The sequence below is a fragment of the Flintibacter porci genome (assembly GCF_041925195.1).
In the GTDB taxonomy this organism is placed as follows: domain Bacteria; phylum Bacillota; class Clostridia; order Oscillospirales; family Oscillospiraceae; genus Lawsonibacter; species Lawsonibacter porci.
In genome coordinates this window covers 1-41,481 of the sequence record NZ_JBHEVB010000020.1, presented here as the reverse complement: position 1 = coordinate 41,481, position 41,481 = coordinate 1, and the positions used below count along the sequence as shown (strand labels likewise).

Annotated in this window: 35 protein-coding genes, 1 pseudogene and 1 riboswitch; of the genes and pseudogenes, 13 read left to right on the top strand and 23 right to left on the bottom strand. The window is 57.7% G+C overall.

What is annotated here, in order from left to right:
• Positions 1 to 535 precede the first annotated feature (535 nt).
• On the top strand, positions 536 to 952 hold the full coding sequence (locus tag ACEVJL_RS15275; RefSeq protein ID WP_008981904.1) for a hypothetical protein: 417 nt from the start codon (positions 536 to 538) through the stop codon (positions 950 to 952).
• A 46-nt stretch (positions 953 to 998) separates the two neighbouring features.
• On the opposite strand, the gene ACEVJL_RS15270 is transcribed toward ACEVJL_RS15275, so the two are convergent.
• From ACEVJL_RS15270 to murJ, 9 genes and pseudogenes are all read right to left on the bottom strand, one after another.
• A complete protein-coding gene (locus tag ACEVJL_RS15270) occupies positions 999 to 1,844 on the bottom strand; it encodes a metal ABC transporter permease (RefSeq protein WP_020989953.1) in 846 nt (281 codons plus the stop codon).
• Positions 1,844 to 2,647 carry a metal ABC transporter ATP-binding protein gene (locus ACEVJL_RS15265; protein WP_235398616.1) on the bottom strand — a complete coding sequence of 268 codons (804 nt, stop codon included), beginning with the start codon at positions 2,645 to 2,647 and terminating at the stop codon, positions 1,844 to 1,846. The genes ACEVJL_RS15270 and ACEVJL_RS15265 overlap by 1 nt, the downstream gene beginning before the upstream one ends.
• Positions 2,644 to 3,483, bottom strand: a pseudogene (locus tag ACEVJL_RS15260) (metal ABC transporter substrate-binding protein); the annotation flags it as partial. The gene ACEVJL_RS15265 and the pseudogene ACEVJL_RS15260, both read right to left, overlap by 4 nt.
• A gap of 223 nt (positions 3,484 to 3,706) precedes the next feature.
• Positions 3,707 to 5,920: a polysaccharide pyruvyl transferase CsaB gene (gene csaB / locus ACEVJL_RS15255; RefSeq protein WP_374738320.1), complete on the bottom strand. Its 2,214-nt coding sequence runs from the start codon at positions 5,918 to 5,920 to the stop codon at positions 3,707 to 3,709.
• A gap of 22 nt (positions 5,921 to 5,942) precedes the next feature.
• The gene (locus ACEVJL_RS15250; protein ID WP_008981899.1) at positions 5,943 to 6,455 is read right to left on the bottom strand and encodes a DUF4330 domain-containing protein; all 513 of its coding nucleotides are present in this window, start codon (positions 6,453 to 6,455) and stop codon (positions 5,943 to 5,945) included.
• Entirely contained in the window at positions 6,452 to 6,955 is a 504-nt protein-coding gene (locus ACEVJL_RS15245; protein WP_110440285.1) for a DUF4330 domain-containing protein, read from the bottom strand. The genes ACEVJL_RS15250 and ACEVJL_RS15245 overlap by 4 nt, the downstream gene beginning before the upstream one ends.
• Positions 6,936 to 8,075 (bottom strand): glycosyltransferase family 4 protein, encoded by a 1,140-nt coding sequence (locus ACEVJL_RS15240; protein WP_008981897.1) that lies wholly within the window; start codon positions 8,073 to 8,075, stop codon positions 6,936 to 6,938. The genes ACEVJL_RS15245 and ACEVJL_RS15240 overlap by 20 nt, the downstream gene beginning before the upstream one ends.
• Positions 8,072 to 9,520, bottom strand: a complete 1,449-nt coding sequence (locus tag ACEVJL_RS15235) for an O-antigen ligase family protein (protein ID WP_235398612.1) — start codon at positions 9,518 to 9,520, stop codon at positions 8,072 to 8,074. Before ACEVJL_RS15235 ends, ACEVJL_RS15240 begins: the two co-directional genes overlap by 4 nt.
• 7 nt (positions 9,521 to 9,527) lie before the next feature.
• Positions 9,528 to 11,093: a murein biosynthesis integral membrane protein MurJ gene (gene murJ / locus ACEVJL_RS15230; protein ID WP_374738319.1), complete on the bottom strand. Its 1,566-nt coding sequence runs from the start codon at positions 11,091 to 11,093 to the stop codon at positions 9,528 to 9,530.
• A gap of 267 nt (positions 11,094 to 11,360) precedes the next feature.
• Here murJ and ACEVJL_RS15225 point away from each other — a divergent pair, with 267 nt between their 5' ends.
• Positions 11,361 to 14,162, top strand: coding sequence for an S-layer homology domain-containing protein (locus ACEVJL_RS15225; protein ID WP_374738318.1), 2,802 nt, complete (start codon positions 11,361 to 11,363; stop codon positions 14,160 to 14,162).
• A gap of 51 nt (positions 14,163 to 14,213) precedes the next feature.
• Here ACEVJL_RS15225 and ACEVJL_RS15220 read toward each other — a convergent pair whose 3' ends face one another.
• Positions 14,214 to 14,771, bottom strand: a complete 558-nt coding sequence (locus ACEVJL_RS15220) for a phosphatase PAP2 family protein (RefSeq protein WP_374738317.1) — start codon at positions 14,769 to 14,771, stop codon at positions 14,214 to 14,216.
• Between the two features lie 166 nt (positions 14,772 to 14,937).
• Here ACEVJL_RS15220 and ACEVJL_RS15215 point away from each other — a divergent pair, with 166 nt between their 5' ends.
• From ACEVJL_RS15215 to ACEVJL_RS15165, 11 genes are all read left to right on the top strand, one after another.
• Entirely contained in the window at positions 14,938 to 16,029 is a 1,092-nt protein-coding gene (locus ACEVJL_RS15215) for a glycosyltransferase family protein (protein WP_374738316.1), read from the top strand.
• 340 nt (positions 16,030 to 16,369) lie between these two features.
• Positions 16,370 to 16,864, top strand: a complete 495-nt coding sequence (purE, locus tag ACEVJL_RS15210; protein ID WP_008981891.1) for a 5-(carboxyamino)imidazole ribonucleotide mutase — start codon at positions 16,370 to 16,372, stop codon at positions 16,862 to 16,864.
• Positions 16,865 to 16,943: 79 nt separating this feature from the next.
• On the top strand, positions 16,944 to 17,654 hold the full coding sequence (gene purC / locus ACEVJL_RS15205; RefSeq protein ID WP_110440281.1) for a phosphoribosylaminoimidazolesuccinocarboxamide synthase: 711 nt from the start codon (positions 16,944 to 16,946) through the stop codon (positions 17,652 to 17,654).
• A gap of 33 nt (positions 17,655 to 17,687) precedes the next feature.
• Complete coding sequence (locus ACEVJL_RS15200; RefSeq protein ID WP_008981889.1) at positions 17,688 to 19,112, top strand: amidophosphoribosyltransferase; 1,425 nt, start codon at positions 17,688 to 17,690, stop codon at positions 19,110 to 19,112.
• A 15-nt stretch (positions 19,113 to 19,127) separates the two neighbouring features.
• On the top strand, positions 19,128 to 20,171 hold the full coding sequence (gene purM / locus ACEVJL_RS15195) for a phosphoribosylformylglycinamidine cyclo-ligase (protein WP_235398606.1): 1,044 nt from the start codon (positions 19,128 to 19,130) through the stop codon (positions 20,169 to 20,171).
• Positions 20,172 to 20,183: 12 nt separating this feature from the next.
• Positions 20,184 to 20,813: a phosphoribosylglycinamide formyltransferase gene (gene purN, locus ACEVJL_RS15190; protein ID WP_374738315.1), complete on the top strand. Its 630-nt coding sequence runs from the start codon at positions 20,184 to 20,186 to the stop codon at positions 20,811 to 20,813.
• A 36-nt stretch (positions 20,814 to 20,849) separates the two neighbouring features.
• A riboswitch (ZMP/ZTP riboswitch) is annotated at positions 20,850 to 20,927 on the top strand.
• Positions 20,928 to 20,981: 54 nt separating this feature from the next.
• Positions 20,982 to 21,689 carry an IMP cyclohydrolase gene (locus ACEVJL_RS15185; RefSeq protein WP_110440278.1) on the top strand — a complete coding sequence of 236 codons (708 nt, stop codon included), beginning with the start codon at positions 20,982 to 20,984 and terminating at the stop codon, positions 21,687 to 21,689.
• A gap of 13 nt (positions 21,690 to 21,702) precedes the next feature.
• Complete coding sequence (locus ACEVJL_RS15180) at positions 21,703 to 22,800, top strand: immunity protein Imm33 domain-containing protein (protein ID WP_325207616.1); 1,098 nt, start codon at positions 21,703 to 21,705, stop codon at positions 22,798 to 22,800.
• Positions 22,801 to 22,806: 6 nt separating this feature from the next.
• The gene (locus ACEVJL_RS15175) at positions 22,807 to 23,979 is read left to right on the top strand and encodes a phosphoribosylaminoimidazolecarboxamide formyltransferase (protein ID WP_302668088.1); all 1,173 of its coding nucleotides are present in this window, start codon (positions 22,807 to 22,809) and stop codon (positions 23,977 to 23,979) included.
• 231 nt (positions 23,980 to 24,210) lie between these two features.
• The gene (gene purD / locus ACEVJL_RS15170) at positions 24,211 to 25,467 is read left to right on the top strand and encodes a phosphoribosylamine--glycine ligase (protein ID WP_374738314.1); all 1,257 of its coding nucleotides are present in this window, start codon (positions 24,211 to 24,213) and stop codon (positions 25,465 to 25,467) included.
• Complete coding sequence (locus tag ACEVJL_RS15165) at positions 25,464 to 26,135, top strand: HAD family hydrolase (RefSeq protein WP_374738313.1); 672 nt, start codon at positions 25,464 to 25,466, stop codon at positions 26,133 to 26,135. Before purD ends, ACEVJL_RS15165 begins: the two co-directional genes overlap by 4 nt.
• 45 nt (positions 26,136 to 26,180) lie before the next feature.
• Here the strand turns inward: ACEVJL_RS15165 and ACEVJL_RS15160 are convergent, their stop codons facing one another.
• The 13 genes from ACEVJL_RS15160 to ACEVJL_RS15100 all read right to left on the bottom strand — a co-directional run bounded on the left by ACEVJL_RS15160 (position 26,181) and on the right by ACEVJL_RS15100 (position 41,355).
• Positions 26,181 to 26,639: a low molecular weight protein-tyrosine-phosphatase gene (locus ACEVJL_RS15160; RefSeq protein ID WP_374738312.1), complete on the bottom strand. Its 459-nt coding sequence runs from the start codon at positions 26,637 to 26,639 to the stop codon at positions 26,181 to 26,183.
• Between the two features lie 573 nt (positions 26,640 to 27,212).
• A complete protein-coding gene (locus tag ACEVJL_RS15155) occupies positions 27,213 to 28,238 on the bottom strand; it encodes a sugar kinase (RefSeq protein ID WP_235398639.1) in 1,026 nt (341 codons plus the stop codon).
• 47 nt (positions 28,239 to 28,285) lie between these two features.
• Positions 28,286 to 29,248, bottom strand: a complete 963-nt coding sequence (locus ACEVJL_RS15150; protein ID WP_235398638.1) for a VOC family protein — start codon at positions 29,246 to 29,248, stop codon at positions 28,286 to 28,288.
• A gap of 70 nt (positions 29,249 to 29,318) precedes the next feature.
• Positions 29,319 to 30,740 carry an MATE family efflux transporter gene (locus ACEVJL_RS15145; RefSeq protein ID WP_374738311.1) on the bottom strand — a complete coding sequence of 474 codons (1,422 nt, stop codon included), beginning with the start codon at positions 30,738 to 30,740 and terminating at the stop codon, positions 29,319 to 29,321.
• 157 nt (positions 30,741 to 30,897) lie between these two features.
• Entirely contained in the window at positions 30,898 to 32,322 is a 1,425-nt protein-coding gene (locus ACEVJL_RS15140) for an amidohydrolase family protein (RefSeq protein WP_374738310.1), read from the bottom strand.
• A 30-nt stretch (positions 32,323 to 32,352) separates the two neighbouring features.
• Complete coding sequence (locus ACEVJL_RS15135; RefSeq protein WP_302668093.1) at positions 32,353 to 33,885, bottom strand: Na+/H+ antiporter NhaC family protein; 1,533 nt, start codon at positions 33,883 to 33,885, stop codon at positions 32,353 to 32,355.
• Positions 33,886 to 34,062: 177 nt separating this feature from the next.
• Positions 34,063 to 35,469, bottom strand: coding sequence for a dihydropyrimidinase (gene hydA, locus ACEVJL_RS15130; RefSeq protein WP_374738309.1), 1,407 nt, complete (start codon positions 35,467 to 35,469; stop codon positions 34,063 to 34,065).
• 11 nt (positions 35,470 to 35,480) lie between these two features.
• Positions 35,481 to 36,227, bottom strand: a complete 747-nt coding sequence (locus tag ACEVJL_RS15125) for an aspartate/glutamate racemase family protein (protein ID WP_235398633.1) — start codon at positions 36,225 to 36,227, stop codon at positions 35,481 to 35,483.
• Positions 36,224 to 37,405, bottom strand: a complete 1,182-nt coding sequence (locus ACEVJL_RS15120) for a Zn-dependent hydrolase (protein ID WP_302668094.1) — start codon at positions 37,403 to 37,405, stop codon at positions 36,224 to 36,226. Before ACEVJL_RS15120 ends, ACEVJL_RS15125 begins: the two co-directional genes overlap by 4 nt.
• Positions 37,402 to 38,583: a pyridoxal phosphate-dependent aminotransferase gene (locus tag ACEVJL_RS15115; protein ID WP_374738308.1), complete on the bottom strand. Its 1,182-nt coding sequence runs from the start codon at positions 38,581 to 38,583 to the stop codon at positions 37,402 to 37,404. Before ACEVJL_RS15115 ends, ACEVJL_RS15120 begins: the two co-directional genes overlap by 4 nt.
• Positions 38,580 to 39,254, bottom strand: coding sequence for a hypothetical protein (locus tag ACEVJL_RS15110; protein WP_145985007.1), 675 nt, complete (start codon positions 39,252 to 39,254; stop codon positions 38,580 to 38,582). The genes ACEVJL_RS15115 and ACEVJL_RS15110 overlap by 4 nt, the downstream gene beginning before the upstream one ends.
• Before the next feature lie 200 nt (positions 39,255 to 39,454).
• Positions 39,455 to 40,255: a helix-turn-helix domain-containing protein gene (locus ACEVJL_RS15105; RefSeq protein ID WP_302668097.1), complete on the bottom strand. Its 801-nt coding sequence runs from the start codon at positions 40,253 to 40,255 to the stop codon at positions 39,455 to 39,457.
• An 839-nt stretch (positions 40,256 to 41,094) separates the two neighbouring features.
• Complete coding sequence (locus tag ACEVJL_RS15100) at positions 41,095 to 41,355, bottom strand: helix-turn-helix domain-containing protein (protein WP_235398628.1); 261 nt, start codon at positions 41,353 to 41,355, stop codon at positions 41,095 to 41,097.
• Positions 41,356 to 41,481: the final 126 nt, after the last annotated feature.

Here is a 41,481-nt window from a genome sequence, read left to right as displayed (position 1 = left end):
TTCAAAGAAATTTAACGATTGTCCTTCAAGCTAAGCTTGTTTGAACAACCAAATCCAATTTGGTGCTTCGTGTTTGTCACGTTGTTTAATTTACAAGGTACACACCGCTTAGCAGCGGCGGGAGTTCATTTTACCACACCGTTTTGACCTTGTCAAGAGCTTTTTTAAAGTTTTTTCAAACTTTTTTCAGCTCTTAAGGTCAGCCCGGCGGGCTTCTCCCTTATTGGCCGCCCTCGCAGGCGACTTGATTAGTTTACCGTATCTCAGTTCGCTTGTCAAGAACTTTTTTCGCACCGTCAGGTGGTTTTTGTTCTCTCATTCAAGCTCGCTTTTGACTTGGAAACTGCTGTCTCGCGGACAGCTTTGATAGAATACCACTGCTCCCTCCATTTGTCAACCCTTTCTTCGACTTTTTTCAAAAAAATTTTCCACCGTTATAGAACCCCTATTTTGCGTTCTCCATTTGACAAGCTGTCGCCATAGACTATAATATAGGTATCCTACTTGCTTCGGTTCTGGGAAAGGAGGCCGCGCAATGAACCTGGAATTGAACAACAAGCAGTTTCGCAGGCTGCTGGACCTGGTGTATATCGGGAACTGGATATTGAACTCCACTCGGGGTGAACAGCGTTTCGCTGACTACGACGAAGTGGAGAGCCTGGTATTTGGAAAAGCTCTGATGGAAGGTATGCCCGCTCTAGCTGAGATCTACCACGGTGAGATCGTTCCTTCTCAGGCCTTTGTGGAGGGCGGAATCCATGAAGCCATTATGGAATATGAGAACAATGTCTTCTTTGATATTTTAGCGGAGGATCTGGCCCGTCGGGATATGGATGATGCTCCCATTGATGAGAGCAACTACGATGAGCTTGCCAGCCGCATTGACGCCTATATCAGCGAATTTGAAGAACATGGCACAGATAACATCTTAGTGGATATTGATATTCCTTAAATCCAGGCAGCAAAAAGCCTGTGCGCGATTAAGCGCACAGGCTTTTTTATGTCTTCTTGCGAAACAGGAAGGTGATCATAAACCATACCGCCAAATAGAGAGTGATGGCTGCACCGGCGGAGGTATCGATGTAATAAGATGTCATCAGTCCCGCGATTCCGGCAACCACCGCTCCCAGCAAGGAGAAGAGGTGATATTGGGTCATATTCTTGGCGATGTTCCGGGCCGCTGCGGCCGGCAGGACAATCAGGGCGTTAATGACCATAAGGCCTACCCAAGTCATAGAGACAGTCACCACTACTGCAATAGCTGCCGAGAAGATCGTCTCCTGCCAGAACACCTTCACTCCCCGGCTGTCTGCCAGGGCAGGATGGACCGCTGAGAGCATCAGCTGGTTAAAGGATACCGCCCAGAGGACAATGATCAGCACCAGGATGACGGCCAGCAGACCGATCTTGGCCGGCTCTACCGAGAGAATATCACCGATGAGCAGGGCGTTGAATTTGGTAAAGGAGCGCCCGCCCAGAGTAGAGATAAAGATACCCAGAGCGACAGCGGTAGAGGAGAATACTCCGATCACGGTATCACTGGCCAAGGCAGAACGGCGGCGCACCCAGTTAAAGAGCAGGGCAAACACCACCGCAAAGGCCACAGCCGCCCAGGTAGGCTCGTTAAAGCCGCAGATGGCGCCGATCGCCATTCCGGTGAAGGCAGAGTGGCCCAGGGCATCAGAAAAGAAGGACATGCGGCTGTGTACCACCATAGTGGAGAGGATACCGAAGAGCGGAGAAATGACCAGCACCGCCAGCAGGGCGTTTTTCATAAAGTACATCCCGCCGCTTTGGGCCCAGTCAAAGGGCAGCAGCTCTACGAGGGAATACCAAAGCTCCATCAGTTCTCCCCTCCCTTCCCCACCCGCAGGTGGAACGTCTCATAAAACTCCGGCGAGGAAAGGATTTCCTCCGGAGGCCCAGATTTGAGCACCTTTTTATTGAGCAGGATCACCTTATCGGCAAACTGCCCCAGGGTGGCAAAGTCATGGGTGGACAAAAGGATGGACAGGTCGTATTTGGTGCGCAGCTCATCCAGCATCTCCAGCAGCTGGTGCTCCCCTTCAATGTCCACACCGGACAGGGGCTCATCCAGAATAAGAATATGGGGCACCGGTTCCAGAGCCAGAGCCAACAGCACACGCTGAAGCTGTCCGCCCGACAGGGCCCCCATGGCCCGGTCCAGCAGATCTTCCCCGTGAACCCGCGCCAAACTGCTGCGGCACCGCTCCCGGTATTTTTCCGGGATAGGCAGCCAAACCGGCCAGCGTGCCGTGGCGGCGGTGAAAAAGTCCAGTACACTTACCGGGTCACCCCGGTCAAAGCTGGGGGACTGAGGCACATAGCCGATCAAAGGCCGGCTTCCCCCAGTCACGGTACCGTCTGCCAAGCGAATGGCAGGCCCACCCGCCGGGGAGAAGGTAATATTCCCCCCGTAAGGCAATTGTCCCAGGATACTGCGGAACAGAGTAGACTTGCCCGCACCGTTGGGGCCGATCAGAGCTGCAATCTCGCCGCAGTGGAGGTGGAAGGATACATCCTCCAGGATCTCCTCTCCCTCCAGACGGACGTTGAGCCCCTCCAGCTTCAAACAGCAGGCGTCAGAGCAGCCACCCGCCATTTTTCCATGCTTGATCTTTCTCATCCAATGACCTCTTCCCCGGCAAAGCCGTTGACGATCGTCTTTACATTTGAGGACAGTCCGTCCAGATAGTTGCTCAGCTTCCCATCGTTGGGGCCATCCATCAGCATAGTGAGCTGGCCCACCTGACACCCCGTCTCCCGGGCAATGGCCTGGGCAGTGGCGTCAGAGCCATTGATTTCGGTAAAGATGATAGGAATATTATTTCCTTTCACCAGAGAGACCGTCTCATTGATGACCTGAGCGCTGGCCTCGCTGCCTTCCTCCTCTTCAATGGCGGCCAGAAGAGGCAGGTCAAGGGCCTTGGCAAAATACTGGAAGCCGTCGTGGAATGTAATGAGGCCAGAAATCGTGACGCCGCCCTCCTGCTCCGCCTCCTGGATCATCTCCTGGAGGTTGCTGTCCCAACTGTTCAGCAGCGCCAGAGCCTCTGTTAGATTATCAGAGTAGGTCTGCGCATGGTCCGGGTCTGCCTGGGACAGGCCTTTCTGGATGTTTTCCGCCATAATCATGGCATTTTCCGGGTCCATCCAGATATGGGGGTCATAGTGCTCCCCATCTTCCTCGTCCCCGTCGTGGTGGTCATGGCCCACCATCTCCAGCATCTGAATTCCCTGGGAGCAGTTGATCACGGCTCCCTGAGCCTGGCTGAGGGCGTCATCCATAAAGTCCTCCAGCCCCGCTCCGTTCATGGCGATGACATCGGCACTTTCAATGAGCTTCATGTCGCTCACCGTCAGCGTGTAGTCGTGCAGACAGCTCACCTCGCCGGTGTTCAGCCGCTCCACCACAACGCCATCTACATTCTCCGCCACGGCGCTGGCCAGCAGATAGACCGGATAGGTGGTGGCCCTCTTTGCTGCTGCCGCAGGCGGTCAGCAGAAGGGCGGTGGCTAAACCAAGGGCCAAAATGGCTCGTTTCTTCATATATTGCATTCCTTTCTATGGTCTGCTTCTTTCCCAACGTGCATAGTATAGCTTCTTCTTGGAAATTTGTAAATAAAATTTCCCCACAGCAAACAGGCCGGTCCCATTCCGGGACCGGCCTGTTGAACGTTTAATTTACTTCTTTGTTTTCTTCTCCAGCAGCTCCAGCAGCAGCTCCTCATTATGAAGCGCCGCCTTGGCCAGAGCCTGAGACTTCTCCTGAAGCCGGTCCAGATTTTCCTGGTAGTGGGCCATCATCTCATCGGCGCAGGCCACCGCCTGCTGAAGATCAAAGTGCTCCACATGGCCCGCCGAGGGCATGTCCAGCTCCTGAAGATAGCTCTCCACCTTGGGGTCATAGACCAGTCCAATGCAGGGCACCGCCATACGGGCGGCGAAGATCAGGGTGTGCAGCCGCATGGCAACACACAGCTTGGCCCGCCCCAGCACCGCCATCAGTTCCCGGGGCGTACAGGCGGTATCCAGCAGATAGGAGGGCTCCTCCATCAGCTCCCGCACCTGATTGGTAGTGGCCCGGTCGTGGCCGGGCTGCATCAGCAGGAACAAAATCTCCATCCCATAGGTCCGCCGCAGATGGTCGCACAGACCGGCCAGCTGTTTGGGGAAATCCCCGGTTCCAGGCCAGTTGCGCACCGAGATGGCAGCAAAGGGAGTATTCTCGGGCAGCTGTGCAGAGCGCAGCAGCTCCTCTCCCCTCTCCCGAGGGGCAGGAGGAAGGTTAAATACCGGGTCGGCGGTGACGTAGAGGTCGGGGCGCTTTACCCCCATCTCCCGCAGCTCGTTGGCAGAGCTGCGGTCCCGCAGGGTGACCAGAGCCGCCCGCTCCACCGCCCGCTTTACCCGGCGGCGGTTTTCCGGCTTACGCACGGGACCGATGCCGTTGGCGTAGAGCATCACCGGCTTGCCAAAGAGCTCCGCCCCCCGGATGATGGACAGGTAGTACATCAGAGATCGAGTGGAGGTGCGGTCCTGCAGCAGGCTTCCACCGCCGGAGAGCAGGGCGTCGCAGCTGCGCAGCGCACCCAGCACTTTCCAAAAGCGGAACCGGGGCACGGCCTCCAGGCCGCACAGGTTCCAGGTGAGTTGGGGATCGTTGGAGAGTACCGTCACGGAAATATCCTTGCTGGCCGCCAGGATTCCCTCGTGGATGGACTGAAGGATGGCATCGTCACCGGCATTGGAAAAGCCGTAGTATCCGCTCATGACCACCCGGTACTTGCGCCGCCGCACCTGCTCGTACACGTCCAGGCAATCCTGGGCCATACGCTGTACCGAATAGTAGGTCTGCACCGTCTGGCGGCCATAGGCCCCCAGACGCTGCTTCTCCTCCTCCGGGAGGTCCAGCGCCTGGGTCACAGCCCGGTACAGCGTCTCCTCGTCGGCCACCGGGTCTGTGCGGCAGCAGAAGTTGGTATCAATGGCCTTCTGCAGCAGCTCCGGACAGAAGAGTCCGGTATGCCCCTGGGCACCGGACAGGACCACCGGCTTTTCCTCCGCCATAGCCTCCAGAGCCGAGCGGGACACACCCACAAACACCTGGCAGGCGGCGGCAATGGCGTTGACGTCGGTACGGGGACCGGTGAGCACCACACAGGTACGGCCCAGGTCCCGGTTCACTTGCTCCGCGCGCTCCTTGAGCTGCTCAAAGCTGTCGCCGCCGCCGGTAATCAGGATGTGGATACCGGGGTAGGCTCCATCCAGCCGGGGAGCTAACTCAATCAGCTGTCGGGCCGTGTGGCAGGCCGCCTGATCCAGTCGGCTGACGTGGCCGATCACCACGCCGTCCCCCAGGTCAAACTCCTTCCGCACCGCTTCCCCGGATACGTCCGGAGAGAATTTATTGGTATCGATCCCGTTGATGGTGAGGGTAATGTGCTCAGCCGGCACACCATACTCCCGCACCAGATAGTCCCGGATATCTTCACTCACTGCCAGGGTACGTTCGCCCCAGTTGGACAGCAGCTTGAGCACGCCGCTGACCTCAAAGACGCCGTGGCAGGATGTGACAAAGGGAAACTTCAAACTGCCCTGCAGGGTACCGCACAAAAAGGCGGGGATACGGGCATGAGCATGGACGATATCCGGCCTCTCCTTGCGCAGGATGTCCTTAAGCAGAGCGCGGGAGCGCATCATGTTCTTCACACTGCGCCGGTTCATGGGCACATTGTAGTGCCGGATCCCCGCGGCAGTCACCTCCGGGACATACACTCCCCCGTTGGAGGCGATCACCACCTCATGTCCTCTGGCCTTCAGTTCCTTGGACAGCTCCACGATATGGGTCTCGGCTCCGCCGATATCCAGCCCCATGGTCGCCATGAAAATCTTCATGGGCAGTTACTCCTTCCCGGCCTCAGCCCTCCGGCTGGGCCGCTTCAATGCTGACAATGCGGCCCAGGAAGAGGCCGTATTTGTTGTTGAACTCCCGGCTGGAATTGACTCCCAGGTTATACACCCGGTTGAGCAGGTAGTTCCCGTTCTCGTCGATCAGGCCCTGGCCCTCAATGGTGAGCAGCAGGTTGTAGCGTCCCTGAGCGGGCACGATCTCATAGGTGCCGTCGTCCAGCTTGGCCTCATAGGTGCCGTCGCTGACCTGAATATCGGTGATGGTACCCAGAGAGCCGCCGGTGCTGCGCTCTTTATCATAGATCTGATCGCCCACCTGGATGGCGTCCAGCATGTACTCCGGCTGGTTTTCCACCGACATCTGATACACAATGGTGGTGGTCGCCACATTGCTGCCGGTCTGAGGCTTGTGGGTCTTAACATAGATGGCTGCGGCCATAACAATGACCGCCAGGATGACGATCACGTCGATCACACTGATTTTGCCAAACAGGCGTCCGTTCCGGTCAATGATCTTCATCCCTCATTCCCCCTCTCAATGGCAGTCACAGGTCCGCTGCCCATGTAGCCCGGTCCCCGGACATAGGCAGTCTGGCCCACCCGGAAATCATAGCCGCCGCCCAGCAGCAGCGTCTCTCCGTTGTCGGTGCAGGCGCTCTCCACCGTCACGTATACATCTTCATAGCCCGCCAGCTCCGCATCCACATAGCAGCGCTCCTCCTGATCGAGGATCTGAGTCACAGCAGGCTTGGTCTCCACCGACACCACGGTGCCGATGCTGTAATTCTTCACGGCATCCTCCAGCTTGTCCCCAGCCTGGATGAGTTGGCTGTCACCCTTGGCCATCTTCTGGAAAACCACGGTATAGCGGACCGTCTGGGAGGTAGCGGCGGTGCCGCTGCTGTCACCGCTGCGCAGGCTCAGCCAGGCAAAGGCAGCGCCGGCCAGCAGCACAACAATAAGCACAATGGCGTCAAACAAGTTCAGCCGAATGCGAAACTTATGCGCGTTTTGTTCCATGGGATACTCCTTTCAAGGTCTCCAAATAGACCTGTTCCACTTTTTTGGCAAAGATCTCGCCGGTAAACTGAGACTGATAGACCTTTTTTGCACCCCTGCTCAGCTTCTCCCGCAGCTGGGGCTGGTCGATCATCCGGGCCATGGCATCGGCCAGAGCCTGGCTGTCCTTGGTGGGGAAGAGCAGGCCGTTCTCCCCGTCCTGGATAACCCAGGGGTTGCCGCCGTAGTCGCTGGCAATGGAGGGCAGTCCCAGGCTCATTCCCTCCAGCAGGGCCATGGAGGTAGCCTCGGTACCATAGGAGGCGTTGAGCTGTACATCCAGAATGTTGAGCAGCTCCTTTACATCGGAGCGGAAGCCCAGCATCTGCACCACGTCGTCCACGCCCATCTCCACTACCGCCCGGCGCACCTCTTCCTCAAAGGCGCCGGTACCGGCCACCAGGACACGGAAGTTCTGATATCCCCGGTCCTTGAGCTGCTTGGCAGCATAGACCAGATACAGATGCCCTTTGTAGTCCTCGATCCGTGCCAGGATACCAAAGACTACGGTCCCCTCCGGGATGTTCAGCTCTTCCCGCAGGGCGGCACGCTGGGCCGGAGAGGTCTCCTCCACCGCGGCCACTCCGTTCATGACCAGGGTGATCTTTTTCTTGGAGATACCTCCGTCAGTGAGGTTCTCCGCTGTGGCAGGGCTGACGGCAATGATGCGGTCAGCGTAGTGCTCGTTGACCAGCTTGTTCACCCAGCGGCCCGGGGGACGGCGCAGCTTGGCCGGTACCGGGAAGGCAGAGTGGCGGCTGTAAATGACGGGCACATGGCAGCGCTTGGCCGCAATCCGTCCGGACAGGGCGCCGTGGGTGTGGACCAGGTCGGGCTTCACCGACCGGATCACCTTCTGGAGCACTTTCACGTCGTCCTTATGGTAGGAGCGGTCGGCCATGCCGTCCACTTCCACCACCTTGGCGCCCGCCTGCTCCAAGGGCTCCTTCAGCAGGCTTCCCCGGGGGATGGCCGCCAAGGTCTCAAACTTGCTCTTGTCTGCAAAGCGCAGATAGTTGAGAATCACCCGTCCCGCTCCGCCGATGTTGGTATCACTGATGATGTTCAACACGCGAATCATGCTGTTTTTCCTCCTTCCGGCAGGGACATGCGCCGGGAAATCAGCGCTCCCACCCCAAGATAGGCCCAGAACAGGAACATGACCCGGTAATTATAGAAGGAGTAATCGGTCATGGCCTGGACCAGGAAGCCGGCGATGCCGGCCCCCACTGCTACGATGTGCAGACGGGTAAACCAGTCTTTCTCCCGGCAGAACGAGGCGCACATATCCCGGAAAAAGCGGTAGAGCAGCAGCGCAAAAATCACCAGTGCAACAATACCCGCGTCACACACGATCTGCAGATACAGGTTGTGGGCGTGGGGAGCCACAATCCCGCTGTAACTGTATTTCGGATAGACCAGATTGAAGGCCGCATCCCCTGGGCCGATGCCGCACAGCCAGTAGTCCTTCAGCATGGCCAGGGTGCCGATCCAAATGTACACGCGGTACGAGGTGGAACTGTCTCCCAAATCACCGATGCTGGAGAAACGGTTGATAATGGTATCCGGCAGTACAAAGTACAGGGCCACCAGAGCAATGGGGGCCAGCAGCAGCAGCCGGGGCTGCAAAAACAGGACAAAGAGGAAGCCGGCAAACAGCAGGCCCAGCCAGGCGCCCCGGGACAGGGTAAGCAGCATACACACGCACATGATGCCGCAGCAGATGAAGTACCACACCCGCTGTGCCCAGTCCTTGGCAGACAGCAGGCCCGCACCGCCCAGTGGGATGGCCAGGATCAGGTACTGGCCCAGCATGTTGGGGTTCTCCAGGGTGGAGGGCACCCGGAAGCTGTCGCCAAACATGTCGGTGTCCACCCAGGCCGTGGACTGATAACCCCAGCCGAAGAGATATTGGAGGATACCGTACAGGGCTACCACCGTTCCGGCCAGCACCATCATGGCGATGAGCACATCCAGCTGCCGCCGGGTGGTGACAGCGTTTTCCAGCATAATGGTAAACAGCACAAAGGCCACGGTGAGCATGCCGCCCAGCAGGCTTCCTTTCAGATTCACCGAGAAGAAGGTTCCTACCAGATAGATGCCGGCATACAGCCAGATATAGCGGTTCATGGGGACATAGAACAGGTCCCGCTGCCGGTCCCGCATCAGGTTGAGCAGCACGGAGAAGCTGCCCACCATCGCCAGCCCCAACACCGCCATGGTAGGCAAAATGGGGGCCAAAACCACTGCCGCGCCGCACCACAGCCAGCTTTTCAGAAAAATACTTCCTGCAAACAGCTTCTCCAGGCACAGCATCCGCCAAAGCCAGTTCAAAAACTGGTGGATCTTATCCCACAGACGGTAAAAGACACTGCTTTTTGACTCCGCCTGTTCCAGGGCCAGGGGCGGGTGGATGAACCACTGGATCACGCCGCTTCGCTGCCACTGACCGCTGAACCACAGGCAAATCGCCGCCAGCACACGATAAAGCACGCTGGCTTGTATTATGGTTCGCATTTGTTCCATATGTTCTTTAACCTCGTTTCCGCACTCGTTTCACCATATCCCGGACCATATTCGCTTCATCCAGTCCGGTCAGGGTAGCCAACAGGAAATATACCGCCACGCCGACCAGGGCGCAGATTCCCAGCAGCACCAGCTCCCCTACCTTTCCCTGGGGCAGCAGGTTCTCCAGGCCGTACCGCACCGCCAGCACCACCGCAGCCATGCCCACTGTGGACACCAGCATCTTGCCTGCGTCCTTGCCAAAGCCGGCATTGAACACGCCGCCGCCCTGTTTTTGCAGGGGGATCAGCAGCAGCAGAGCGTACAGAGTGGACGAGATCGAGGAGGAGATGGCCAGACCGGCCACGCCCAAAGGCTCGGTGAGCAGCATACAGCCCACAACATTGGCCAGAATGGAGATCCCGCCGGCAATCAGGGGGGTGCGTCCGTTCTGCTGGGCAAAATAGGCTCGGCTGAGAATATTCTGCAGGCCGTAGCCCACCATGCCCAGGGACACCCACACCAGAGCCTGGGAGGTGATATTCACCGAGAATTCGTCAAAGGCTCCGCCTCCGTAGAGGAAGGAGACCATGGGCCGGGCCAGAGTCATCATTCCCGCCGCCATGGGCATGACGAAAAACAGACTGCTGTGCACCGTCTGACGGATGGTATCCCGGAACGCATCCTCCTGGTGCTCCGCCGTCAGCCGGGAGAGCTTGGGGAAGATCACGTTGGTGATGGAGAGGATAAACACGCCCGCCACCACCAGATACAGGTTGGTGGAGTATTCCATGGCCGACACGCCCGCTCCATCGTAGAGGTGGGAGCCGAACTTGGTGTTGATGGTCAGGTTAATGGGCTGCACCCAGGTGGAGATCATCACCGGTCCCATCAGAGAGAAGGCTTTTCGCATCCCCTCCGAACGGAACGAGAAGTCCGGGTGGTAATGAAAGTCCAGCCGCCGCAGCGTGGGCACCTGGATGAGAGCCTGGAGAAGCCAGCCCACCAGATAGGCCGCCGCCAGTCCGTATACGCCGAACCGGTCATCCAGGAAAAAGAAGTAGCCAATGATGACCAAATTGGACACGGTACTGATGAGAGCCGGGATATTGAAGCGGTCCATGGACTGCAAAATACCCACAAAGGAGAAGGCCACTCCGGTAAACAGCACCGTGGGGAACATGGCCCGGGTGAGGGATGCGGCCAGGGCCGAAGTCTCGGCATCGTACCCGTCGGCAAACAGCGTGACCAGCGGCTGGGCAAATACCATACCCAGCACCGTGAGCACAGCGGTGAGCAGCGCCATCACCGACAGGAAGTTCCCGCCAAAACGAAAGGCCTCTTTCTTCCCTTTCTTGGTCAGGTACTCACTGAACACGGGAATAAAGCAGGCCGCAATCGCGGAGGCAAACACCACGTCAAAAAAGACCCGGGGAATACGGCTGGCGATATAAAACGCTTTGGCCTCCATCCCGGTGGTTCCGTAGTGCACCGCCATCAGATGATCCCGGTATAATCCCAGCACCTTGCCCAGCAAGGTGATCGCCATAACCATACTGATGGTTTTTGTAGCATTTTCGTTGTTTTTTGCCAAGCTTTCCTCTCCTTTCCCGGACCGCAGTCCGTACCATGGAAATAATCGCTTTATTCTACACCAAGGTTTTTTCTTTTTCAACTGTTCTTGCGCCGGATTCACGGCTTGTTCATAACTTCCTCTTGGTTGTTTCTCCCATTCCCCGGTTTTTTTGCCTGGTTTCTCCCATTGAATCCCAGAAGCTTTCCTGCTATAATGTATTATGTTCGCCTTTTCACAGGCGCCTTTCGGCCCTATCCACATTATTATTACAGCAAAGGAGTTCCCATGAAACACGCAGTCCAATCTCTGTCAAAACGAGCTGCGGCAGTGCTTCTGGCCGCAGCGCTCGCTCTTCCAACCGCCTATGCCTCGGCTGGGACCCGTTGGCTGACCTCCTCTCAGACCCTCACCGATGGTCTGACTTATGTCAACACCATAACCCAGCATTCCTCCGCCGGGCGGGTGGAGAGTTACTCCTTCCAGCTCAGCCCCGACAGCGATGTCTACCCCATCATGGTCCAGTCCTCGGGCACAGCCTACGGCGCGGCCACCATCAACAAGGCCATCAGCTACGCGGAAAGTATGGGCTATAACGTCATCGGCGGCATCAACAGTGACTTTTTCGGAAACGGCGGCGTTCCCCTTGGCATCTCCATTGAGGACGGCATCTACAAATCCAGCCCCGAGGGCAACAACGCCGTGGCCACCGTCAACGGACAGGTCTCCCTGTCTGTCTCTCCCCAGGTATACATCACTCTCACCAACCAGCGGGACAGCAGCACTGTGGAGCTGACCCATTTTAATAAGTGGCGTAACTCCTCCGGCGGCCTTTACCTTTATAATGAAGATTTTTCCACCATCTCCACCCAGACCAATGCGGCCGGCGGCCGTATGGCCCGCTTTGAAGTAGTTGACAACGGCAAAAGCACCGACCTTACCGTCAACAGCACCCTGACCCTGGAAGTGGTCGACGTCTTTGAGACCTCCGACGCCGTCCCCATCGGAGAAGACAACTACATTCTTACCGCGGCCTATGAGTCGGGCTTTTATGAGGTCTTTGCCAGCTACCATGTGGGCGACCGGGTCACCCTGACCACCTCCTGCTCCGACTCGGTCCTCTCCAATGCCCAGTGGGCCAGCGGCGCGGGCGACATCATCGTACGCAACGGCGCCATTACCGACAGCTCCCAGTGGGTCTACGGCAAGGATGGCCGCAACCCCCGCACCGCCCTGGGCGTCAAGGCAGACAGCACTCTGGTGCTGTATGAGGTAGACGGCCGTCAATCCGGCTACTCCGGCGGTCTGAGTGAAAAGGATCTGGCCGACGAGCTGCTTCAGCAGGGCTGCCAGTGGGCGGTCAACCTGGACGGCGGCGGCTCCTCCATCCTCAGCGCCCGTCTGCCCGGCTCGGACAGCGTGGACGTTCAAAACTCCCCCTCCGGCGGATACCCCCGCAGCTGCGCCACCTTTATTCTTCTGGTCACCGACGACCCCGGAACCGGACCTGCCACCCGGCTGGCTTTGAAGGAAGACGGCCTGGTGGTACTGGCGGGCTCCAGTGTCACCTTGGGCGACGTGGTCTCCATCAATGACGGAGTCAAAACCGTCAATTCCCGGGTCTCCGACGCACAATTCACCTCGAAGAACGGTCTGGGCTCCTTTAACGGCTCGGTCTATACCGTCGGCGCCAAGGGCGGCACCGACACCATTGAGATCTACTCCCCCTCTCTGGGCCTCTACGGCACCGCCCAGATCCACGTGGTCACCGCCCTGTCCCAGCTCAACGTCACCAAGGCGGGCAGTTCCAGCTCCCTGACCTCCCTGTCCATGAAGGCCGGCGACTCGGTACAGCTCTCCGCCACCGGAACCTACTGGTCCCGTAACGCCCTGCGCAGCGGCTCTGCCGCCAGCGTGACCTGGTCGGTAAGCGGCGGCGTGGGCACCATCACCAAGGACGGCCTGTTTACCGCCAACGGCACCAGCAACAGCGGCACTATCACCGTCAAAGCGGGCGGCGTCACCAAGAACATCTCGGTCTCTCTGAGCAATGTCCACACCGATGTTACCCCTGACCACTGGTCCTACACCGCGGTGGAGTACTGCTATGAGCACGGCATCGTCAGCGGCATTTCCCCCACTGAGTTTGGCCGGGATTACTCCATCTCCCGGGGCGACTTTGTCCTGATGCTTTACAGCGCCCTAGGCCGTCCCGCCGTAACCGGACAGCCCACCAATTTCACGGATGTAGCCTCCACAGATTACTATGCCACCGCCATTGCCTGGGCCAGCGCCAACGGTCTGGTCTCCGGCATCTCCGCCACGGAGTTTGGTCCCAAGACCTTGGTCACCCGGGAGCAGGCCTTCACCATTCTGCACCAGGCCATGCCTCTTCTGGGCATCACCTCCCCCACCCCTGACCTGAGCGTACTGGATCAGTTCTCCGACAAGGATCTGATTGCTGACTACGCTAAGCCCCACATGGCCGCCTTGGTCTCTCAGGGTGTGGCCAGCGGCGCTGGCGATACCATCAATCCCCGGGGCAATCTGACCCGTGCGGAAATGGCCGCTCTGCTGTACCGCCTGCTCACCTACGATGAGACGGAGCAGCCCGAGCAGCCCACTGTGGACCCGGACGCCACCCTCACCCTGGATCCCACCCAGTCCCAGCTGGCCTCGGCCCAATCTCTCCAGATCCAGGCCGTGCTCACCGGAGCTCAGGGAACGGTCTCCTGGCGCTCCAGTGATCCTACCATCGCCGCCGTCTCTTCCGATGGCACCGTGACCAATGTGTACACCGGCAGCGGCACCGCCCAGGTCACCATCACCGCCACACTGGGCTCCCTCTCCGCCAGCGCTGTGTTCACCTGTGAAAGCGCGGAGCAGGTGGGTCAAGTGACCGCCGAACCCAGCCTGAATATGCGCTCCGGTCCCGGCACCACTTACTCCATCATCTCCAGCCTCACCTATGGACGCAGAGTGGTCATTCTGGACGACAGCACGGACGGCTGGTATCAGGTTCTCTTCTCCAACGGCTCCGGCCAGGCAGTCACCGGCTATGTCTCCGCTGACTATCTTACTGTGACCTGACTGAACGCATAAAAATGGACCCGCTGCAGCATGCAGCGGGTCCATTTTATATTATTGAAAGTTATGCTCCTGTCGTCTCTGCCAAAGCCGGCCGATATACAGGGCCAGCATAGCGCACACGGTACCCACCAGAGCGCCGCCCAGCACATCGCTGGGGTAGTGCACCCCCACATACAGCCGGGAGAGCCCCATCAGCACCGCCTGGATCACCGCCGTGCGGCGCATCCAGGGTTTGGGAAGGGTCCTGGCCCACACCAGCCCCGCGGAAAAGGCGGCGCAGGTATGCCCGGAGGGGAAGGAGTTAGGGTCGCCGGAGGTAAGCAGCGGGATCAGACCCTCCACCACCGTATAGGGTCTTGGCCGGGTAAAGATCAGCTTCAGCCCCAGGTTGGTAAACAGCAGACTGAAGATGAGCGCACAGCCTGCCAGCAGTCCCGCCTTTCGGGTGGGACGCCAGAACAGCATGGCCACAGAAAGCACGATCCACAATATCCCCGCGTTGCCCAGCGTGGTAAAGGCCTTGACCACCGGGTCCAGCCACGCCTGCCGCACCGCCTCCTGGATCCACAGCAGCACCGCCTCGTCTATTCCCTGTATCGCCAGCGGCATATTTTTTCCTCCTATCCGTCCTTGACCGGCCCTCTCAGGCCCGATATAATGGTCTTGTCCCTGCCCGTTCCCCTTGTGCGGAACCGGCAGGCAGTTATGGTATTATACCCGCTTTTTCTCCGCTGCGCAAGGGCGGTGGAGCCCTGTTTACAGGAGGTCTGTCCCGTTGAAGCAAATCATCTGCCTCTCCAATGAACCCTGGAGTGCCTCCCCCGGCCGGACTCAACAGCTGCTCTCCCGGCTCAAGGACACCCAGATCCTATATTTTTCCCCTGCCGCCCGCTGGAATGACCCCAGCTTCCACGCCAAAGGCCGGCAGGTCAAACAGAATATCACCGTCTATACCCTCCCTCCCCTTCTGCTCCCCATGGACGAGCGCTTTGGCCACTTCTTCCGTCTGGGGCAGCAGAAGCTCAGCCGATTCATTGCCGCCAAAGCCGCCCGCGCCCGGTTCTCCGCCCCTCTCTTGTGGACCACCTGCCCGGAGCACGTCCACCTACTGGACCGGCTGGACTACGACGGACTGGTTTACGACTGCGACCGGGAGTGGGACGATCTGCCTCTGGCCTGGGAGGGCGCGCTGGCCGGCGCGGCCGACGTGGTGTTTGCCGCCTCTTCCGATCTGATGGACCGCCTGTCCCCCTGCAGCAGCAACATCGCTCTGCTTCCCAACGGCGGGACCTACCCGCTCTTTGCCAAGGCCACCGCACCCGACCGGGTACGTCCCAGCTCCCCCTTCCAGGGCCCTGTACTGGGCTATGCAGGCACCATCCACTACGATTTGGACCTGTCCCCCCTGCTCTACGCCGCCCAGGCTCGGCCCGACTGGACGTTTCTGCTCTTGGGCCGGCGAGAGCACAACCCCTTTCTGCGCCGGCTTTCCCTTCTGCCCAACGTGGTACTGCGCCCCTCCTGTCCCCTGATGGAGGTACCGGAACATCTGGCACAGTGTCAGGTACTGCTCAATTTCCTCCGGGACGATCAGCCCGACTGCGACGTGATCCCCACTCGAATTTATGAGTATCTGTCTACCGGACTGCCCATTGTCACCATGGTCTGGCCCGATCAGGTGGAGCCCTATCCTGACGTGATCTACGCCGCTCACTCCCCCCAGGAGTTTCTTACCGTCTGCCAGCACGCTCTGGAGGAGATCCCATCCTGGACCGCTCCCCGCCGCCGTTCCCACGGCGCCGCAGGCGCCTGGTCTGTACGCGCCGGTGAAGTCTCCCATATTTTAAGCGTGTCCGGACTGCTGTAACCCCTGTCCGCTCTCCACCCCTGTACAACTCCCCCCTGACTTTTCCCCGTCTTCCTTGTACAAGCCTACGAATTTCCCAGGGCCTCTTGCAAATTCTCCAAGGATTCGATAAAATGGAACTCTGATTGATGGGACAAGGAGGTTCTTCCATGGTTTGCGGATTTTTCCATTCCGTTTTTCACCTGGATTGTATTTTCCACGGTCCCAATCTGTCCAAATATCCAAAAGCATAAGAGATGATCAGGCTGTCTGTGCGCGCAGATGGCCTGACTTTTTTCTTTTCCAAAAACAAGAAACCTTATGGCGATTGGATCGGACCATCTGAAAGGAGAGAGCATCTATGAGCAAAAAAGTGGCTGTGATCATGGGCTCGGATAGCGACTGGCCGGTAGTAAAGGGTGCCTGTACCCAGTTGGAGGAGTTCGGCATTCCCTTTGAGGCCCACATTCTCAGCGCCCACCGCACCCCTGCCGCCGCCGCGGAATTTGCCCGGTCCGCCCGGGCCAATGGCTTTGGCGTGCTGATCTGTGCCGCGGGCATGGCCGCCCACCTGGCCGGCGCCTTCGCGGGCAACTCCACCCTCCCCGTCATCGGCATCCCCATGAAGGGCGGCGCCATGGACGGACTGGACGCCCTGCTGGCTACCGTCCAGATGCCCAGCGGTATCCCTGTGGCCACCGTGGCTATCAACGGCGCAAAAAATGCTGCCGTGCTGGCCGCCCAGATTCTGGCTGTCTCGGATGACGAGCTGGCCGCCAAGCTGGACGCCGCCCGGGAGAAGATGGCCGATCAGATCGCTCAGAAGGAGCAGAAGCTTCAGGCCGAGCTGGCCTGACCCCCGCGTTCCCGCCCATTTGCAAGATCCACTTTTCAACATATCGTTTGAAACAACATCAGGAAGGAAGGATTTCATTATGAACAAACTGGAGCAGCTGTACGAGGGCAAGGCCAAGAAGGTCTATTCCACCGAGGACCCCAATGTTGTTATCGTCTCCTACAAGGACGACGCCACCGCCTTTGACGGCGCCAAGAAGGGCACCATCACCGGCAAGGGCGCCATCAACAACCAGATGACCAACTACCTCATGCAGCAGCTGGAGAAGGCCGGCGTGCCCACCCACTTTGTGGAGGAGCTCAGCGAGCGTGAGACCGCGGTGAAGAAGGTCTCCATTGTCCCCCTGGAGGTCATCGTCCGCAATATCTCTGCCGGCCACTTTGCCAGCAACTACGGCGTGAAGGAGGGCATCGTGTTTGACGAGCCCACCATCGAGTTCTCCTATAAGAACGATGATCTTCACGATCCCCTCATCAACGATTACCACGCGGTCGCTCTGAAGCTGGCCACCTGGGACGAGATCGACCTCATCAAGAAGTATGCCTTCCAGGTCAATGACTTCCTGAAGAAGACCCTGGCCGAGTGCGGCGTCACCCTGGTTGACTTCAAGCTGGAGTTCGGCAAGACCGCCGACGGCACCATCGTCCTGGCCGACGAGATCAGCCCCGACACCTGCCGTTTCTGGGACTCCAAGACCGGAGAGAAGCTGGATAAGGACCGCTTCCGCCGGGATCTGGGCAACGTGGAGGGTGCCTATCAGGAGATGGCCCGCCGTCTGCTGGGTAAGTAAGATTGATCAAGACTAACTTAGGGAGGCACTAACATGGGAGGCTTTTTTGGCGCGGTGGCGCACCAGGACGTGACCCTGGATATCTTCTTCGGAGTGGACTACCACTCTCACCTGGGCACCCGCCGGGGCGGTATGCTGATCTACGACGAGCAGGACGGATTTCAACGCCAGATCCACTCCATTGAAAATACCCCTTTCCGCACCAAGTTCGAGAAGGACCTGAGCGAGTTCCACGGCAACTGCGGCATCGGCTGTATCAGTGACACGGACCCCCAGCCCCTGCTGGTGCGGTCTCACCTGGGGCTGTACGCCATCACTACGGTGGGTATCATCAACAACTCGGAGGAGCTCATCCAGCGCTATTTCTCCGACCACGGCCACCAGTTCATGGCCATGAGTTCGGGCAAGGTCAACGCCACCGAGCTGGCCGCCGCCCTTATCAACCAGAAGGATGATCTGGTCAGCGGTATTCTCCACGCTCAGGAGGAGATCCAGGGCTCTCTCACCCTGCTCATTCTGACGGAGAAGGGCGAGATCATCGCCGCCCGTGACCGGGTGGGCCGTCTGCCCGTGCTGGTGGGCAAGAAGGAGGGAGCACACTGCGTCTCCTTTGAGTCCTTCGCTTACCACAAGCTGGGCTACCAGGACGCCTACGAGCTGGGTCCCCGTGAGATCGTGCGTATCACCGCCGACGAGTGTGAGACCCTCTCCCCCGCCGGCGAGGAGATGAAGATCTGCGCCTTCCTGTGGACTTACTACGGCTACCCCAACTCCAATTACCAGGGCATCAACGTGGAGGTCATGCGCTACCGCAACGGTGAGATCATGGCCCGGGACGAGGTGTCTCGTGGCGCTTTGCCCAAGGTAGACTATGTGGCCGGCGTGCCCGACTCCGGTCTGCCCCACGCCATCGGCTTTGCCAACCGCAGCGGCAAGCCCTTTGCCCGCCCCTTCGTAAAATACACTCCCACCTGGCCCCGCTCCTTTATGCCTGCCAATCAGGAGGTGCGCAACCAGGTGGCTAAGATGAAGCAGATCCCCGTGCCCGAGCTCATCGAGGGCAAGAAACTGCTGTTCGTGGACGACTCCATTGTCCGGGGCACCCAGCTGCGGGAGACGGTGGAATTCCTCTATGAGTCCGGCGCGGAAGAGGTCCACATGCGTTCCGCCTGCCCCCCCATCATGTACAGCTGCAAATACCTCAACTTCTCCCGCGGCAATTCTGACATGGACCTGCTGGCCCGCCGCACCATCCAGGAGTTGGAGGGCGACGAGGGACAGCAGCACCTGGAGGAGTACGCTGACGGCACCACCCAGCGCGGTCAGTGCATGCTGAAGACCATCTGCGAAAAGTTCGGCTTCACCTCCCTGGGCTACCAGTCCCTGGAGGGCCTGCTGGAGGCCATCGGCCTCGACCGGGATAAGGTATGCACCTATTGCTGGAACGGAAAAGGTTAACGGAGGTTTTCTCGTATGAAAAATTCTCATTCTGAGTCCTACGCCGCTGCCGGCGTGGATGTTACCGCCGGCTACGAGTCGGTCGAGCGCATCAAGCCCATGGTGGAATCCACCTACATTCCCGGCGTGCTGGGCACTCTGGGCGGCTTCGGCGGCATGTTTGCCCCCGATATGGCCGGGATGAAAAAGCCTGTGCTGGTCTCCGGCACCGACGGCGTGGGCACCAAGCTGCGCCTGGCCCAGCTGATGAACAAGCACGACACCATCGGCATCGACTGCGTGGCCATGTGCGTCAACGATATCATCTGCGGCGGCGCCGCCCCCCTGTTCTTCCTGGACTACATCGCCTGCGGCAAGAACGACCCCGTGCGCATCGCTGAGATCGTCACCGGCATCACCGAGGGCTGCCGCCAGTCTGAGTGCGCCCTGGTAGGCGGCGAGACCGCCGAGCACCCCGGCCTCATGCCCGATGAGGACTACGATGTGGCCGGCTTCTCCGTGGGTATCGTAGACGAGGAGAAGATCATCGACGGCAAGCACCTGGCCCAGGGCGATGTGCTCATCGGCCTGGCTTCCACCGGTGTCCACTCCAACGGCTTCTCCCTGGTGCGCAAGGTCTTTGACGTGGAGCACGCTGATCTCACCTCCCCCATGGAGGAGCTGGGCGGCAAGAGCCTGGGCGAGACCCTGCTCACCCCCACCCGCATCTATGTCAAGGCCATTAAGGCCCTGCTGAAGGCCGGTGTGGACATCCACGCCATCAGCCACATCACCGGCGGCGGCTTCTATGAGAACGTGCCCCGCATGATGACCGAGGGCCTCACCGCCCAGATCAAGCTGGACTCTTTCCCCCGCCTGCCCATTTTCGACCTCATCGAGAAGAAGGGCGGCATCCCCGAGCGGGATATGTACAACACCTTCAACATGGGCATCGGCATGATCCTGGCCCTTCCCGCCCAGCAGGCCGCCCAGGCCCTGGAGATCCTGAAGGCCGCCGGCGAGCAGGCCTACCAGATCGGCCAGGTGGTCTCCGGCGAGGCTGGGGTGGAACTGGTCTGAGGAGGTGCGCCCATGGCAAAGCGCATTGCCGTGCTGGTCTCCGGCGGCGGCACCAACCTTCAGGCTCTGATCGACGCCCAGGCCCGGGGTGAGATCGTGAACGGCGAGATTGCCGCTGTCATCGCCTCTAACCCCGACGCCTACGCCCTGGAGCGTGCCAAGAAGGCGGGCATCCCCACCTATGTGGTGGCCCGGAAGTCCTACCCCTCCAGCCAGGCCATGACGGTGGCTCTGGTGGAACAGCTCCAGGCGCTGCACATCGACCTGGTGGTGCTGGCTGGCTTTATGGTCATCCTCACCAGCGAGATGGTACAGGCTTTCCCCAATGCCATTTTGAATGTCCACCCCGCCCTGATCCCCTCCTTTGCCGGTCCCGGCTGCTATGGACTCCATGTCCACGAGAAGGCTCTGGAGTACGGGGTCAAGCTGTCGGGTGCGACCGTGCATTTTGTCTCTGAGGAGTGCGACGGAGGCCCCATCGTCTCCCAAAAGGCGGTGGAGGTACTGCCCGACGACACCCCCGAGGTGCTGCAGCGGCGGATCATGGAGAACTGCGAGTGGAAGCTGCTTCCCCAGGCCGTGTCTCTGTTCTGTCAGGGACGGCTGAAGGTAGAGGGCCGGACTGTCCGGATTCTGGACTGATCCCCCTTTTCGGTGCGCCCGCCCCTTTACAATGTAATCAAGCGGCATGACTGACGGAAGTGGAGTGACCACGGGGAGTGCCGCCTCTGAGAGCCGACCGTCTGGGCGCACCCGTTTGCACAAACGTGGTGCGCCCATTTGCTTATTTTGTGAAAAGGAGCTTACGTTATGGAACTTCTGAATTTTAACGACCTGCTGCGCAGCCACCCCTACCCCGGCCGCGGTATCATGCTGGGCAAGTCCGCTGACGGCGCCAAGGCCGTGGTGGTCTACTTCATCATGGGCCGCAGCGAGAACAGCCGCAACCGCATTTTTGAGGCCACCGAGGACGGCATCCGCACCCGGGCCTTTGACGAGAGCAAGATGGTGGACCCCTCTCTCATCATCTACCACCCCGTGCGCAAGGTGGGCGATACCCTGGTGGTCACCAATGGTGACCAGACCGACACCATCCGGGACGGCCTGCTGGAGGGCAAGAGCTACATCGAGGCCCTCCGCACCCGCTGCTACGAGCCCGACGGCCCCAACTACACCCCCCGCATCTCCGGCGTGGTGGAGAAGGACGGCGCCTTCTGCCTGTCCATCCTGAAGAGCGCCGACGGCGACCCCAGCTGCAACCACCGCTACTTCTACGAGTACGACGCCCCCCTGTCCGGCGAAGGCCGCTTCATCCACACCTACCAGGAGAACCTGGACCCCCTGCCCTCCTTTGAGGGCGAGCCCCGCCGGGTAGCCATCTCCGCCCCCGACGCCCAGACCCTGGCCAAGGAGGTTTGGGAGAACCTGAACGAGGACAACAAGGTCTCCCTGTATGTCAGCTACATCGACCTCTCCTCCGGCCAGGCGGACACTGTGATCATCAACAAGCACCAGTAAGAAGGAGGCCCCCATGCCCTTGACCGACCCCATTTTGGAATTTCAGCGTGCCCGAGCCGCCGCTGCCTTCCAGCCCCCGGTGCTCTGCTCCTCCAAGGCCTTTCCCCTGCTGCTGGCCGGGGTACCCGCCCTGCGGAAAACGCCGGGCCTGGCCACCATGGAGGACGCCGGAGAGGAGTACTTCACCTCCATCCCCTTCTGCCTGAGCAAGGAAGATCAGCAGGCCGCCCGCACCCATCTGTCTGAGGTGTTCGGCATTACCGACAAGGACAGCCTGATCGCTTTCTGCCAGAACACGGTGCACATCCACCGGGAGTATCTGGACTTTGAATCCTTCTGGGAGGACCGCCCCAATTTCTCCCTGGATGAACTGACTCCCCAAGCTGTGTCCGGCTTCCAGCGCCTGTCCGACTTTGCCCGTCAGTTCCAGCCCATTGTGGGCCGCCGTGGCTTTCTGGCCTGGGACATCAGCGAGACCCTGGGCTATCTCCGTTCCGCCTGCGCCTGCGAGCTCATCACCATGGAGGAGTATCAGGAGCTGTCCCAGTACTGGGTAGAGCAGGCCGCCGCCTTCCACAGCTGGGATGAGTACGCTGTGGACCTGGTATGCGGCGCCGCCTACTGGGCTTTCCGCATTGGAGGCGAGCAGGACGCCGTCTCCTACCGGGATCTGAACCTGCGCCTGGTGCGGGACCTGCTGGGCAGCAAGCAAGCCTGGTGCGGCCGTATGTGGCCCCGTCCTGCGGGAAAGAGCTATAAACTTTCCGAGCCGGAAATGCGGCCTCTCCTGAAGGATTGGGACGGCCCCGCCGCCTGTCTGGCTACCGACGAGATCACTGTCTCCGGCAAACCGGTAGGCTACTGCTACCGGGAAAAGCCGGAACGGGAGGGCCAGGACAGCGGCTGGCGCTTCTTTGCCGCTGTGGAGAGCGAAGAGTACCTCAGCGACCCCTCCCACATCGGAGTCTACTCCCTCAATACCCTCTGCAATTACGACCCCGACCTGATCCCCCTGCTCAGCGCCCCCTACGGCAGTGCCTTTGCCCGGGGCGAGGACGGAGCCTTCCACTATGAACCCCTCAATCCCCAAGATTCCGATCAGAAAGGATGAAATACGATGACCGAACTGGAACTGAAATACGGCTGTAACCCCAACCAGAAGCCCGCCCGCATCTTCATGGAGGAGGGCGAACTGCCTCTGAAGGTGCTCAACGGCAAGCCCGGCTACATCAACTTCATGGACGCCCTCAACTCCTGGCAGCTGGTCAAGGCCCTGAAGAAGGCCACCGGCCTGCCCGCCGCCGCCTCCTTCAAGCACGTCTCCCCCGCCGGTGCCGCCCTGGGTCTGCCCCTCACCGATGTGGAGCGTCACATCTACTTTGCCCCCGAGGGAGAGCTCTCCCCCGTCGCCTGCGCCTACATCCGCGCCCGGGGTGCCGACCGCCTGTGCTCCTTTGGTGACTGGGCCGCTCTCAGCGACGTGTGCGATGCCGATACCGCCCGCTTCCTGGCCGCCGAGGTATCCGACGGCATCATCGCCCCCGGCTACACCGAGGAGGCTCTGGAGATCCTGAAGACCAAGCGCAAGGGCGGCTACAACGTGGTGGAGATCGATCCCAACTACACTCCCGCTCCTGTGGAGCGCCGCAACATCTTCGGCATCACCTTTGAGCAGGGCTACAACGATCTGGACATCAACGAGGAGATGCTCCAGAATATCGTCACCGCCAACAAGGACCTGCCCCAGCAGGCCAAGCACGATATGCTCCTCTCTCTCATCACCCTGAAGTACACCCAGTCCAACTCCGTGTGCTACGTGAAAAACGGCATGACCATCGGCGTGGGCGCCGGCCAGCAGAGCCGCATCCACTGCACCCGTCTGGCCGGCAACAAGGCCGACATCTGGTGGCTGCGCCAGCATCCCAAGGTCCTTGGCCTGCAGTTTGTGGACAACATCCGCCGTCCCGACCGGGATAACGCTATTGACATCTACATCTCTGATGAGCACGACGACATCCTCGCCGACGGCGTGTGGCAGAACACCTTCAAGGTGAAGCCTGAGGTGCTCACCGACGAGGAGAAGCAGGCCTGGATTGCCCAGATGTCCGGTGTGACCGTGGGCTCTGACGCCTTCTTCCCCTTCGGCGACAACGTGGAGCGCGCCCGCAAGTCCGGCGTGCAGTACATTGCCCAGCCCGGCGGCTCCATCCGTGACCAGCAGGTCATCGACACCGCCGACAAGTACGGCATGGTGATGGCCTTTACCGGCATCCGGCTGTTCCATCATTAAAAATACCTCTAGGGGGGACGTTGTCCCCCCTAGATACGAACTTGGTTCCCAAGGAAACCAAGTTGGATACCCCCCTCAAGGGCCGGGCATGTTCTGCGGAACATGCAGATGCGCTGACGCGCTCCGGCCCTCGCGGGCGGGAACCAGTTCCCCCCGCGTGCCCCTCTCCGCTCTCCGAGGGGAATTGGCGACAATTTTAGGCCTTTTCTCTTACTAAATGAGGTGTTTGATATGAAAGTATTGGTAGTCGGCGGCGGCGGCCGTGAGCACGCCATCTGCTGGAAACTGGCTCAGAGCCCCAAGGTAACCGAGCTCTACTGCGCCCCCGGAAACGGCGGCATCGCCCAGGTAGCCACCTGTGTTCCCATCAAAGCCACCGATGTAGACGCCATGGTATCCTGGGCCAAGGAAAATGCCATGGACTTTGTCATGGTGGCTCCCGATGATCCTCTGGCTCTTGGTATGGTGGACGCCCTGGAGGCCGCCGGCATTCCCGCCTTCGGCCCTCGTGCCAACGCTGCCATTATTGAGGCCAGCAAGGCGTTCTCCAAAGAGCTGATGAAGAAGTACCACATCCCCACCGCCAAGTATGAGACCTTCACTGAGATGGACAAGGCTCTGGCCTACATCGACGAGCAGGGCGCCCCCATTGTAGTCAAGGCCGACGGCCTGGCTCTGGGCAAGGGCGTGGTCGTGGCCTCCACTGTGGACGAGGCCAAAACCGCTGTCCGGGAGATGATGGAAGACCACAAGTTTGGCCAGAGCGGCTCCACCGTGGTCATTGAGGAGTGCATGGTTGGCCCCGAGGTCACCGTGCTGGCCTTCTGCGACGGCGAGCACCTGGTCCCCATGCTGTCCTCCCAGGACCACAAGCGCGCCTATGACGGCAACCTTGGCCCCAACACTGGCGGCATGGGCGCCTTCTGCCCCTCCCCCAAGTACACCGCCGAGATTGCCAAGGAGTGCATGGAGAATATCTTCCTGCCCACCGTGGCCGCTCTGAAGGCGGAAGGCCGTCCCTTCAAGGGCGTCATCTACTTCGGCCTGATGCTCACCAAGGACGGTCCCAAGGTGGTAGAGTACAACGCCCGCTTCGGCGACCCTGAGACCCAGCCCCTGCTGTCCATGCTGGACAGCGACCTCATGGACATCTTTGAGGCCTGCGTGAACGGTACCCTGGACCAGGTAGAGGTCAAGTGGAAGGACGGCGCTGCCTGCTGCATCGTGCTGGCTTCCGGCGGCTACCCGGTGAAGTACCAGAGCGGCTACCCCATCTCCGGTCTGGAGGAGGCGGGTAAGTCCGCCACCGTGTTCCACGCCGGCACCAAGCGTCAGGAGGACGGCACCATCGTCACCGCTGGCGGCCGTGTGCTGGGTGTGACTGCCCTGGGCGCTGACCTGGACGAGGCCATCTCCAACGCCTATGCCGCCTGTGCCCCCATCTCCTTCCAGGATATGCACATGCGCAAGGACATCGGTAAGGTATGAGTCAGCTTGCTCTCCAGGGCGTTGTCTTCGACGTGGACGGCGTTCTCTTTGATACGGAACGACTGACCAACCAGACCTGGTTGGCCGTAGGAAAGGAACTTGGCTGGCCCCAGATCGGCGAGTATTATCTGGAATTTGTGGGACAAAACCGCACGGATATTCATCAGAAAATGCTGGACCTCTTTGGCCCAGAGTTCCCAAAAGAGGAGTTTATGAAGACCTGCTCTGCCTATTCTCAGGCCAGAATGGAGCGGGAAGGCGTTCCCATGAAGCCAGGAGTACGGGAAATTTTGGACTTTCTGAAGGCCCGGAATATCCCCATCGCTTTGGCCACCTCCACCGGCCGGGAACGTACTTTGCGCCGCATGGAGCTAACCGGCCTCGGTTCCTACTTCTTCGCCATCATTACCGGCGATCAGGTGGTCCACAGCAAGCCCGACCCGGAGATCTACCAGCTGGCCTGCCGGGCACTGGGCACGGATCCCGCCCAGACAATTGCTGTGGAGGACTCCCGCAACGGGATTCTCTCTGCCTCTCAGGCGGGAATGAAGGTTATTATGGTTCCTGATATGATCCCCCCTACTCCGGAACTGGATGCACTGCTCTTTCGCCGCTGCGCCAGTTTGCTGGAGGTACGGGACTTTTTGACTCAGCAGCTGGATTCTTGATTCTTAAAACAGAGGACCGACCCCATAGGGTCGGTCCTCTGTTTTTTAACGTCCTTTTTTTAATTCCTCCAGCAAGCCCTGACACCCCTCCAGCACATCCTGGTACGTAGTCTCAAAATCTCCGGTGTACCAAGGGTCGGCCACCTGGCCGGGACGATCCGTATAATCCATCAGCAGATGGATCTTTCCCTCCGGGTCCCCCCCACAGATTCGGGTCATATTGCGCAGATTGGCCTGATCCATACCAATCAGCAGATCATAGTCAGAATAGTCGGCCTTTTTCATCTGCTTGGCCGCATGCCCTTGGCATCCGATCCCATACTCGGCCAGCTTTCGCCGTGCCGGAGGATAAACTGGGTTTCCGATCTCCTCTGTGCTGGTGGCGGCAGAGTCTACCTTGATTCGCTCCTCCAATCCCGCTTTCTTCACCAAATCTTCCATGATAAAGCGAGCCATTGGACTTCTGCAAATATTGCCGTGACATACAAACAGAATCTTTATCATATATAAAATCGCCTTAAAATGTGCAGTTTTCTCTTTAAAATATTGATTTTTCGAACTTTTTGAGTGTTATTTTTCTTCTCGCTTTTTAGAGCAAACTTGTTAATCTACATAAATCTTTATAACTTTTCGTGCAAATGGTGTCAGTTTTGGTGTCAGCCAAAATGGTGAAGAATTCTTTCATTTCAACGACTTGCGGCAATCTTAGCGTGTGCTTTTTCGGCGGCTACATAACTGGAATGGGTGTATGTATTAAGCGTGGTATAAGCATCAGCGTGTCCCATGAGGTATTGCAGACTTTGATACAGATCATTCGGGTATGTTCCGTCACGAGTTTCTTCAATGCTGGCAGTTCTACATGATACCCATACAATTTCTCAGCATTTTTATAGTTCAGGCTTTTCCTCGACACTGCTTTACTCTGAAGCCACCTATAACCTACCTGCAGGAGCCTAGGCAATATTACTTGGTATTGGAGTTCATTCGCCGTATTCTTTCATAATGCGTAGTTTGTAGTTTTTAGTGAAAAAGATCCATACAACCTTATAAGAATGAAGGAGAAATTCCAAAATCAACTCAGCGTTGGATACGGCCGGAACCGTCGCCGCCGGCCAGCTTCTCCACCTCGGAGACGGTGACCATGTTGTAGTCGCCCTCGATGGTGTGCTTCAGCGCGGAAGCGGCCACGGCAAACTCCACGGCCTCCTGGGTGGACTTGCCATTGAGAAGCGCGTAAATGAGGCCGCCGCCGAAGCTGTCGCCGCCGCCCACGCGGTCGATGATACGCAGCTCATACTTCTTGGAGAAGCAGTACTCGTCGGAGGCCACATCGTACAGCATGGCGCTCCAGCCGTTGTCGGAAGCGGAGTGGGACTCACGCAGGGTGATGGCCACCTTTTCAAAGCCGAACTTGTCGGCCAGCTGCTTGGCCACAGACTTATAGCCCTCGTGGTTGATCTCACCGGCGTAGATGTCGGTGGACTCGGCCTCGATGCCAAACACGTCCTTGGCGTCCTCCTCGTTGGAGATGCACACGTCCACGTACTGGCACAGCTCGGTCATGGCCTCCCGGGCCTGCTGACGGGTCCACAGCTTGCCGCGGTAGTTGAGGTCGCAGGAGATCTTCACGCCGTGGGCCTTGGCAGCCTTACAGGCCTGCTTGCAGGTCTCCACCAGGTTGGGGCCCAGAGCGGGGGTGATGCCGGTGAAGTGGAACCAGTCCACGCCCTCGAAGATCTTGTCCCAGTCAAAGTCGCTGGGCTGGGACTCCTGGATGGCGGAGTGGGCGCGGTCGTAGATGCACACGCTGCCACGCTGGGAGGCGCCCTTCTCGTTGAAGTAAATGCCCACACGGTCGCCGCCCCGGACGATCATGGAGGTGTCCACGCCGTAGCGGCGCAGAGAGTTGACGGCAGCCTGGCCGATGGCGTGGGCGGGCAGCTTGGTGACATAGGCGGCATCCAGGCCGTAGTTGGCCAGGGAAACAGCCACATTGGCCTCGCCGCCGCCGAAGGTGAACTCCAGGTGATCAGCCTGGACAAAACGCTCGTAGTTATAGGGCTGGAGCCGGATCATCAGCTCGCCGAAGGTAACAACTTTCATTGTGCTCTACTCCTTATCACAAACTCAAATAGAATGGTTTTGCCCGATTATTTCTTCACCAGATGGACGGCAAAGCCGGCCAGCTCATCCTTGAGGTAGATGGCCTTGGTGTTGCCCTTGGCATCGGTCTTGCGGCTGGACTCATCGAAGGTCACGCCCCGCAGACCCAGGTGGTAGACGGCACGGTCCACGTTGTTGGTGCCGATGGCAATGTGGCCGTTGGCGCCGCGGCCGGGAGCCTTGTTGCACTCCACGGCGGAGCCGGCAAAGATGGAGGAGTTACCGGGCTTGTACTCCAGGTCAAACAGGGCACACAGAGTCTTGGCGGTCTGCTCGGCCTGAGCCTCGTCGGCGCAGTTGATGCCCACGTGGGCTAGGGAGAAGCCCAGCATGGTCTTGACGGCCTCCTTGCAGATGCGGGTGATCTCGTCCCACTGCTCGCCCTCGATGAGATCCTTCTTTACCATCCAGGTGCCGCCGCAGGCAAGAATGCGGTCAAAGCCCAGGTAGTCCATCAGGTTCTTGGTGTTCACGCCGCCGGTGGGCATCCAGCGCAGGTTGGTATAGGGGCCGGCCAGAGCCTTCAGCTTGGCCACGCCGCCATTCTGCTCGGCGGGAAAGAATTTTACCACGTCCAGACCCATGCTCATGGCCTGCTCCATCTCGCCGGGAGTGGCGGTGCCGGGCATCATGGCCACGCCCTTGTCCAGAACGTAGCGGGTGATCTCAGGGTTGAAGCCGGGGCTGACGATAAACTGGGAGCCGGCGGCAATGGCACGGTCGGCCTGCTCCTTGGTGAGCACGGTGCCGGCGCCCACCAGCATGTCGGGCACTTCGGCAACGATGCGGCGGATGGCTTCCTCCGCGGCGGCGGTGCGGAAGGTGACCTCGGCGGCAGGCAGGCCGCCCTTTACCAGAGCCTTGGCCAGGGGCACGGCCTTCTCCGCGTCGTCAATGGCGATGACGGGGATGATGCCAATTTTAAATATTTGTTCTGAGATCTGCACCATATTTAACGTCTCCTTTTTGATGTTTCTAAACATGAAATCTATCACAAATTACAATATACAGGTAAAGCGATCAACTTTTGGTGGTCGGTTTTCCTGATACCAGGGCCGCACGTCGAGGCCAGTTGATTTTGCAGACAAAAAACTGGCACAGGACACCTCGCAGCATAAGATCCGCAACCATGGCAATCCAGATGGCGGCAAGGTCCAAACCGCACCGAACAAGGAGTATGGGACCAAGCGGCAGCCGTACTGCCCACACCCCCACCAGCACGATCAGAAATGGCGTGCGGCTGTCCCCAGCCCCTCGAAGCACACCGCCCAGAACAATAGAAAGGCCGTACAGGGGTTCCGAAACGGCAACAATGCGCAGCATATCGGCAGCCAGAGCAATCACCTCTGGATCAGAGGAGAAGAGTCCGGCCAAGGGCTCTGCGCAGAAAAACAGGAATATCCCGGCCAGGAGTCCGGAGCACAGCCCAATTCGTCCGGAGAGCACTCCATATCTTCGGGCCAACACCGGTTGATTGCCGCCAACCGCCTGCCCCACTGCCGCGGTGGCCGCAAAGGAGACCCCCTGCGCTGGCAAGTAGCTGATCGCCTCTGCCGTTACCGCAACGTGGTTGGCTGCCAGAGCAATATTCCCCAAACCGGCAACCATGTGGGTTACAATCAGCTGTCCGCAGCTGAAGCAGGCCCGCTCCAAAAACACAGGAATCCCCAGTGCCAGTGCCTGCCGTACCACAGACTTTTGGGGACGAAACAACACAACCGCTGTCATCTGCAACGGTCCTTTCCGCAGCGCCATAAACAGCGCCATAGAAATTCCCATGAGCCCTCCCGACAAGGCAGTCCCTATGGCTGCCCCGGTCACGCCAAGCCCAGCTCCCCAGATGGACAAGGAGCAACCCAGAATGACGACCTGCCTTGATGGAAATATTAGCAAATAATTCAAGCAGACATTAAGAAGGTTGGTCCCAGCATTAAACAGCAGAGGCGTTCTGGTATCCCCCGAACATCGGAGCACGGCAGACAGCACAGCCAGCAGAGCTTGCAGCGGCAGGCCCATGGCATAAAACCAGAGGTAGGCTCTGGCATTCGACAAAATCGTTGGTTCACCTCCCAGCCACTGAGGAATAAACCAAGACAAAGGGAGCATGCAAACAGCTGCCCCCGTCCCCATCAGCAGAGCCCCGCTGGCTGCTTGATGCACCGCAGTTCTGGCACGGAACAAATCCTGCCCCCCCAGCGCGTGGGCGACCTGCACGGAATAACCAACTCCTGCAGCAGCAAACAGTCCCATTAAAAGAAAGCACACCGAGGAGTTGATGGCTACCGATGCGGTGGCATCAGCTCCCAAAGAGCCCACCATGGCAGTATCCACATAATTGGCGGCAGTAAGCAGAAGCTGCTCCAAAATCGCTGGCCAGGACAGACGGAGCAATGTAACAATGGGAACGGCGCTTTGGTTGAGCTGCGTAGAAGGTTCATACATGGTGTTGTCACCTCTGGGACCCGTGCTCCGCAAAGGAAAGCCGAGAAAGTGGGAACTGTACTGTGCGGAATAAAAACCTGCTGTGTCAAGGGGCCCGGGGACATCTGCCCCGGGCCCCCGACAGGAGAGAAAGAAAGGAATGATCTTATGAAAATACTTACAGTTTATCTTCCCGCATAAAGTGGGCGTTGGTACCATTGATGGCAAAGAACTCTTCTGCGGCCCGCTTGCCGATGGCGTCTGGGTACTGGGGGATGGCGGCCAGATACTCTTTTTCATTTACATAGGTAAATGTACCGTCCCGCATAATGACCTTGCCGTCCACCGCAACCAGAGAAACCTCAGGACCCCGGGCACTGTAAACCAGGTTTGGTACCATATTGCGCATAGGATAGGTATATACCGGCAGCATGGAAGGACAGTTGAGATCAATGGCAATGAAATCAGCCTGCTTCCCCGACTCTAAAGAACCCACGGTATCGCTCAAGCCAACAGCTTTAGCCCCCTCAATGGTGGCCATACGCAGGGCTTTCCAGGCGGGCATGACCTCTGGATTTTGATACTTGATCTTGTTGAACAGGCACACGTTTTTCATCTCGTTGATGATGCTGTGGCAGTTGTTGCCCGGTGCCTGGTCAGAGCCCAGTGCCACCACGCCGCCCGCCTGCTGGAAAGCCACGCTGGGGCAGACAATGCCGTCAATGATCCCGATGGAACCGGGATTGACGATCATGGAGGCCCCGCGTTTGGCAATGAGAGCGGCTTCCTCGTCTGTGCAGTCCGTGAGGTGGACTGCGATGAGAGATTCATCCAGATAGCCCAGTTCATCCAAAAAGGCGGTGGGCCGCTTGCCATAGCGCTGGACGATCTGATAGGTCTCCCGATCGCCCTGCTGTACATGCATATGGATTTTTGTACCCCGCTCCTTGACCGCCTTTTGGATGCGCAGCAGCATCTCCGGGCTGACAAAGTCAGCGCCTTGGGGGCCAAACAGGATCTTGATCCGGCCGCCCGCCTTGTTGTTCCACTGGTCATACAGGGCGATGTTGCGATTCAGGCTCTCTTCGCCCATGGCGTCATCAAACTCATAGAGCTCGCCGGGTTGATAGACCCGCCGTTTGGCCGCCCGGATGGTCTGGGCAATGTTGCCTCGTGCCCCCACCTTGTCGATGAACGCACACACGTTTTCCATCTTAGATTCATAGTCGCCCAGCGTAGTGGTGCCCGCCCGGATGGCCTCCAGAATGGCCACCCGGCTGCCCGCATCTCGCTCCTCATCGTTGACCACGTTATCAAAAGGCTGAAGACCGAACATCATCCAACTATTGGTGTCCTGGGCCAGGCCCCGCATGATGTTGCATGCCGTGTGCATGTGGCCGTCAATAAAGCCGGGCAGCACCATGTGATGATCCAGGGTAATGGTTTCCTCAGCGGTATATTCCGCTAAAATTCTGGACTGGTCGCCCACCTCCAGAATCTTGCCTCCATCCACGGCCATGGCGGCGTCACCGTGATAACCCACGCCAGCCCCTTCCATGGTGTAGAAATGGGGCGCCACCACAATGGTATCAATCTTTTTCATAAAAAGCCTCCTGTTCCAATGGTGAAGCAGTTAGTGCACTTTCTCCGGGTAACGTAGCTTGGTAAGCTGGGTCAGCGCAAACAGAACCACTACCAGAATAACAGCGGTAACCACAATGCTCAAGATATATTGTCCCGTCAGGCCGCCGAAAAGGAATCCCAGGAACGCCGAAATACCAACTGTGATTCCGTAGGGCAGCTGGGTCATGACGTGGACCACGTGGTTGCAGGAGGCGCCGGTGGAGGAGAGGACGGTGGTATCGGAGATGGGGGAGCACTGGTCGCCGAACAGACCGCCGCCGATGACCGCGCCAACCACAAACGGAATGGAAATATCAAAGGCAACGGCCATGGGGAAGGCGATGGGCATCATAATGGACCACACACCCCAGGAGGAGCCGGTTGCAAAGGAAATGAGCGCGCCAAACAGGAACACAAGGGCAGGAACCAGGCCGGGAGTCAGGTAGTTCTCTACAATGTGGATCAGGAACTCGCTGGTGCCCATGCCTTTGACGATGGACCCCAGAGACCAGGCACACACCAGGATGAAGGGGACTGAAATGAGCTCGGCCATGCCGTTGACAAAGGTGTCAAAGGCCTTGGTCACGCTGAACAGCTTGGTGCTCACACCCATAATACCGGCGCCCACCGCGCCGCCCATAAAGGCGATGCAGATGGCCAGCGTAATGTTCGCGTTGCGGAAGCACTCCACCAGCCCATTGTTGACTAGATCGCCGGACCAGAAAATGGTGGCAAAGAGGGAACCAAACAGGAAAAGGATGGGGATGATAAAGTTCCACATGGTGAGCTTATAGCCCTGGGGCAGCTCATTTTTCACCTCAGGTACCAGGGGCTGGATCCCGTCGCCCAGCAGCTTGCCGGTCTCCCGAGCCCGCTTTTCTTCCTTGTACATCGGCCCGAAGTTCAAACCGAAGGCGGCGACGATCAAAACGGTGATCATGGCAAACACGCCGTACAGGTTAAAGGGGAGCATATTCAGCCAGATGCCCCACTCGCTGCCCTCAATGCCAGCAGCCAGCAGTTCTGCGGCAATCAGGCCGGTGATGAAGGGGCCGTAGCTGCTGATAGGAGAAAGAGCGGCCAGGTTGCAACCCATGGAGTCCAGGATATAAGCCAGCTTTGCTCGGGAGATACGCACCATATCGGTAACAGGCCGCATAATGGTACCCAGCATAAGGCAGGGCTCCGTGTAGCTGAAAATGAAGGCGCTCAGGCAGGTGACTACCTGGCCCTTTTTGGCGGTATTGATAACTTTTGTCACCTTGGTGGCAAATGCCTCCGCGGCGCCAGTGGTGCGCAGCATGGCGATCATGCCGCCGGAGAGGGTGACCAGAACGATCAAAGACGCGTTTCCGCTGAGAGAAGGGATCACATAGTCCGAGATAATTTTAACAAAGCCAACCAGAGGATTAAATCCGTTCATCATGGTGGAGCCTAGCCAAACTGCGATAAACAAAGAGAAAATCGTCTGCTTGGTCCACAGGGCCAATCCGATGGCTACGATGGGGGGGATAAGACACAACACACCATATGTGGTATCCATACAAGAAGCCTCCTGTCATATAATACTCTTGGTTTTTCTTTCATGGAATCACTGCTTCCGCAGATACAGTCCCGCCAAAGCCCGGGGTCTACACCTCCTCACTTCTTTTTTTGAGTCTTCTCACCGCTCTCCAATGCACGCTGCTTAGGCGAGGCAGCCTGCTGCGGGTACACTAGATCAGTTCCGGTTTTCGTAACCGGAGGCATACATGCTGGCGGGAATAAACTGTCCCTGGCCATAGCGGCCCACAAACTTGGCGTTTTCCACTACCACCTGTCCCCGTAGCAGAACGGTCTCCACCCGGCCGGACTGGCGGCGGCCCTCATAAAGGTTGTAGTCCACGCCGTTGGGGTTGTCCGCCAGGCGGATCACGCCCTCATAGCTGGGATTAAAGATCACAATGTCTGCGTCGGAACCTACCGCCAACGTACCCTTTCGGGGGTAAATGCCGTTGATCTTGGCTGGCTGAGTAGCGATGACGTCTACAAATTTCTGACGGCTCAGCTTGCCGGTACATACGCCTTCGGTCCATACCACGTGCAGGCGATCACCGGCGCCGGGGGAGCCGTTGGGGATCTGCGTGAAATCGTCCCGCCCCGCCTGTTTGAGCTCTGCTACGTCGATGCCGCAGTGGTCAGAGGAGACCGCCGTCAGCAGTCCGCCGGCCAGAGCCTGCCACAAGGCCTCACAGTCCTCCTGATCCCGCAGGGCAGGGGAGCAGACAAACTTGGCCGCTTCGTTGAAGTCGGGGTTATCCAGGACCTCCTTGGTGGTGGTCAGATAATGGGTGCAGGTCTCGCCGGAGACCCGCTGGCCGGTTCCTTTTGCTTTCTGGAGCTCTGCAATGGCCTCCCGGCAGGTCATGTGGGCGATGTACAGGGGAGTGTCCGTCTGACCGGCCAGGTAGATGGCCCGGCGCACCGCCTCCGCCTCGGTAAAGGGCGGGCGGGAGATATAGTGGTAGTGTGGGGTCAGCTGCCTCTTCTTGACGCACTCACTGCGAAGGAAATTCAGGATCTCCCCATTTTCCGCATGGACAAATACAGTAGCTCCCACCTGGCGGCTCTTCTCCAGAATACGGAAAAACGTGCCATCGTCCACATGAAGCGGAGAGCCATTATACGCCATAAAGATCTTGATGCTAGAGATTCCCCGCCTGGGAAAGTCCTCGATCTCGTCAAAGATGCTGTCCATAATATACGTTACCATGGCATGAAGGGCAAAGTCTACGCAGGCTTTATCCTTTGCCCGCGTGTTGATCCGGTAATCAATGGAATCCAGCAGGCCCCGGTCCGGATCCTGAGGCGCAAAATCCACGATGGTGGTCGTTCCACCTACAATGGCGGAGTCGGTGGTCTCATACCCTGCGGTGTCCCGATCTCCCACATTGCACAGGGCGGAAAAGTGGGTGTGCTGGTCTACGCCGCCCGGGAACACATATTTACCCTGGGCATCTATCACACGATCTGCCTTCTCGTCCAAATGGGCCCCCATGGCACGGATGATCTCATCCTCCACCAGGATATCACCCACAAACTCCTGTTCCGCGGTTACAATGGTGCCTCCTTTGATCAAGGTACGCATACAGTCATCTCCTAAAACATCAAATCTTCTTGCGTAAACATGGGGAACCCCACGATCTTCTTAGGCTCCGGAAATCCCCAGGTAGATACCTTGCTGGTGTGCAGCCCCATGTCCACCATGGCCTCTGCAAATTTGACTGCGGGCATCACTCCGTCCAGCACGGGAACGCCCAACCGGGCAGACAAGTCCTGGACAAAGTCCACAAAACCGGCACATCCCAGCAGGATACACTCCGCGCCGTCCTGCCGCACCGCCAGCTCTCCCTGGTGTGCCAGAGCCTCCAACCCCTTCTGCGGGTTCCGGCCAAATTCCAGCACGCTCAGGCCGGTGGAGCGGATGGAGCGGCAGTATTTTTCCGCTCCGTAGTTGGTCACCACATCCTCCGTCACCTTGCGGGAGCGATCCAGCACCGATACGATAGAGAAATAGGGGGCAATGAATTTTGCCGCTGTGATGGCCGACTCACAGATCCCCAGCACCGGCTTAGAGGTGACCTCCCGTGCAGCCTGGAGCCCGGGGTCCCCGAAGCAGGCAATGATAAAAGCGTCAGCTCCTTCCTCCCGGTCTCCCCGGATCACCTCTTTCAGGACCCCGGGAACAGCCAAATGCTCATCCACATAGCACTCGATACTGTCCGGTCCGGACGCCGGGCTGACGGCCCAAACCTGGGTATCGCTGCGGGCTACCCGGCGAGCCAGATTCTCTACACTGTCGGTCATGGATTGTGTCGTATTGGGGTTAATGATCTTAATTTTCACAGATCTCCCTCCTCTTGATCCAAGGCTTGAACCATTTCCATCAGCAGCTGGGCACCCCGGTACAGATCCTCAGGCGCACTGTACTCACGAATAGAGTGGCTGATTCCGTCTTTGCTAGGAATGAACAGGAGCATAGAGGGAACGGTTTGTCCCCAATTCATCAGATCATGACCAGCGCCGCTGAACATGTTGCGAAAGTGGATGCCGCGGCCACGGCAGAGCCTCTCACTCAGCTCCATCAGCTTCGGGCTGCACTGGGTAGGCTCCTGACGGATATACGCTTCCCCTGTCAGCTCCACATGCTCTTCCAGCACGGAAGCGATCACCTGATCCATGGGCTCCATGGTCGGGTTGCGCAGCTCCACAATAAACTCCACCTTGCCAGGAATCACATTGACCGCTCCCGGAAACACCTGGAGCGTGCCCACGGTACAGACCATATCCGGCGAAGCGGCTCTGGCCCGATCCATAAGCTTGGTAATGATCCGGCAGGCGCTTACCAGGGCATCATCCCGCAGATGCATGGGTGTACTGCCTGCATGGTTGGCGCAGCCGGAAACCGTCATGCGGTAGCGCACGATACCTACAATGCCGCCTGCCAGGCCGATTTGCGCCCCCTCCGCCTCCAGAAGTCCCCCTTGCTCAATGTGCAGCTCCAAATAGCACTGATATTGGGCTAAATCCTGGCGGCAGGCACCCACCTGCTCCATCGTAAGGGCGTGAAGTGCCAGATTGGGCCGCATGGCACCGTCAATTGCTCCTCCGGTGAAGGCCTTGCTGCCAAAGGTCCCGCCGATGACATTACCCTCCTCCTCGGTAAAGGCAACCACCTGAATGGGATGCCGGTTTTGATACCCCAGCTCCCGAAGGCGCTGCACACATTCGATACCGGCCAATACGCCGTAGGCTCCGTCATAGATCCCACCCCCGGGCACTGTGTCGATGTGGGACCCCATGCAGATAGTCTTCCCTTTGCCGGGCAGCGTACCAATCAGATTGCCTACGGGATCGATGGACGTCTGAAGTCCCGCCTGCTCCATACACCACTGCACATAGGCCCGTCCTTCGTCATAGGCAGGCGTATAGGGCAGTCGTGTGGTTCCTTCCCCTGGCACAAAGCCGATCTGTCCCAGCCGGGTGAGATGGCCGGATAAGCGGGGGCCGTTGATATCACTCATGCCCGGTCCCCCTGGGCTGCGTGGGCGCGGACAAACTCCTCCAACGCCTCCAGACCCTGTTCCAGGCATTCCATGGATGTGGCATAGGACAGGCGAATGTACCCCTCACCAAAGTCTCCAAACGCGGTGCCCGGTACCACAACCACCTGCTTTTCTTCCAGCAGCTTCATAGCAAATTCCTCGCAGGGCATGCCCAGGCGACTGATGTTGATAAACACATAGAAGGTTCCGGCAGGAGTATGACAGGACAGCCCTGGAATTTCAGCGATTCGCTGTATCACATAGTCTCTGCGCAGACGGTACTGCTCCACCATATACTTCAGGTGATCTTGAGATCCCTCCAACGCTTCAATGGCAGCAACCTGGCATGGAGTAGCCGCACAGGCACTGACATTTTCCTGCAGCTTGATCATATTTCGGATCAGTTCCTCCGGTCCAGCGGCGTAGCCAATACGCCAGCCGGTCATAGCATACGTTTTGGAAAGGCTGTCAATGACCAACGTGCGCTCCTTCATTCCGGGCAGGGTGGCAAATCCAGTGTATGTCCTCCCGTCAAAGAGGATATGCTTATATACCTCGTCTGCTAGCACCACCAGGTCCCGCTCCTGAGCCAGTTTTGCCAGCTGGGACAGTGTCTCAGCACTGGCTACGGCTCCCGTGGGATTGCAGGGGCTGTTTAAAATGATCGCCTTTGTCTTGCTGGTGATGGCCTCGGCAACAGCGGATACATCCAAATCAAACCCCCGCTGTGCATCAGTTTTCACGGATACCGGCACGCCGCTGCACATCCGGATCTGCTGAATGTAATTGGTCCAGCAGGGCTCATTGACGATGACCTCATCTCCTGGGTTCAGCAGCACCTTCAGGGCTAAAAACAATGCTCCCATAGCTCCGGGCGTTACTACGATCTGGCTCGCCGGATCGTAGGACAACCCTTCTGTACGCGCAAGATAACGGGCGATAGCCTGGCGCAGAGCCAGCAGGCCCGCATTTTCGGAATATTTGGTCTTGCCTTCTCGGATGGCCCGGCACCCGGCCTCCACCACATTTGCCGAGGCGGTAAAATCCGGTTCTCCCAGCGTGAAGCTGAGCACACGGTCATATTCCAGCGCCTTATTAAACATTCTCCGGATCTTGGAGGGCTGGATCTGCTGGGTGTTGTCTGAAATCTGAATCATACAAGTGACTCCTTTCTGCTCTGATTTTTCCGTTCTCTGAGTTTTAGAATGGTCATCAATATACCAAACACCAGGGAAAGGACTGCGGCAAATACAATGCGATACTCTTGGGGAAGAAGAAAACCAACGGTATTGATGGGAATCCAAAACAGTGGAATGGTTTTAAACAGGGTAAAATCCACCAGCTCGCCCCAGTCCACCGAGTCCACTGCCTGGCGCGGCGTAATATGGCGTCCCTCCAGAAAGCGGATCTCGCCATAATTTCCACACACCCGCATCAGGGCGGAGTGGATGGGGGCAAAAAACAGATTGTTGGTACAGCTGGTAAAAAAGGCTAGCGCCAAAGCATTTCCATATCCGGGAAGCAGCCCAGCCGCCATGGCTTGCTGCGTACCCTGGCTGAACACGCTGAAGGCCAGGGTAACAAAAAGGCCTCCTACTCCCCAGCTTACACTTTTGAACCATGTGGCCCGGTTGATCTGCCAGTGTCCCTCCAGCATCCGCCCCGAGAGCAGCTCTCCCGCCGTAGCATAGACGGAAAATTGAATAAATCCGGCCAGATAAGGATACATTGCATTAAACCAAGCAAAGCCCCCTGTAACACAAAGGAGCACGGTGGCCGCGGCCAGCAGTCCATAGGCAGCCACCCAATAGATATCCCTTCGTTTCATATACATCCCCTAACTTTTGTATCCTAAATATAGCAAAATGGAGCCGGCGTTGAAATTCAGCGCCGGCTCCATCTTATTTAATCCATGTATTATCCAAGGAGATCTTATGTTTCTCTGTATGGGACCGATGTTTCTTTTTATACCACTAAAGGATACTGCAATTCAAACAATTTCAAGCAAGCTTTTTTGCTTCCATTTATTTATAGTGCATCAAAATCAATCTTGTTTGTGGACATTGGGAGGCTTTGGAGCATTTGCACCCGATTCCGTACGTTCATCTTGGTGTAAATACTGTGGAAATGTTTTTTTACCGTATGGATGCTGATATTCATTTTTTGGGCAATGTCTTCATTGGACAGTCCATGTACCGCCAGATCCAACATCTCTCCCTCCCGACTGGTCAGACCGTATTGACGGCACAGCTTCTCATGGTACCCTTTTGCAAAGAAATAACGGGTGTCGCCCTTTTTAGCCTCATATACCAGACGGTATGCAAAGTGCTTGTGCAGCTGCTCCAGTACAAACATATCCCGTTCACTGAATGGAGGCTTGTCTGCCTCACGATACAGCCGCAATAGGCCCACCGGCTCCTCCCGGAAACAGATCGAGAGTCCCACCGAGTGGGTCAGGTGGTTTGGCAAATAAAAGTTCTGGTAAATTCCTTGATTTTTTATCTGCTCCTCCGGAACGGACATGGATTCCCGAAAAGCCCCGCCTTTGCAGGTATACAGGACCCAGCGAAAGGCATCTGAGTTTAAACTCTCCTGTACCCAGGCATTCACCGCCTGCTGAGACAGTTGAAACGCTGCGGGCGTCTGAAACTGATAGGCCCCGTCTTCGGTGGTGGAGATCCGGGCAAAAATAGCTGCATCATAAGGAATAAGAAAGGGCAGCCATCGATTCAGCATTTCCTGCTGCATCTCCTCTACTGTATAGATAAAAGAAATATTATACGCAATTTCATTGAGGAGTATCCACTCATTTTCATTTAAAAATGCCATACTGGCACCTCCCTAAACATTTGTATCAAACTATAATGGGAAGATTAACGCAGTCGATATCACCTGATTTACTGAGAATCCCGTTGCAGTTGAATATCCCCCTTTTGCCTCTACGCAGATAATCAATATAAACAAGGGATTATACGCACCTTGTTACTCATCACCCCCGTCGTACAACCTAGTTATTGTTGCTTATTTCAGCAGTCCTCCAACAAAAGCCAGTTCTGCACGGTACACTGCCTATTGGGACGGCCAATGTTGTACGGCTCGTATTTCATCAGCCCTCTTCTTCTGGGAAGGCTATAACCACCCCTACGAGCTACTCTTTGAAGTGTTACTCCCTTCCATGCTGTTATAAATGTGAACTATTTCCTGGGTTATTTTCACTTCTTTTCAGTTAATGACTTTGCATATCTGCTCCAATTGGAATTACTTCGCCGTCCATAAGAAAAATTCATCACTTTTGCTTCACTTTCATGTTGTATCACTCTGAGTTTATTTTATTTATTATACCGTAATATTTCTGAAATCACAGTATAGTTTAAAATAAATCAAAGAAATTTATTGCGCTGTTACTGCCCAAGAGAAGGATCATCTCTATGTGTTATCATGATAGTGATTTCCCTCTACAATATATTTGTTAAAGTCATGAGCCAAGCACCATTACCGTTCCCTGGTAGACCTCTCATTAAAAATACTCTCCGCTTTAAATACTCCGATAGAGTGATCTCTTCTGGGGCATCCATCATGAACCGCCCCTCGATCCAGCAAACAGGCGCACACTTCCCTTGGCGGGAGTGTGCGCCTATTTCTGTTTTTCCGTCCCATGAGCTATGCTACTACCGTAGGATGGTATACAAATTGGACGTACTGCTGCCATTTTCCCGATATCTGGACTGTGTTTGTATCCAGCCGGTACGTTCTAACTCCTTCAGGGCCCGCTTGACAGTGGAGCAGGACAGTCCCAAATCTGAGGCAATGGTTTTCACTCCCGGCCAGCAGGAACCAGAGGCGTCGGACCGATCTTTTAGATAGATATAGACTGTTTTACACCGATGAGGCAGATTCTCATCGGCATAGATACTTTGAAAGTAACTCATCCGTACTTGTCAACGCCGGACGGTAAAAAATCTAAAACGCCGGCCAGAAAATGACCCAAACGCCGGAAACATAGCGCTTGTTATTTACGCCGGAACTCCGTCCGCCGGTCAGTTGTCCGCCGGAAG

Excerpts from the sequence above, each read along its gene's own strand:
- ACEVJL_RS15150 (WP_235398638.1), bottom strand. The coding sequence starts at position 29,248 with ATGGTGCAGATCTCAGAACAAATATTTAAAATTGGCATCATCCCCGTC.
- ACEVJL_RS15160 (WP_374738312.1), bottom strand. The coding sequence starts at position 26,639 with ATGATAAAGATTCTGTTTGTATGTCACGGCAATATTTGCAGAAGTCCA.
- ACEVJL_RS15225 (WP_374738318.1), top strand. The coding sequence starts at position 11,361 with ATGAAACACGCAGTCCAATCTCTGTCAAAACGAGCTGCGGCAGTGCTT.
- ACEVJL_RS15100 (WP_235398628.1), bottom strand. The coding sequence starts at position 41,355 with ATGAGTTACTTTCAAAGTATCTATGCCGATGAGAATCTGCCTCATCGG.
- ACEVJL_RS15175 (WP_302668088.1), top strand. The coding sequence starts at position 22,807 with ATGACCGAACTGGAACTGAAATACGGCTGTAACCCCAACCAGAAGCCC.
- ACEVJL_RS15220 (WP_374738317.1), bottom strand. The coding sequence starts at position 14,771 with ATGCCGCTGGCGATACAGGGAATAGACGAGGCGGTGCTGCTGTGGATC.
- ACEVJL_RS15120 (WP_302668094.1), bottom strand. The coding sequence starts at position 37,405 with ATGAGTGATATCAACGGCCCCCGCTTATCCGGCCATCTCACCCGGCTG.
- ACEVJL_RS15250 (WP_008981899.1), bottom strand. The coding sequence starts at position 6,455 with ATGAAGATCATTGACCGGAACGGACGCCTGTTTGGCAAAATCAGTGTG.
- ACEVJL_RS15115 (WP_374738308.1), bottom strand. The coding sequence starts at position 38,583 with ATGATTCAGATTTCAGACAACACCCAGCAGATCCAGCCCTCCAAGATC.
- ACEVJL_RS15240 (WP_008981897.1), bottom strand. The coding sequence starts at position 8,075 with ATGATTCGCGTGTTGAACATCATCAGTGATACCAACATCGGCGGAGCG.
- purN (WP_374738315.1), top strand. The coding sequence starts at position 20,184 with ATGGCAAAGCGCATTGCCGTGCTGGTCTCCGGCGGCGGCACCAACCTT.
- hydA (WP_374738309.1), bottom strand. The coding sequence starts at position 35,469 with ATGCGTACCTTGATCAAAGGAGGCACCATTGTAACCGCGGAACAGGAG.
- ACEVJL_RS15155 (WP_235398639.1), bottom strand. The coding sequence starts at position 28,238 with ATGAAAGTTGTTACCTTCGGCGAGCTGATGATCCGGCTCCAGCCCTAT.
- ACEVJL_RS15235 (WP_235398612.1), bottom strand. The coding sequence starts at position 9,520 with ATGGAACAAATGCGAACCATAATACAAGCCAGCGTGCTTTATCGTGTG.
- ACEVJL_RS15110 (WP_145985007.1), bottom strand. The coding sequence starts at position 39,254 with ATGAAACGAAGGGATATCTATTGGGTGGCTGCCTATGGACTGCTGGCC.
- ACEVJL_RS15185 (WP_110440278.1), top strand. The coding sequence starts at position 20,982 with ATGGAACTTCTGAATTTTAACGACCTGCTGCGCAGCCACCCCTACCCC.
- ACEVJL_RS15245 (WP_110440285.1), bottom strand. The coding sequence starts at position 6,955 with ATGGAACAAAACGCGCATAAGTTTCGCATTCGGCTGAACTTGTTTGAC.
- purC (WP_110440281.1), top strand. The coding sequence starts at position 16,944 with ATGAACAAACTGGAGCAGCTGTACGAGGGCAAGGCCAAGAAGGTCTAT.
- purD (WP_374738314.1), top strand. The coding sequence starts at position 24,211 with ATGAAAGTATTGGTAGTCGGCGGCGGCGGCCGTGAGCACGCCATCTGC.
- csaB (WP_374738320.1), bottom strand. The coding sequence starts at position 5,920 with ATGAAGATTTTCATGGCGACCATGGGGCTGGATATCGGCGGAGCCGAG.
- ACEVJL_RS15145 (WP_374738311.1), bottom strand. The coding sequence starts at position 30,740 with ATGTATGAACCTTCTACGCAGCTCAACCAAAGCGCCGTTCCCATTGTT.
- ACEVJL_RS15105 (WP_302668097.1), bottom strand. The coding sequence starts at position 40,255 with ATGGCATTTTTAAATGAAAATGAGTGGATACTCCTCAATGAAATTGCG.
- ACEVJL_RS15135 (WP_302668093.1), bottom strand. The coding sequence starts at position 33,885 with ATGGATACCACATATGGTGTGTTGTGTCTTATCCCCCCCATCGTAGCC.
- ACEVJL_RS15180 (WP_325207616.1), top strand. The coding sequence starts at position 21,703 with ATGCCCTTGACCGACCCCATTTTGGAATTTCAGCGTGCCCGAGCCGCC.
- ACEVJL_RS15270 (WP_020989953.1), bottom strand. The coding sequence starts at position 1,844 with ATGGAGCTTTGGTATTCCCTCGTAGAGCTGCTGCCCTTTGACTGGGCC.
- ACEVJL_RS15140 (WP_374738310.1), bottom strand. The coding sequence starts at position 32,322 with ATGAAAAAGATTGATACCATTGTGGTGGCGCCCCATTTCTACACCATG.
- ACEVJL_RS15165 (WP_374738313.1), top strand. The coding sequence starts at position 25,464 with ATGAGTCAGCTTGCTCTCCAGGGCGTTGTCTTCGACGTGGACGGCGTT.
- ACEVJL_RS15200 (WP_008981889.1), top strand. The coding sequence starts at position 17,688 with ATGGGAGGCTTTTTTGGCGCGGTGGCGCACCAGGACGTGACCCTGGAT.
- purM (WP_235398606.1), top strand. The coding sequence starts at position 19,128 with ATGAAAAATTCTCATTCTGAGTCCTACGCCGCTGCCGGCGTGGATGTT.
- purE (WP_008981891.1), top strand. The coding sequence starts at position 16,370 with ATGAGCAAAAAAGTGGCTGTGATCATGGGCTCGGATAGCGACTGGCCG.
- ACEVJL_RS15275 (WP_008981904.1), top strand. The coding sequence starts at position 536 with ATGAACCTGGAATTGAACAACAAGCAGTTTCGCAGGCTGCTGGACCTG.
- ACEVJL_RS15265 (WP_235398616.1), bottom strand. The coding sequence starts at position 2,647 with ATGAGAAAGATCAAGCATGGAAAAATGGCGGGTGGCTGCTCTGACGCC.